The organism is Ancylobacter sp. IITR112 (genome assembly GCF_041415945.1).
Lineage (GTDB): Bacteria > Pseudomonadota > Alphaproteobacteria > Rhizobiales > Xanthobacteraceae > Ancylobacter.
This window is the reverse complement of sequence record NZ_JBGCUS010000001.1, coordinates 2,745,996-2,803,004: the sequence shown is the minus strand read 5'-3', so window position 1 is coordinate 2,803,004 and position 57,009 is coordinate 2,745,996. Positions and strand designations below refer to the sequence as shown.

47 protein-coding genes, 1 tRNA gene and 1 pseudogene (1 of these 49 cut by a window edge) are annotated in these 57,009 nt (G+C 67.4%); 28 read left to right on the top strand and 21 right to left on the bottom strand.

What is annotated here, in order from left to right:
- Window positions 1–21 precede the first annotated feature (21 nt).
- Window positions 22–429 (bottom strand): YkvA family protein, encoded by a 408-nt coding sequence (locus tag AAC979_RS13385; protein ID WP_371347370.1) that lies wholly within the window; start codon window positions 427–429, stop codon window positions 22–24.
- Between the two features lie 81 nt (window positions 430–510).
- Window positions 511–1,044, bottom strand: coding sequence for an RNA 2',3'-cyclic phosphodiesterase (gene thpR, locus AAC979_RS13380; protein WP_371347369.1), 534 nt, complete (start codon window positions 1,042–1,044; stop codon window positions 511–513).
- Between the two features lie 152 nt (window positions 1,045–1,196).
- Between thpR and AAC979_RS13375 the strand changes: the two genes are divergently transcribed.
- Entirely contained in the window at window positions 1,197–2,030 is an 834-nt protein-coding gene (locus tag AAC979_RS13375) for an MOSC domain-containing protein (protein WP_371347368.1), read from the top strand.
- An 82-nt stretch (window positions 2,031–2,112) separates the two neighbouring features.
- On the opposite strand, the gene AAC979_RS13370 is transcribed toward AAC979_RS13375, so the two are convergent.
- From AAC979_RS13370 to AAC979_RS13350, 5 genes are all read right to left on the bottom strand, one after another.
- Window positions 2,113–3,258, bottom strand: coding sequence for a DUF4167 domain-containing protein (locus AAC979_RS13370; protein WP_371347367.1), 1,146 nt, complete (start codon window positions 3,256–3,258; stop codon window positions 2,113–2,115).
- Between the two features lie 532 nt (window positions 3,259–3,790).
- Window positions 3,791–4,642, bottom strand: a complete 852-nt coding sequence (gene prmC, locus AAC979_RS13365) for a peptide chain release factor N(5)-glutamine methyltransferase (RefSeq protein ID WP_371347366.1) — start codon at window positions 4,640–4,642, stop codon at window positions 3,791–3,793.
- Window positions 4,639–5,736 (bottom strand): peptide chain release factor 1, encoded by a 1,098-nt coding sequence (gene prfA / locus AAC979_RS13360; protein WP_371347365.1) that lies wholly within the window; start codon window positions 5,734–5,736, stop codon window positions 4,639–4,641. The genes prmC and prfA overlap by 4 nt, the downstream gene beginning before the upstream one ends.
- Before the next feature lie 10 nt (window positions 5,737–5,746).
- On the bottom strand, window positions 5,747–8,014 hold the full coding sequence (gene ptsP, locus AAC979_RS13355; protein ID WP_371347364.1) for a phosphoenolpyruvate--protein phosphotransferase: 2,268 nt from the start codon (window positions 8,012–8,014) through the stop codon (window positions 5,747–5,749).
- 81 nt (window positions 8,015–8,095) lie between these two features.
- Window positions 8,096–9,346 carry an aspartate kinase gene (locus tag AAC979_RS13350; protein ID WP_371347363.1) on the bottom strand — a complete coding sequence of 417 codons (1,251 nt, stop codon included), beginning with the start codon at window positions 9,344–9,346 and terminating at the stop codon, window positions 8,096–8,098.
- A 159-nt stretch (window positions 9,347–9,505) separates the two neighbouring features.
- Here AAC979_RS13350 and ubiG point away from each other — a divergent pair, with 159 nt between their 5' ends.
- From ubiG to AAC979_RS13330, 4 genes are all read left to right on the top strand, one after another.
- Window positions 9,506–10,255 carry a bifunctional 2-polyprenyl-6-hydroxyphenol methylase/3-demethylubiquinol 3-O-methyltransferase UbiG gene (ubiG, locus tag AAC979_RS13345; RefSeq protein ID WP_371347362.1) on the top strand — a complete coding sequence of 250 codons (750 nt, stop codon included), beginning with the start codon at window positions 9,506–9,508 and terminating at the stop codon, window positions 10,253–10,255.
- A gap of 101 nt (window positions 10,256–10,356) precedes the next feature.
- Window positions 10,357–11,619, top strand: a complete 1,263-nt coding sequence (locus AAC979_RS13340; RefSeq protein WP_371347361.1) for an MFS transporter — start codon at window positions 10,357–10,359, stop codon at window positions 11,617–11,619.
- Window positions 11,620–11,792: 173 nt separating this feature from the next.
- Window positions 11,793–14,411, top strand: coding sequence for an ATP-dependent chaperone ClpB (clpB, locus tag AAC979_RS13335; protein WP_371347360.1), 2,619 nt, complete (start codon window positions 11,793–11,795; stop codon window positions 14,409–14,411).
- Between the two features lie 84 nt (window positions 14,412–14,495).
- Window positions 14,496–14,915 carry a DUF2267 domain-containing protein gene (locus tag AAC979_RS13330; protein WP_371347359.1) on the top strand — a complete coding sequence of 140 codons (420 nt, stop codon included), beginning with the start codon at window positions 14,496–14,498 and terminating at the stop codon, window positions 14,913–14,915.
- Between the two features lie 79 nt (window positions 14,916–14,994).
- On the opposite strand, the gene AAC979_RS13325 is transcribed toward AAC979_RS13330, so the two are convergent.
- Complete coding sequence (locus AAC979_RS13325) at window positions 14,995–15,885, bottom strand: UTP--glucose-1-phosphate uridylyltransferase (RefSeq protein WP_371347358.1); 891 nt, start codon at window positions 15,883–15,885, stop codon at window positions 14,995–14,997.
- A 238-nt stretch (window positions 15,886–16,123) separates the two neighbouring features.
- Here AAC979_RS13325 and AAC979_RS13320 point away from each other — a divergent pair, with 238 nt between their 5' ends.
- Together AAC979_RS13320 and AAC979_RS13315 are read left to right on the top strand one after the other, a co-directional pair.
- The gene (locus AAC979_RS13320) at window positions 16,124–17,509 is read left to right on the top strand and encodes a lytic murein transglycosylase (protein ID WP_371347357.1); all 1,386 of its coding nucleotides are present in this window, start codon (window positions 16,124–16,126) and stop codon (window positions 17,507–17,509) included.
- A gap of 83 nt (window positions 17,510–17,592) precedes the next feature.
- Window positions 17,593–18,927: a GDSL-type esterase/lipase family protein gene (locus AAC979_RS13315; protein ID WP_371347356.1), complete on the top strand. Its 1,335-nt coding sequence runs from the start codon at window positions 17,593–17,595 to the stop codon at window positions 18,925–18,927.
- A gap of 47 nt (window positions 18,928–18,974) precedes the next feature.
- Here AAC979_RS13315 and AAC979_RS13310 read toward each other — a convergent pair whose 3' ends face one another.
- The 3 genes from AAC979_RS13310 to gltB all read right to left on the bottom strand — a co-directional run bounded on the left by AAC979_RS13310 (window position 18,975) and on the right by gltB (window position 25,765).
- Window positions 18,975–19,433 (bottom strand): bleomycin resistance protein, encoded by a 459-nt coding sequence (locus AAC979_RS13310; RefSeq protein WP_371347355.1) that lies wholly within the window; start codon window positions 19,431–19,433, stop codon window positions 18,975–18,977.
- Between the two features lie 7 nt (window positions 19,434–19,440).
- Window positions 19,441–20,865 (bottom strand): glutamate synthase subunit beta, encoded by a 1,425-nt coding sequence (locus AAC979_RS13305; protein ID WP_371347354.1) that lies wholly within the window; start codon window positions 20,863–20,865, stop codon window positions 19,441–19,443.
- Between the two features lie 172 nt (window positions 20,866–21,037).
- Window positions 21,038–25,765 (bottom strand): glutamate synthase large subunit, encoded by a 4,728-nt coding sequence (gene gltB / locus AAC979_RS13300; RefSeq protein WP_371347353.1) that lies wholly within the window; start codon window positions 25,763–25,765, stop codon window positions 21,038–21,040.
- 450 nt (window positions 25,766–26,215) lie between these two features.
- Here gltB and AAC979_RS13295 point away from each other — a divergent pair, with 450 nt between their 5' ends.
- The gene (locus AAC979_RS13295; RefSeq protein WP_371347352.1) at window positions 26,216–27,133 is read left to right on the top strand and encodes a hypothetical protein; all 918 of its coding nucleotides are present in this window, start codon (window positions 26,216–26,218) and stop codon (window positions 27,131–27,133) included.
- A 128-nt stretch (window positions 27,134–27,261) separates the two neighbouring features.
- Here the strand turns inward: AAC979_RS13295 and AAC979_RS13290 are convergent, their stop codons facing one another.
- Window positions 27,262–27,738 (bottom strand): Hsp20 family protein, encoded by a 477-nt coding sequence (locus AAC979_RS13290; protein ID WP_371347351.1) that lies wholly within the window; start codon window positions 27,736–27,738, stop codon window positions 27,262–27,264.
- Between the two features lie 256 nt (window positions 27,739–27,994).
- Between AAC979_RS13290 and AAC979_RS13285 the strand changes: the two genes are divergently transcribed.
- Complete coding sequence (locus AAC979_RS13285) at window positions 27,995–28,381, top strand: hypothetical protein (protein ID WP_371347350.1); 387 nt, start codon at window positions 27,995–27,997, stop codon at window positions 28,379–28,381.
- Window positions 28,382–28,497: 116 nt separating this feature from the next.
- Entirely contained in the window at window positions 28,498–29,457 is a 960-nt protein-coding gene (locus tag AAC979_RS13280) for an alpha/beta fold hydrolase (protein ID WP_371347349.1), read from the top strand.
- A gap of 44 nt (window positions 29,458–29,501) precedes the next feature.
- Here AAC979_RS13280 and hisN read toward each other — a convergent pair whose 3' ends face one another.
- Both hisN and AAC979_RS13270 read right to left on the bottom strand, forming a co-directional pair.
- Window positions 29,502–30,287: a histidinol-phosphatase gene (gene hisN / locus AAC979_RS13275; RefSeq protein ID WP_371347348.1), complete on the bottom strand. Its 786-nt coding sequence runs from the start codon at window positions 30,285–30,287 to the stop codon at window positions 29,502–29,504.
- Window positions 30,288–31,985: 1,698 nt separating this feature from the next.
- Window positions 31,986–32,867 carry an N-formylglutamate amidohydrolase gene (locus AAC979_RS13270; RefSeq protein WP_371347347.1) on the bottom strand — a complete coding sequence of 294 codons (882 nt, stop codon included), beginning with the start codon at window positions 32,865–32,867 and terminating at the stop codon, window positions 31,986–31,988.
- A gap of 253 nt (window positions 32,868–33,120) precedes the next feature.
- On the opposite strand from AAC979_RS13270, the gene cpdR reads away from it, so the two are divergent.
- From cpdR to AAC979_RS13255, 3 genes are all read left to right on the top strand, one after another.
- Window positions 33,121–33,480 (top strand): cell cycle two-component system response regulator CpdR, encoded by a 360-nt coding sequence (gene cpdR / locus AAC979_RS13265; RefSeq protein WP_244450848.1) that lies wholly within the window; start codon window positions 33,121–33,123, stop codon window positions 33,478–33,480.
- A gap of 112 nt (window positions 33,481–33,592) precedes the next feature.
- Window positions 33,593–33,667, top strand: a tRNA-Val gene (locus AAC979_RS13260).
- A 498-nt stretch (window positions 33,668–34,165) separates the two neighbouring features.
- On the top strand, window positions 34,166–35,626 hold the full coding sequence (locus AAC979_RS13255) for a hypothetical protein (RefSeq protein ID WP_371347346.1): 1,461 nt from the start codon (window positions 34,166–34,168) through the stop codon (window positions 35,624–35,626).
- A gap of 98 nt (window positions 35,627–35,724) precedes the next feature.
- Here the strand turns inward: AAC979_RS13255 and AAC979_RS13250 are convergent, their stop codons facing one another.
- Window positions 35,725–35,979: a hypothetical protein gene (locus AAC979_RS13250; protein WP_371347345.1), complete on the bottom strand. Its 255-nt coding sequence runs from the start codon at window positions 35,977–35,979 to the stop codon at window positions 35,725–35,727.
- 188 nt (window positions 35,980–36,167) lie between these two features.
- Between AAC979_RS13250 and AAC979_RS13245 the strand changes: the two genes are divergently transcribed.
- Window positions 36,168–36,443 carry a hypothetical protein gene (locus AAC979_RS13245; protein ID WP_371347344.1) on the top strand — a complete coding sequence of 92 codons (276 nt, stop codon included), beginning with the start codon at window positions 36,168–36,170 and terminating at the stop codon, window positions 36,441–36,443.
- A 62-nt stretch (window positions 36,444–36,505) separates the two neighbouring features.
- On the opposite strand, the gene AAC979_RS13240 is transcribed toward AAC979_RS13245, so the two are convergent.
- Entirely contained in the window at window positions 36,506–37,231 is a 726-nt protein-coding gene (locus tag AAC979_RS13240) for a histidine phosphatase family protein (protein WP_371347343.1), read from the bottom strand.
- Window positions 37,232–37,363: 132 nt separating this feature from the next.
- Between AAC979_RS13240 and AAC979_RS13235 the strand changes: the two genes are divergently transcribed.
- Complete coding sequence (locus AAC979_RS13235; RefSeq protein ID WP_371347342.1) at window positions 37,364–39,208, top strand: M3 family oligoendopeptidase; 1,845 nt, start codon at window positions 37,364–37,366, stop codon at window positions 39,206–39,208.
- Window positions 39,209–39,309: 101 nt separating this feature from the next.
- Here AAC979_RS13235 and AAC979_RS13230 read toward each other — a convergent pair.
- Window positions 39,310–39,717, bottom strand: a pseudogene (locus tag AAC979_RS13230) (4-oxalocrotonate tautomerase family protein); the annotation flags it as partial.
- A 96-nt stretch (window positions 39,718–39,813) separates the two neighbouring features.
- Here AAC979_RS13230 and AAC979_RS13225 point away from each other — a divergent pair.
- Window positions 39,814–40,656, top strand: a complete 843-nt coding sequence (locus tag AAC979_RS13225; RefSeq protein WP_371347341.1) for a LysR family transcriptional regulator — start codon at window positions 39,814–39,816, stop codon at window positions 40,654–40,656.
- Between the two features lie 120 nt (window positions 40,657–40,776).
- Here AAC979_RS13225 and irrA read toward each other — a convergent pair whose 3' ends face one another.
- Window positions 40,777–41,301, bottom strand: coding sequence for an iron response transcriptional regulator IrrA (gene irrA / locus AAC979_RS13220; protein WP_371347340.1), 525 nt, complete (start codon window positions 41,299–41,301; stop codon window positions 40,777–40,779).
- A gap of 448 nt (window positions 41,302–41,749) precedes the next feature.
- On the opposite strand from irrA, the gene fabA reads away from it, so the two are divergent.
- The 3 genes from fabA to fabI all read left to right on the top strand — a co-directional run bounded on the left by fabA (window position 41,750) and on the right by fabI (window position 44,454).
- On the top strand, window positions 41,750–42,256 hold the full coding sequence (gene fabA, locus AAC979_RS13215; protein WP_371349055.1) for a 3-hydroxyacyl-[acyl-carrier-protein] dehydratase FabA: 507 nt from the start codon (window positions 41,750–41,752) through the stop codon (window positions 42,254–42,256).
- A gap of 82 nt (window positions 42,257–42,338) precedes the next feature.
- Window positions 42,339–43,559: a beta-ketoacyl-ACP synthase I gene (fabB, locus tag AAC979_RS13210; protein WP_371347339.1), complete on the top strand. Its 1,221-nt coding sequence runs from the start codon at window positions 42,339–42,341 to the stop codon at window positions 43,557–43,559.
- Between the two features lie 31 nt (window positions 43,560–43,590).
- Window positions 43,591–44,454: an enoyl-ACP reductase FabI gene (gene fabI / locus AAC979_RS13205; protein WP_371347338.1), complete on the top strand. Its 864-nt coding sequence runs from the start codon at window positions 43,591–43,593 to the stop codon at window positions 44,452–44,454.
- Window positions 44,455–44,510: 56 nt separating this feature from the next.
- Here the strand turns inward: fabI and AAC979_RS13200 are convergent, their stop codons facing one another.
- A complete protein-coding gene (locus AAC979_RS13200; protein WP_371347337.1) occupies window positions 44,511–45,362 on the bottom strand; it encodes a prephenate dehydratase in 852 nt (283 codons plus the stop codon).
- An 11-nt stretch (window positions 45,363–45,373) separates the two neighbouring features.
- Window positions 45,374–46,120, bottom strand: coding sequence for a 3-deoxy-manno-octulosonate cytidylyltransferase (locus tag AAC979_RS13195; protein ID WP_371347336.1), 747 nt, complete (start codon window positions 46,118–46,120; stop codon window positions 45,374–45,376).
- Between the two features lie 218 nt (window positions 46,121–46,338).
- Between AAC979_RS13195 and AAC979_RS13190 the strand changes: the two genes are divergently transcribed.
- The 9 genes from AAC979_RS13190 (at window position 46,339) to AAC979_RS13150 (ending at window position 56,736) form a co-directional block, all read left to right on the top strand.
- On the top strand, window positions 46,339–47,190 hold the full coding sequence (locus tag AAC979_RS13190; RefSeq protein WP_371347335.1) for a cytochrome c family protein: 852 nt from the start codon (window positions 46,339–46,341) through the stop codon (window positions 47,188–47,190).
- Between the two features lie 240 nt (window positions 47,191–47,430).
- Window positions 47,431–49,299 carry an extracellular solute-binding protein gene (locus AAC979_RS13185; RefSeq protein WP_371347334.1) on the top strand — a complete coding sequence of 623 codons (1,869 nt, stop codon included), beginning with the start codon at window positions 47,431–47,433 and terminating at the stop codon, window positions 49,297–49,299.
- 155 nt (window positions 49,300–49,454) lie between these two features.
- Window positions 49,455–51,341, top strand: coding sequence for an extracellular solute-binding protein (locus tag AAC979_RS13180; RefSeq protein WP_371347333.1), 1,887 nt, complete (start codon window positions 49,455–49,457; stop codon window positions 51,339–51,341).
- Window positions 51,342–51,470: 129 nt separating this feature from the next.
- Window positions 51,471–52,577 carry a microcin C ABC transporter permease YejB gene (locus AAC979_RS13175; protein ID WP_371347332.1) on the top strand — a complete coding sequence of 369 codons (1,107 nt, stop codon included), beginning with the start codon at window positions 51,471–51,473 and terminating at the stop codon, window positions 52,575–52,577.
- A 2-nt stretch (window positions 52,578–52,579) separates the two neighbouring features.
- Window positions 52,580–53,740, top strand: coding sequence for an ABC transporter permease (locus AAC979_RS13170; protein ID WP_371347331.1), 1,161 nt, complete (start codon window positions 52,580–52,582; stop codon window positions 53,738–53,740).
- A gap of 37 nt (window positions 53,741–53,777) precedes the next feature.
- Window positions 53,778–53,999, top strand: a complete 222-nt coding sequence (locus AAC979_RS13165) for a hypothetical protein (protein ID WP_371347330.1) — start codon at window positions 53,778–53,780, stop codon at window positions 53,997–53,999.
- Entirely contained in the window at window positions 53,986–54,471 is a 486-nt protein-coding gene (locus tag AAC979_RS13160; RefSeq protein ID WP_371347329.1) for a type II toxin-antitoxin system VapC family toxin, read from the top strand. The genes AAC979_RS13165 and AAC979_RS13160 overlap by 14 nt, the downstream gene beginning before the upstream one ends.
- Entirely contained in the window at window positions 54,458–56,077 is a 1,620-nt protein-coding gene (locus AAC979_RS13155; protein WP_371347328.1) for an ABC transporter ATP-binding protein, read from the top strand. The genes AAC979_RS13160 and AAC979_RS13155 overlap by 14 nt, the downstream gene beginning before the upstream one ends.
- A complete protein-coding gene (locus AAC979_RS13150; protein ID WP_371347327.1) occupies window positions 56,074–56,736 on the top strand; it encodes an NUDIX domain-containing protein in 663 nt (220 codons plus the stop codon). Before AAC979_RS13155 ends, AAC979_RS13150 begins: the two co-directional genes overlap by 4 nt.
- 98 nt (window positions 56,737–56,834) lie before the next feature.
- On the opposite strand, the gene AAC979_RS13145 is transcribed toward AAC979_RS13150, so the two are convergent.
- Window positions 56,835–57,009 carry the 3' end of a C40 family peptidase gene (locus tag AAC979_RS13145; RefSeq protein WP_371347326.1) on the bottom strand. The gene runs 674 nt beyond the window's last position, so the window shows 175 of its 849 coding nt (coding positions 675–849); its start codon lies off the right edge, out of view; its stop codon occupies window positions 56,835–56,837.

Here is a 57,009-nt window from a genome sequence, read left to right as displayed (position 1 = left end):
CAAAGATCGCCGCGCCGTCGCTCACCGCGCGCGCAGCCGCGCCAGCGCCGCCCGCGCCGCCATGCGGTGATCCGCGCCGATATGGCTGGCGAGCAGATTCAGCGCGGTGGCCAGTACCGCCGCGTCATCGGTGAAGCCGAGGCCGACGAACACGTCCGGCACAGCATCGGTGGGCAGCAGGAAATAGGCGAGGGCGCCGAACAGAAGCGCGCGCACCCGTGTCGGCGTCTCCCGATCCAGAGCGCAGTAATAGGCCGCCGCCGCGTCCTCGGCGAAGGGAATGCGGGAGAGGGCGCCCGTCAGCTTCGGCCAGAAACCGGCGCGCACACGGGCCTCCTCCTCGGCGCTGGCGCCGGAAAGTCCTTCGGGGGCGATATCCTCGGCGTCAATATGCTCGCGGTCGAGGGCAGGGTCGGCTCGGTGGATCATCGCATTCTCCGGACGGCCCGTGGCGGGGCCGGCATTCCAGCAGATGGTTGCCGCCCCCGGCTTTCGCAACGCCTGCGCCGATCACATCAGCGGATAGGCGGCTTCCACGCGGTAAGGCCCGCCACCGACGGAATCGCGGGACGAATAGAGCACGAAGCGCGACACTTCGAAGGTGGCGCTGCGGAAATAGCCGCGCAGAGCGAGATAATCCGCCACCTGGCGCGGGGCAGCGTCCCGCAGCCGGGCGAGGGTGACATGCGGGCGGAAATTGCGCCCTTCCGGCGGCAGGCCGATGCGCTTCATTGCCCGCTCATGCTCGGCCTGCAGCTCGTTCAGCGCCGGATTGGCCTGCACACCGGCGAAGATGGAGTGCGGCTTGTGATTGCCGAACTGGTCGACGCCGGAAAGGGTGAGATCGAAGCCGAAGCGCTCGATTTCGTCCAGGGCGGCGGCGGCGTCGCGCGCGACCACATGGTCGACATCGCCGATGAAGCGCAGGGTGACGTGGTAGAATTCCGGGCTGATCCAGCGCGCGCCGGGCAGCCCGCCGCGCAGCATCGACAGGTGTTCGGCAACGTCGCTTGGGATTTCGAGGGCGGTGAAGAGCCGCGGCATGACCCCCTCCTGTTGGTGTCGGCAGGGAACCCGCCATCCATTGAGACGGATTCGTAAGACGAGGAAAAGCTAAAATTGCGACAGGCAAAACACGGGCCGTCCGCTGCCTTCGCCACGGCTGACGTGGACGCCTGGAGCCGATATGGTGAGGCATGATGAGCGAATCGACCGACGACGCCGATCTTTTCACTGCGGCTGACGAGGCGCCGACCTCGCTCAGCTTTGCCAGCATCCACGCGCTCTACCGTTACCCCGTCAAGGGGCTGACGCCGGAGCGGCTTGAGCTGGTGGAGCTTGAGACGGGAGGCTATTTCCCCGGCGACCGGCTTTACGCCATCGAGAACGGGCCTTCCGGCTTCATCCCCGAGGCTCCGGCCTTCCAGCCCAAGATCAAGTTCCTGATGCTCATGCGCAATGAGCGTCTGGCGGCGCTGGAGGCGCGCTTCGACGACGCGGCGGCGGAACTGGTGATCCGGCTCGACGGTGAGGAAGTGGCGCGCGGCAGGCTCGACACGGCGGAAGGCCGCGAGGCGATCGAAGCCTTTTTCCAGCGCTACTCCCGCTACGAACTGCGCGGCGCGCCGCGCGTGCTGGCGGCCCCGCCCGCCTTTCGTTTCGTCGACACGACGGAAGGCTATGTCTCGCTGATCAATCTGGCGAGCTGCAGGGCGCTGGGCGAGATCGTCGGCCGTCCCGTGGACCCGTTGCGTTTCCGCGGCAATCTCTATCTCGACGGCATGGAGCCGTGGGAGGAGTTCGACCTTGTCGGCCACACGATCGAGATCGGCAGCCAGGTCCGGCTCAAGGTCACCCAGCGTATCTTCCGCTGCGCCGCCACCAATGTCGATCCGGCCACGGCCAAGCGCGACATGGACCTGCCGGGCACGCTGATGCGGACCTTCGGCCATACCGATTGCGGCATCTTCGCCGAGATCGAGCAGGGCGGGCTGATCGCCGAAGGCGATTCGGTGCGGATCACCGTGTGAACGCCGCTCTTGCGGCGCAGGTCTTGCGGCGCAGGACGAAAAAGGCCCGGCTCGCGCCGGGCCTTTTGTTTGCGGCAGGCAACTATTCCGCCACTTCCGCCGGGCTCGTGTCGGCGCCTTCGCCGTCACCTTCGGCCTCGGCGCGGCGGTAACGGCGGCGGCGCGTGCGCGGGGCGCGGGCCTCGGCATCCTCAGCCGGAGCTTCCTCGGGCGCGGGGGCCGCGGCCGCTTTCGCGGCGCGTCCACGGGGCTTCGGCGCCGGCGCCTCGGGGGCGGCGGCCTCGGCCGGGGCGGGTTCGGGTGTGACGGATTCGGGCGTGATGGATACGGGCGCCGGGGTCGGTTCAGCCGCGGGGGCGGGGGCCGCGCTCTTGGGCTCAGGCGCATCCGCCGGCGCCTCGCTGCGGCGCGGTGCCGGGCTCACCGGGGCGGCGGCGCCGCTCTGGGTGATGAAGGCGGGCAGGCCGATTTCCGCCTCCACATCCGGCCCCAGGCGGGGCTGCGGCTGCTGGCCGGGATCGCGGTATTCGCCCCCCTCGCGCGGAGCGCGGTTGTCGCGATAGGGGCGGTTGTCGCGCGACCAGCGGCCTTCGCGGCCCTCCTGCCGGTCACCCCGCTCCTGCCGTTCGCCACGATCGCGGTCCTGATGGCGGTCCTGATTGCGTTCGCGGTTGTCGCGGCGATTGTCGCGATCGCGGAAGAAGTCGCGCTGGCCCTCGCGGGGGCCGCCCTCGCGATGGCCTCCGTCGCGATTGCCGTTTTCCCGGTTCTCACGGTGGCCATTGTCGCGGTGACCGTTCTCGCGCGGCGCCGGCGGTTCGCGAAACTGCTGGACCGGCGGCTGATCGGCGCCGCCCTCGTCCATCTCGTCGTCGAAATCATCCTCGTCGGAACGCTGATAAGGCTGGCCCTGCACGCCGAACTGCGCCTGGGCCGCGGCGATGATGCGATAGTAATGTTCAGCGTGCTGCAGGTAGTTTTCCGCCGCCACATGATCGCCGGAGGCCTGCGCGTCGCGCGCGAGCTGCTGGTATTTCTCCACGACGTGCTGGGCCGTCCCGCGCACCTTCACATCCGGTCCGTTGGACTCGTAAACGCGCGTAAGCGGATTCTGGCTGCGCCGATTGCCGTTGTTGCGGCCGCGCGTACGCTTCTGCTGATTGTTATTTCGCATCGAGCTGGTCTCTGGTGCCCCATCAAGCCGACGGGTGTCCCCGTTCGGTGCCACACGGGCGGGTCAATCACACGGTGTCCGCTGGTCCGCAGCCTGGGCCGGAGCCCCGGGTGACGGCACGGCGGGAAATCTCGCCTTCGGTCGGAGAAAAGCTGCCGCAGGCCGGGACCCTGCGAGGTCCCAGTCGCGCCGCAGGTCGTCCTCGACCATCGGGCTTCGTCCATGGGAGCGCATCTCGACGATGCCCCGCCGCCGGCCACGCCGACGACGCTCCGTCCGAACCGCATTTCTCCGGCCCGGACCCGACGCGCGCGCACATGCGCCGCAGCCGACCCCATGTTTCATCGCGTAACCGAAGTCACGCCGATAAACTCTTGGAGCGTTCGCCCCTTATGAAACATATCGCCTCCAGACTTTTCGCAAAGCTGCAGGCCACTGCCAGCGACGATCACAGCCACCCATGTCGGAGAGTAGCCGGCGTTCCAGTCACCAAAAGGCAGTTGATGTCTCAGGACGATTCCTACACAGGACACTAATCGGTTCGGTATCGCGTTCCAAGCCCTTTTTTGCGGCGCCTCCCGCGCGGTCAACCCTTGCGGGCAACGATGGCGCGGGCGATGCCGGCGAGATCGGGGCGGGCCGGGCCCTGGATCGCGAGGCCGTCCGCAGCCAGCAGCCCGGCGACCTGCTGCTCCTGCCCGATCCCCAGTTCCAGCACCGCATAGCCGCCGGCTACCAGGAGGCTGGGAAGGGCCTTGGCGAGGGCGCGATAGGCATCGAGCCCCTGCGGGCCGCCGTCAAGCGCCAGAAGCGGGTCATGCGCGCGCACCTCCCGTTCCAGAGCCGGGATATCGGTGCTTGGAATATAAGGCGGATTGGAGACGACGAGATCGAAACCGCCGCGCAGCGCCTCGCCCCAGTGCCCCACCAGCACGGCCGAACGGGCGGAAAGGCCCAGCGTGCCAAGATTTTCACGCGCTTGCCGGGCAGCACCCAGCGACAGGTCGACGCCGACGCCCAGCGCGGCGGGAAATTCGCTCAGCAGCGCCGCCAGCAGCGCGCCGCTGCCCGTGCCGAGGTCGAGCAGCCGCAGCGGTGCCGTGCGGTCGGGAAACAGCGCCAATGCGGCTTCCACCAGCGTTTCCGTCTCCGGGCGGGGCACCAGCGTGTCCGGGGCGAGGGCGAGGTCGAGGCTCCAGAACTCCCGCCGCCCGGTCAGCCGTGCCAGCGGCTCGCCGGCGGCGCGGCGGGCGGCGAGGGCGCGCAGCCGCGCCTCGTCGTCCGGCCCCACCGGCTGGTCGGCGCGGGCGATGAGGTCGAGATCGGCGAGGCCGAGCCCCGTTCGCAGCAGCGCGCGGGCTTCGCGTTCGGGTGCTTCCATCCCGGCGGCGGCGAAGTCTGCGACAAAGGCGCGCAGCAGCGCGGCGCGCGTGGTCACCGCTCGCCCCAGCCGGCGCTTTCGGCTTCCGCCAGCAGTGCGGCCTGATATTCCGTCGTCAGCGCCGACACCAGCTCGCCCAGCGCATCGCCGGCCAGGATTTCCGGCAGCTTGTGAAGGGTGAGGCCGATGCGGTGATCGGTGACGCGCCCCTGCGGGAAATTATAGGTGCGGATGCGCTCGGAGCGGTCGCCGGAGCCGACCTGCACCTTGCGCTCGCTGGCGCGGGCGCTGTCGCGCTTCTCGCGCTCGGCCTCATAGATTCGAGCGCGCAGCATGCCCATGGCGCGCGCCTTGTTCTTGTGCTGCGAGCGCTCATCCTGCACCGCGACGACGGTGCCGGTGGGAATATGGGTGATGCGCACCGCGCTTTCGGTCTTGTTGACGTGCTGGCCGCCGGCGCCGGAGGCGCGGAACACGTCGATGCGCAGATCGGCTTCGTTGATCTCGATATCAACCTCTTCCACCTCCGGCAGCACCGCCACGGTGGCGGCGGAGGTGTGGATGCGGCCGGAGGCTTCGGTGTCCGGTACGCGCTGCACGCGGTGCACGCCCGATTCGAATTTCAGCTTGGCATAGGCACCCGAGCCGTGCAGGCCGGCGACGATTTCCTTGAAGCCGCCGGCGGCGCCCTCGGTCATCGAGAGAACCTCGACCGACCAGCCATTGAGCGCGGCGAAGCGCTCATACATGCGGAACAGGTCGCCGGCGAACAGCGCCGCCTCGTCGCCGCCCGTGCCGGCGCGCACTTCGAGGATGACGCCGCGCTCGTCCATCGCGTCCTTGGGCAGCAGCGCAAGCTGCACCGCGTGGGAGAGGCTTTCCACCTCCTCCTCCAGCGCTTCCGCCTCTTCCTGCGCCATGGCCGCCATCTCGCGGTCGCCCGCCGCGTCGGCGGCGAGGCCGCGCGCCTCGGTAAGCTGACGCTGGGCGCGGCGCAGCGCCTTTACGCTTTCGACCAGCGGTGAGAGGTCGGCGAATTCGCGCGAGAGGCGCACATAGGTCTCCGCCTCCGGGCTGGCGGAGAGGGCGTGCTCGATCTCGGCATGGCGCGCGAGGAGCTGGTCGAGGCGGGCATCGGGCAGGGCGGTCACGCGGCGGCACTCACAGCGGCAGGCCGGCCTTCTCGGCGAAGGCGGCGAGCTGCGGGCGCAGCGACGCCACCTCGCCGCGGGTGCCGAGCAGCGGTTCGACAAAGGCGGAAGCGGCGGGCAGATCGAGTTCGAGCAGCATCGCCTTCACCGGGCCGTAGGAGGCCGGGGAAACGGAGAGCTTGCGGTAGCCGATGGCGGCGAGCGCCAGCGCTTCCAGCGGACGAGAGGCCAGTTCGCCGCACAGCGTCACCGGCTTGCCGTACTCGTTGGCCTTGTCGGCGATCATCTTCAGCGCACGCAGCGCCGCCGGGGCGAGCGGGTCGAAACGGTCGGCCACACGCGCATTGCCGCGATCGGCGGCATAGAGGAACTGCACGAGATCATTGGAACCGACCGAGGCGAAGTCGACCCGGCTGAACAATTGGTCGAGCTGGAACAGCAGCGCCGGCACTTCCAGCATCACCCCCACCAGCACCCGCTCCGGCAGGCCATGGCCGTGCCGGCGCAGATGGGTGAGCTCGCGCTCGACGATGTGGTGGGCGCGGTCATACTCTTCCACCGCCGACACCATGGGGAAAATGAGCCGCAGTTCGCGCCCGGTGGCGGCGCGCAGCAGGGCGCGGATCTGGCTGCGCAAAAGGCCGGGCCGGTCGAGGCCCAGGCGAATGGCGCGCCAGCCCAGCGCCGGGTTCTCTTCCTCGATCGCCCGCATATAGGGCAGCACCTTGTCGCCGCCGATATCCAGCGTGCGGAACACCACCGGCCGCTCTCCCGCCGCGTCCAGCACCGAGCGGTAGAGCTTCAACTGCTCATTGGTGCGCGGGAAGGCCGAGGCGATCATGAACTGCAATTCGGTGCGGAACAGGCCAATGCCGGTCGCGCCGGTCTCGGCGATGTGCGGCAGGTCGACCAGCAGGCCGGCATTGAGGTGCAGCTCGATCGGCGTGCCGTCCTTGGTAAGCGTCGGCACGTCGCGCAGGGCGGCGTAGCGCTCCAGCCGCTTGGCGCGGAAACGCACCTTGTCGACATAGGCGTTCTCGACATCGGCGGGCGGGCGGATATGCACCTCGCCCGAGACGCCGTCGACGATCACCGCATCGCCGGCATCAACCTGGCCGACGACGTTCTCCATATGGCCGACGGCGGCGATGCCGAGGGCGCGGGCGACGATGGTGAGGTGGCTGGTGGCGGCGCCTTCTTCCAGCACCAGACCGCGAATCCGGGTGCGGTCATAGTCGAGCAGCGCCGCCGGGCTCATATTGCGGGCGACGATGACGGCATTGTCCGGCAGCTTGGCGTGTTCCGAGCCGCCGGCGCGGCCGGTGAGCTGGCGCAGCAGGCGGTTGGCCAGGTCGTCGAGATCGTGCATCCGCTCGCGCAGATAGGGGTCGGTCATGCGCAGCATGCGGGCGCGGGTGTCGGACTGAACGCGCTCCACCGCGCCCTCGGCGGTGAGGCCGGTCATGACCGCCTCGCGCATGCGGCCGATCCAGCCGCGGTCATGCGCGAACATGCGGTAGGCTTCGAGGATTTCCCGATGTTCGCCGACACGGGCGACACCTTCGTCCTCCAGCATGATGTCGATCGAGGTGCGCAGCGTTTCCACCGCGCCGTCGAGCCGCTTCAATTCGCCGGGCAGGTCGTCGGCGATGACCTTGGTGACCTCGATGCGCGGCTCGTGCAGCACGACATGGCCGAGGCCGATGCCTTCCGACAGCGCCAAGCCGGTGAGGTGCAGTGGCCGGCGTGCGGCCGGCTCGGCGCCGGGCAGCGCCATGGCGGTGAGCTCGCCCGAGGCGATGATCTCGGCGAGCACCATGGCGGTGGTCTGCAGCGCCTCGATCTCCTCCTCGGTATAGGAGCGGTGGGCGCGGTTCTGCACCACCAGCACGCCGAGCGTGTTGCCCGCGCGCAGGATCGGCACACCGAGGAAGGAGTGGTAGATTTCCTCGCCCGTTTCCGGCCGGTAGGAGAAGGCCGGGTGCGCCTGGGCATTGGAAAGGCTGATCGGTTCGGCCTCGCGCGCCACCGTGCCGACGAGGCCCTCGTCGATCCGCATCACGGTCAGATGCACGGCGGTGCGGTTGAGGCCTTCGGTGGCGTAGAGTTCGAGCGTACCGTCGACGCGCAGCACATAGACCGAGCACACCTCGGCCACCATGTTGGCCGCGATCAGTACCACGATCTTGTCGAGGCGGTCCTGCGCACTCACCGGCTCCGCCATGACCTCGCGGAGACGCCTCAAAAGCACGCGCGGACCGCCGAGCGCGCCACGCATGGGCCGTCCTCGGTTTCCGGGAGCCGCTATCCCGGAGCGTCACTTAAGGCGGCGCGACTCGCGCCGCGCCGTTGCCTGACTTCAGGCGTCTAGCCCGTATACCGAATGCAGCGTTCGCACGGCAAGCTCGGTATAGGCGGCGTCGATTAGCACCGAGATCTTGATCTCGGAGGTGGAGATGGCGCGGATGTTGATTCCGCGCTCGGAAAGCGCCTTGAAGGCCCGTGCCGCGACACCGGCATGGCTGCGCATGCCGATACCGATGATCGAGACCTTCACCACATCGGTGGCGCCCTCGATGCTCTGGAAGCCGATCTGGTCGCGCACCACGGCAAGGGCCGCCTTGGCGCGTTCAAAATCGGTGCTCGGCACGGTGAAGGTGATGTCGGTGAAGCCCTCGGCCGAGATGTTCTGGACGATCATGTCGACATTGATGTTCGCGTCCGCGAGCGGCACGAACACATTGGCCGCGATGCCGGGCTGGTCCGGCACATGGCGGATGCTGACCTGGGCTTCGTCCCGGGCGAAGGCGATGCCGGTGACGACTTCACTCTCCACGATTTCCTCCTCGTCGCAAATCAGGGTGCCGGGCGGGTCGCCGGCGGTCTTGAGTTCCGGGGCGTCCGGATCGGTGAAGCTGGAGCGCACGAAGGTGCGCACCTTGTGTACCATGGCGAGCTCGACCGAGCGCACCTGAAGCACCTTGGCGCCGAGCGACGCCATTTCCAGCATTTCCTCGAAAGCCACCTTCTCCAGCCGCCGCGCCTTCGGCACGATGCGCGGATCGGTGGTGTAGACGCCGTCGACATCCGTGTAGATGTCGCAGCGGTCGGCCTTGATGCCGGCGGCGACGGCGACCGCGCTGGTGTCCGAGCCGCCGCGTCCGAGCGTGGTCAGGCGGCCGGTCGGCAGATGGATACCCTGGAAGCCGGCGATGACCGCGACCTCGCCCTGGGCGAAGCGGTTGATGATCTCCGCGCCGTTCACATCGAGGATGCGGGCAGCGCCATGGGCGTCGTCGGTCGAGATGGGCAATTGCCAGCCGAGCCAGGAGCGGGCGGGGATGCCCATATCCTGCAGCACGATGGCCAGCAGTCCGGAGGTCACCTGTTCGCCCGAGGCGACGATGGAATCATATTCGCGCGCATCGTGCAGCACGGCGGCCTCGCGGCACCAGGCGACCAGCTCATTGGTCTTGCCCGACATGGCCGAGACCACCACGGCGACCTGATGGCCGGCTTCCACCTCCCGTTTGACGTGCCGCGCCACGTTGCGAATGCGCTCAATGTTGGCGACCGAGGTGCCGCCGAACTTCATCACCAGACGTGCCATTGCGGGAAACCGTACCGTGTTCTTCTGTGGGGCCGGGCAGGAGGAGGTGGGCTCCCGGCCCAAAAGGCGCGTATACATATCCACCTCGCGCCGCGCCCGCAACGCCGCTGCGCGAGCTTGGAATCCCTCTCGGCACGGCCGGGCGAAGAGGAGGCGCGGATGAGCGCGACCGCCAGCACCGTCGATCCCCGCGAAGTGGAGCGCTTCGCCGCGCTGGCCGCGGAATGGTGGAATCCGCGCGGCAAGATGCGGGTGCTGCACAAGTTTAATCCGGTGCGGCTCGCCTTCCTGCGCGAGACCCTCACCGCGCATTTCGGCCGCGATCCCCGCGCCATCCGCCCGCTCGAAGGGCTGCGCCTGCTCGATATCGGCTGCGGCGGCGGGCTGCTCAGCGAGCCGCTGGCGCGCATGGGCGCGGATGTCACCGGCATCGACCCTGCCGAGCGCAATGTCCGCATCGCCGCGCTGCACGCGGAGGAAAGCGGCGTTGCCGTCGACTATCGTGCCACCACCGCCGAGGCGCTGGCCGAGGCCGGTGAGCGATTCGACGTGGTGCTGGCGATGGAGGTGGTGGAGCATGTCGCCGATGTCGACCTGTTCCTCGCCCGCGCGGCGCAGATGGTGAAGCCGGGCGGCTTGCTGGTCGCGGCGACGCTGAACCGCACCAAGCGCGCCTTCGCCCTTGCCATTGTCGGCGCCGAATATGTGCTCGGCTGGCTGCCCCGGGGTACGCATGACTGGCAGCGCTTCGTCACGCCGGAGGAGTTGCAGGCGGCGCTGGAGGCGGGTGGCCTTCGCGTCATCAAGCGCGAGGGGGTGGTGTTCAACCCGCTGGCGGATCAATGGCGGCGCTCGGGCGATCTCTCCGTCAACTACATGATGCTGGCGGAGCGGCCCGCCGCGTCCTGACCGGTCTGGCTCCAGCCTGCGTTGCGGCGAAGAAATCCGCCGGTAGCGGGAACCGGTCACGCCGCCGGACGTTTCCGGTGCGATGTCACCGCCGGGGCCCCATGCGCAGTTCCACCTCCGCCGTGCTGCTCTCCCCGCTCGCGGCGCTGGCCGCGCTGAACCTGTTTCTCGCCGATGTGCGCGACGGGCTCGGGCCGTTTCTCGGGGTGTTCCTGCAGGAGAAGGGCTGGGGGCCGGCGGAGATCGGGCTGGTCATGACGCTCGGCGGGCTCGCCGGCATGGCCGCGACCCTGCCGATGGGAGCGCTGGTGGATGCGAGCCGGGCCAAGCGGGCGATCATCGTCATCGGTTCGGCGGCCATTCTCGCGGCGTCGCTGACCATTCTCGCCCTGCCGTCTTTCGCGGCGGTGGCGGTGGCGCAGGCGGTGAATGGCGTGGCCGCCGCCGCTTTGCTGCCGGCCATTGCCGGCCTCACCCTCGGCCTCGTCGGCGCCGCCCGCTTCGATCACCAGCTCGGCCGCAACGAAGCGTTCAACCATGCCGGCAACATCCTCGCCGCCGTGCTGGCGGGCGTGCTCGGCTGGTGGTTCGGCCTGCCGGCTGTGTTCGCGCTGCTGGGGGCTATGGCGCTGCTCGGCGCCCTGTCGGCCCTGGCGATTCCCGCTTCCGCGATCGACCATGAGGCCGCGCGCGGCGGCGCCACGACAGCGGGCGAGGGGCATGAGAGTGTCGGCAAGCTGTTGCGAGAACCTGCGCTCGTGACGGCGGCCATCACCTTTGGACTGTTCCATCTCGGCAATGCGGCGGTGCTGCCGCTGTTCGGGCAGGCCATGGTGGCGACCGCGGGAGCGGACCCGAGCGGCCTCACCGCCGCGACTGTGGTGGTGGCGCAGGCCGCTATGATCCCGATGGCACTGGTCGCCGCGTGGCTCGGCCAGCGCCGGGGCTACCGGTTGGTGCTGCTGCTGGCCCTGGCGGCACTGCCGGTTCGCGGCGTCATAGCGGCCCTTGCCGTCCATTATGGCGCGGCCTGGGCGCTGGTCCCGGTGCAGGTGCTGGACGGGGTGGGGGCAGGGCTGCTCGGCGTGGCGACGCCGGGCCTCGTGGCGCGCCTTCTCGCAGGGTCCGGCCGGTTCAATCTCGGCCTCGGCTTTGCCATGACGGCGCAGGGCATCGGCGCCGCGCTGTCCACCCTGCTCGGCGGGGTGGTGGCGCAGCGGCTCGGCTATCCCGCCGCTTTTCTCGTTCTTGGCGGCGTGGCGCTGCTGGGCGCTGGCGTTTATCTGGCCGGCGGCTGCCCGGGCGATATCGCGCCGGAACGCAGCCCGGAAGAGCCGGACGCGCGCCCCGCCGCCGCCGCGTGAAATTCCGACCTTGATCCGTCGCAACGCCCTTCCGTTGCCGTTTCGCCACACTACATGAGGACGGACGGATTGCCGCAACGGGGTCCGTTACGGCGGCCGGGATACGGGCGCCGTCGTCCCGAGTGACCGTTCGTGCCTTGAAGGGCGGACGGGGGGCCAGGAGGCAACGCGACATGAATTTCGAAATCTACACCGAGCGCGCGCGCGGATTTGTCCAGTCCGCCCAGTCGCTTGCCCTGCGTGAGGGCAATCAGCAATTCACCCCCGAGCATCTGCTGAAAGTGCTGCTCGACGATCCGGAAGGCCTGTGCGCCGGGCTGATCACCCGCACCGGTGGCGATCCCCGCATCGTGCTCGCCGACACCGAGGCGGCGCTGAACAAGCTGCCCAAGGTGCAGGGCTCTGGCGCGGGCCAGGTCTATCTCGCTCCGGCGACGGCGCGCGTATTCGAGGCGGCGGAGCAGGCGGCGAAGAAGGCGGGCGACGGCTACGTCACCGTCGAGCGGTTGCTGCTGGCGCTCGCGCTGGAAAAGGACAGCGAGGCGGGCAAGATTCTCGCCAAGGCCGGCGCCACGCCGCAGAAGATCAACACCGCCATTGAAGCGCTGCGGAAGGGCCGCACGGCCGACAGCGCGACGGCGGAGAACGCCTATGACGCGCTGAAGAAATATGCCCGCGACCTCACCGAGGCGGCGCGCGAGGGCAAACTCGACCCGGTGATCGGCCGCGACGAGGAAATCCGCCGCACCATTCAGGTTCTCTCCCGCCGCACCAAGAACAACCCGGTGCTGATCGGCGAGCCGGGCGTCGGCAAGACGGCGATCGTCGAGGGCCTCGCGCTGCGCATCGTCGATGGCGACGTGCCGGAGAGCCTGAAGGACAAGCAGCTTCTCGCGCTCGACATGGGTTCGCTGATCGCGGGCGCCAAGTATCGCGGTGAGTTTGAGGAGCGGCTCAAGAGCGTGCTCTCCGAGGTCGAGGCGGCCGAGGGCGGCATCATCCTGTTCATCGACGAAATGCACACGCTGGTCGGCGCCGGCAAGACCGACGGCGCGATGGATGCGTCCAACCTGCTCAAGCCGGCTCTGGCGCGCGGCGAACTGCACTGCGTCGGCGCCACCACGCTCGATGAGTACCGCAAGCATGTGGAGAAGGACGCGGCGCTCGCCCGTCGCTTCCAGCCCGTCTTCGTCTCCGAGCCGACAGTGGAGGACACGGTCTCCATCCTGCGCGGCATCAAGGAGAAGTACGAGCTGCACCATGGCGTGCGCATCACCGATTCCGCGCTGGTGGCGGCGGCGACGCTGTCGAACCGCTACATCACCGACCGTTTCCTGCCGGACAAGGCGATCGACCTTGTCGACGAGGCGGCCTCGCGCCTGCGCATGCAGGTCGATTCCAAGCCCGAGGAACTCGACAATATCGACCGCGAGATCGTGCGCCTGCGCATCGAGCAGGAGGCGCTGAAGAAGGAGAGCGACGCGGCGTCCAAGGACCGGCTGAAGAAGCTGGAAAAGGAACTCGCCAATCTGGAGGAGCAGTCCGCCTCCATCACCTCGCGCTGGAAGGCGGAGAAGGAGAAGCTCGGCGACGCGCAGAAGATCAAGAGCGAGCTGGAAAAGGCCCGCGCCGATCTCGCCATCGCCCAGCGCTCCGGCGAATACCAGAAGGCGGGCGAGCTGGCCTATGGCACGATTCCGGCGCTGGAGAAGAAGCTCGCCACGCTGGAGGCGCAGGACACCGCCGCCGAGGTGAAGGCCGGCGCGATGGTGGAGGAGGCGGTGACGCCCGACCACATCGCCGGCGTCGTCTCGCGCTGGACCGGCGTTCCCGTCGACAAGATGCTGGAAGGCGAGAAGGAGAAGCTGCTGCGCATGGAGGACATGCTCTCCAAGCGCGTGGTCGGCCAGAAGGAGGCGGTGGAAGCCGTCTCGACCGCCGTACGTCGCGCGCGGGCGGGGCTGCAGGATCCGCACCGGCCGATCGGCTCCTTCATCTTCCTCGGCCCCACTGGCGTCGGCAAGACCGAGCTGACCAAGGCGCTGGCGTCTTTCCTGTTCGACGACGACACCGCTCTGGTGCGCCTCGACATGTCGGAATACATGGAGAAGCACTCTGTCGCCCGGCTGATCGGCGCGCCTCCCGGCTATGTCGGCTATGAGGAAGGCGGCGCGCTCACCGAAGCGGTGCGGCGCCGGCCCTATCAGGTCGTGCTGTTCGACGAGATCGAGAAGGCGCATCCGGACGTGTTCAACGTCCTCTTGCAGGTGCTCGATGACGGGCGGCTGACGGACGGGCAGGGCCGCACGGTCGATTTCCGCAACACGCTCATCATCATGACCTCGAATCTCGGGGCCGAATATCTGGTGAACCAGCCCGACGGGCAGGACAGCGAAGCGGTGCGCGAGGAAGTGATGGCGGTGGTGCGCGCGCATTTCCGCCCGGAATTCCTCAACCGTGTCGACGAAATCGTGCTGTTCCACCGGCTGCGCCGCGAGCAGATGGGCGCCATCGTCGATATCCAGGCCAAGCGTCTGGAGAAGCTGCTGGAAGAGCGCAAGATCGCGCTGGAGATCACCCCCGAGGCGCGGGACTTCCTTGCCGACAAGGGCTACGATCCGGCCTATGGCGCGCGCCCGCTCAAGCGGGTGATGCAGAAGCTGCTGCAGGATCCGCTGGCCGGCCGCATCCTTGCCGGTACGGTGAAGGATGGCGATGTCGTCCGGGTCGAGCGCGGGGCGAACGAACTTCTGTTCGACACACGCCCGCGCAATGTGGACGAAGCGGCCTGACAGCGTCGCTACGCCTCACCATCCTGTAGAAAGACCGAAGGGCCCTCTCGCGGGGGCCCTTCTTTCATGAGCGGAGGGCTGAGAATGCCGATACCGATGGAATTGCAGCACGCATCCGACGATTTCGAGCGTTTTCTCGCCGCTGCCCGCGACGGATCGGGCCTTGCCACCCGAAACCAGACCTACACCATGGTCGAGGGGGTACTGCGCACCTTCCGCCGCCGGCTGGCTGTGCAGCAGGCGCTCGATTTCGCCGATGTGCTGCCGCCGCTGCTGCGCGCCATCTTCGTTTCCCGCTGGGACATCTCGGAACCGGTGCTGCGCTTCGCCGACCGGGCGACGCTGACGCGTGAGGTGCAGGCACTCCGCCAGCACCATAATTTCGCGCCCGATAATTGTCTGGTCGAGGTGGCGCGGGCGTTGCGCCCTCATGTCGATGCGGAAACGTTCGACAGGGTGTTGGCGACGCTGCCGGACGGCGCGGCGGATTACTGGCGGGTCTGAGGCGAGGCGCGCCGACCAAGCAAAAGGGCGCCGCGCGGCGCCCTTTTTCCATTCGGCAAAGTCCAGCCTTCCCGCCGGCTCAGCCCCGGCCGAGCAGCGCGTCGAGTTCGGGGCGGAAGGCGCCGGAGATTTCCGGGTTGTCGAGCGCGTAGGCGACATTGGCCATGAGGAAGCCGAGCTTCGAGCCGCAATCATAGATCGCGCCGTCGAAGGTGACGCTGTAGAAATCCTGCGTCTGCGCCAGCTTCAGCATGGAATCGGTGAGCTGAATCTCGTTGCCCGCGCCCCGCTCCTGCGTGGCGAGCAGGTCGAAAATCTCCGGTTGCAGGATGTAGCGGCCGGAAATGGCAAGGTTGGAGGGAGCGACCTCTTTCTTCGGCTTCTCCACCATGCGGGCGATCTTGTGCACGCCGTCGGCCATGCGATCACCCAGCGCGACGATGCCGTATTGGTCGGTCTGTTCGGGCGGCACCTCATAGACCGCGATGTGGTTGCCGCCGCCGGTCCGGGCATAGGCCTGCACCATCTGGCCGAGGCAGCCCTTGCCGTTGGTGGGCTTGTGCAGCATGTCCGGCAGCAGCAGCGCGAAGGGCTCATTGCCGATGATGTCTCGTGCGCACCACACGGCATGGCCAAGGCCGAGCGGGAGCTGCTGGCGGGTGAAGCTGGTGGCGCCGGGGCCCATGGTATCGGCGCGCAGCATGGCCAGCATCTGCGTCTTGCCACGCTCGTTCAGCGTATCTTCCAGCTCGTACTGGCGGTCGAAATGATCCTCGATCACGCCCTTGTTGCGGCCGGTGACGAAGACGATGTGCTCGATGCCGGCGGCGCGCGCCTCGTCCACCACATGCTGCACGACGGGCCGGTCCACCACTGTGAGCATCTCCTTAGGCACCGCCTTGGTGGCGGGCAGGAAGCGCGTGCCGAGGCCGGCGACAGGGAGGATCGCTTTGCGAATAGGTTTTACCATGGGGGAAATATGCCGCTCTTGATGACGCAGTTTCAGGCCGACGGGCGAAGACATAGCGGAACGAACTTAACGCTTCGCCCTTCTCAATGCACCGGCGGGATAACGCGGAGGTGGCGGAATAGGTTCCGGCCGCCCCATCCGTCGGTCAGCCTGCCGCAGAGGAAAGTGATATCGCGTTAACATCCCCGAAACCATGGGCTGGCCTAATCATCGCCGGTTTCCGCGTTAGGATTGCGTCATGGTTCATCGCACGGCCTCCGACCGGGGGTATGCCGGCCGCGCGGCCGGTGTCGCCATCGCCTGCCTCGGCCTTGCCGGCTGCGCCGGCTCCGACGATATCACCGGCGCCTTCGCCGCGCCGCCGGCGGCCTATGCCAGCGCGTCGCCGGCACCGGCCCGGCCCGCCCCGATGCGTCAGCCGGCTCAAGCGCGACCCGTGGCGGCCGCCTCGGCCCCGGCGGGCCATCCCGACATGACCCCGGCGGCGCTGGCCCGCGACGAGGCCAATTTCAGCCGCTGCATTGCCGCGCTCGAGCCGAAGGCGCGGGCGGCGGGCGTTTCCGCCGCAGGCTTCCGCCGCTATACGGCGGGGCTGAAGCCCGATATGGGCATCATGGACAAGCTGCAGACCCAGCCGGAATTCAGCCGCACCGCCGGCGACTATGTCGAGATGCTTGTCTCGGAAACCCGCATTCGCAAGGGCCGCGAGGCGATGGCGCAGAACGCGGCGGTGTTCGCCGAGGTTGAGCGCCGTTACGGCGTCGACCGCTATGTCGTCGCCGCCATCTGGGGCATCGAGACCAATTACGGCAGCGCGCGCGGCTCCTATTCCGTGATCGAAGCCACCGGCACGCTCGCCTGCGTCGGCCGCCGGAAGGCCTATTTCCGCGACGAGTTCGTCGCCGCCCTGCGCATCGTCGACCGGGGCGACATTCCCGAAAGCCATCTGCGCGGCTCCTGGGCCGGCGCCTTCGGCCTCACCCAGTTCATGCCGACCGCCTTCCAGCGCGACGCGGTGGACTTCGATGGCGACGGCCACCGCAACGTGGTCGATTCCGTCGCCGACGCCATGGGCTCGACCGCCAACAAGCTCAAGCGCGGCGGCTGGCAGGCCGGCCGTAGCTGGGGTTATGAGGTGGTGCTGCCGGCCCGCTTCGACTATCTGCTGGCCGACAAGAACATCCGCAAGCCGATGCGTGAATGGGCGGCGCTGGGTATTCGCCGGCCCGAAGGACGGCCGATGCCGCCCGGAGGCGAGACCGCCTATCTTCTGCTGCCTGCCGGCGCCAAGGGCCCGGCCTTCCTGATGACCGACAATTTCAAGGCCATCCTCAGCTACAACCCGGCTGACGCCTATGCGCTGGCGATCGGCCATCTCGCCGACCGGCTGCGCGGGGGCGGTCCGTTCGTGCAGCCCTGGCCGGAGCAGCGGGCGCTGTCGCGCAATGAGCGCTCCGAACTGCAGAAGCGCCTCGCCTCGCGAGGCTATGATGTCGGCCCGCATGACGGCGCCATCGGGGCGCAGACGCGGGCGGCGGTGCGCGATTATCAGGTCGCCGCCGGCCTGCCGCCGGACGGAATGGCCAGCGGCGAGGTGCTGGATAGCCTGCGCGGCGGCTCCTGATACCGCAACCCGCCGCGAGGGGTCTTGAAACAGCCGCGATAATGGGCCACCCGTTCTGGGTGTCACCATTGGGAAATCGGCTTATGCGCCGCAGGCTCGGCGAGCGGACGGGAATGAAGGCGCTGGCGGTGGCCGGCCTGCTGCTGGCCGGCTGTTCGCTGGCGCAGGCGCAGAGCGACTGGTTCCGCCCGCCGGCCGATGTTGGCCAGCCCTCCGCCCGTCCGTCCCAGCCGCAGCAGCGCGCCCGCCCGCAGCAACAGCAGGCGCGGCCGCAGCAACGCGCCGCCCCGAGCCGGACCTGGTCGCCCTTCCAGCCGCTGATCGACCTGTTCGGCGGCAACAACAACCAGCCTCGCCGCGTGCGTCCCATGGAGCCGCAACTGGCGCCGCCACCGCCCGTGGTAGCGCAGCCGCCGGCCGAGCCGCGCGGCAAGGTCTACGCCTCCGCCAGCGAGGCGCGCACCGCTTCGTCCGACGTGAAGGAAGTGGTGCTGGTATTCGGTGACGAGCAGGCCGGCACGCTGGCCCAGGGGCTGGCGGACGCCTTCGCTGCCGATCGCGAAAGTGCCGCCGTCGTCGGCCGTTCGGAAGCTGAGGCGGGCTTCGCTCCGGGGCGTGGGGTGGACCTTCTGGCTGCGGCGCGGCAATTGCCCACCGGCAACGACCAGGCCGACGTCATCGTGGTTCTGGCTGGCAGCAACGATCTGGCGCCTCTTACGGATGCCGCCGGCATGCGTGCCGAACTGTTCGACGAGCGCTGGCGCGACCTCTACTCGCGGCGTTTCGAGGATTTCCTCCTGACGCTCAAGCTGCAGCGCCGCAACGTCGTGGTGGTCGGCGTGCCGCCGGTGGAAGACCCCGTACGCAGCGAGCAGATCGCGCGGCTGAACATGCTGCTGAAGGAGATGGTGGAGCGCAACGGCTTCATCTTCGTCGACGCCACCGATGGCTTTGTCGACGAGAACGGCAAGTTCATGACCTCCGGTCCGGCGGTGGACGGGCAGCGCCGCCGCCTGCGCACGGCCGACGGCGTCGGCTTCACCCGCGCCGGCGCGCGCAAGCTCGCCTTCTTCGTCGACCAGAAGCTGGACGATCTCCTCACGGGCAAGGACCTGCCGGCCACGGCGGCCGACCCGGCGGACGCGCGCCCGTCCATCATCATGCTCACCGGCGGTCCGCCGCCCGGCAATGCGCGCACGCTCGCCGGAGCGCCGGGCATGGAGGCGGCGCAGGAGCTTCGCCGGTCCGTGATGGCCGAGGAGGCAAAACCGGAGCCGGCCAGCGCCCTCATTGAGGGTACCGTGCCGCCGACCGTGGCCGGGCGCACGGATGATTTCCGCTGGCCGCCGGGCCAGCCGGAAGAACCGCTCGTGCCCGCCATGCCGTCATCGCCGCTGCCAGGCGGGGCGACGCCCTGAGCGCGCGCCGGCATGAAAAAGCCGGGCGCGCGATCCTTTAGCGCGGATCAGCCGAGCGGCCGTCGGCCGAGGTCGGCCGAGAAGCGGACGAGATAGCCGTCCGGGTCCTGAACGAGAAACTGGCGCAGGCCGACCTCTCCCTCGCCGGCGCGGTACCATTTTTCTTCCGGCGCCATGTATAGCGGCCAGTCGGCAGCGGCGAGCGCGTCGAGAATTGGCCGAAGGTCGCTTACGGCAATCAGGAAGTTCATGCCCCGCCCCAGAGGGCGTTCGAGAGGGCCGGTAACCCACTGACGACCCTCGCCTCGCTCTTCGAGCATGATCTGGGCGCCCTCGCGCGCGAGATACGCAAAGGCGTCTTCGTCGCGGCGATAGGCGATGGTGAAGCCGCAGAGATCGCGCCAGAAGACAAGGCTGGCGGCGAGGTTCGCCACCAGAAGCTCGGGCACCAGCGGCGCCCAGACGAAATCGGGCGCGGGCGAGGGACCGCCGGGGCTTTCCGTCATGGCACCCTCAGCGCGGCAGGACCGAGCTGCCCATCAGGAAGGTGTCGATCGACTGCGCCGCCTGACGGCCTTCGCGGATCGCCCACACCACCAGCGACTGGCCGCGCCGCATGTCGCCGGCGGCGAACAGCTTCGGCACGCTGGTGGCGTAGTCGAGATCGCTGGCGCCGACATTGCCGCGCTTGTCGAGGGCGAGGCCCTCCTGCTCCAGCATGCCCTCGCGCACAGGATGAACGAAGCCGAGGGCGATGAAGACGAGATCGGCCTTGATCAGGAACTCGGTGCCGGGGATAGGCTGGCGCTTGGCGTCGACGCGGGCGCACTTCACCGCCGTGACCCGGCCCTTCTTGCCCTCGATGCCCAGCGTCGCGGCGGCGAATTCGCGCTCGGCGCCTTCCGCCTGCGAGGAGGAGGTGCGGAACTTGGTCGGCCAATAGGGCCACACCGCCAGCTTGTCTTCCTTCAGCGGCGGCACCGGGCGGATGTCGAGCTGGTGGACGGAGAGCGCGCCCTGGCGGAAGGCGGTGCCGACGCAGTCGGAGGCGGTGTCGCCGCCGCCGATCACCACCACATGCTTGCCGGCGGCGAGAATGGGCTGCTCGCGCGACACGTCCTCATGGCCGACACGACGGTTCTGCTGCACCAGATAGGGCATGGCGTAGTGGACGCCTTCCAGCTCCTGGCCGGGGAGGGCGGGGTCGCGCGGGGCTTCCGAGCCGCCGCACATCAGCACCGCGTCATGGCCGGCCAGCAGCTCGTCGAGCGGCGTGGTGACGCCGACATTGACGCCGTAATGGAAGGTGACGCCTTCGCCCTGCATCTGGGCGACGCGGCGGTCGATATAGTGCTTTTCCATCTTGAAGTCGGGGATGCCGTAGCGCAGCAGGCCGCCGGCCTTGGGCTCACGCTCATAGACATGCACGTCATGGCCGGCGCGGGCCAGTTGCTGCGCGGCGGCGAGGCCGGCCGGGCCGGAGCCGACCACGGCGACCTTCTTGCCGGTCTTGTGCGCGGCCGGCTCGGGCTTGATCCAGCCGGCCTTCCACGCCTTGTCGGCGATCGCCTGCTCGACGGTCTTGATGGTGACCGGGACATCCTCGAGGTTCAGCGTGCAGGCTTCCTCGCAGGGCGCAGGGCAGATGCGGCCGGTGAATTCGGGGAAGTTGTTGGTGGAGTGGAGGTTGCGCGCCGCCTCTTCCCAATTGCCGTGATAGACGAGGTCGTTCCAGTCCGGGATCTGGTTGTGGATCGGACAGCCATTCGGCCCATGGCAGAACGGTACGCCGCAATCCATGCAGCGCGAGGCCTGGTTGGCGACCTCGGCATCCGGCAGGGGCAGGGTGAACTCGCGGAAATGGCGAATGCGGTCGGAGGCGGGCTGATACTTCGCCTCGCGCCGATCAATCTCGAGAAAGCCCGTAACCTTGCCCATTGCGCCCTCTTTCGCGGAGCACCGCCACCTTGGAGGCATTCCACCCCCCGGTGCAGATACATCAAACATGCCAGTTGGAAAATGGCGGCGCGGCACAGTACCGCGCCGCGACCGAGCCGCGGCCCCTTCCGGTGGGCCGTGCCCGCCGGAAGCCCGGCGGGTGCGGGCGAGCCTATTCGGCCGCCTGCAGGCCGCGCATTTTCTCCATTTCGCGCAGTGCCCTCTGGTACTCGACGGGCATCACCTTGACGAACTTGCCGCGATAATCGGCCCAGTTGTCGAGGATCGCCTGCGCCCGCGCCGAACCCGTATAGTGCAGGTGCTTGGCGATGAGCTGGTGCAGCCGCTCCTCGTCGTGGTGACCCATATCCGCCATGATGTCGATGCGACCCTTGAACTCAAGGTCGCCGCCATGGTGGTGCAGGCGCTCCAGCAGGTCTTCTTCCTCTTCCACCGGTTCGAGATCGACCATTGAGAGGTTGCAGCGCTTCTTGAAGGTGCCGTCCTCGTCGAGCACATAGGCGACGCCGCCGGACATGCCGGCCGCGAAGTTGCGCCCGGTCTGGCCGATGACGACGACCACGCCGCCGGTCATGTATTCGCAGCCATGGTCGCCCGTGCCCTCGACCACGGCGATGGCGCCCGAATTGCGCACGGCGAAGCGCTCGCCGGCGACGCCGCGGAAATACACCTCGCCCGAGGTGGCGCCGTACAGGACCGTGTTACCGACGATGATCGACTCTTCCGGCACGATGGCGCTGTCGGCCGCCGGCATCACCACGATCCGCCCGCCCGAGAGCCCCTTGCCGACATAGTCATTGGCTTCGCCGACCAGCGTCATCGCGACGCCGGTGGCGAGAAAGGCGCCAAAGGCCTGGCCGGCGGTGCCGGTCAGATGGATGTCGATCGTGTCGTCCGGCAGGCCGGCATCGCCATAGCGCTTGGCCACCTCGCCCGAGAGCATGGCGCCGACGGAGCGGTTGATGCTCTTGATCTCGCTGTGAATCACCACCTTCTCGCCGCTCTCCAGCGCCGGCATGGCCTGACGGATCAGCGTCCGGTCGAGCACGTGCTCGATCGGGTGGTTCTGCCGCTCGGTGTGGTAGATCGCGACCTCGGGGCCGACCTCCGGCTTGGCGAAGATACGGCTGAAATCGAGACCCTTGGCCTTCCAGTGCTCGATCGCCTCGCGCTGGTCGAGCCAGTCGGAGCGGCCGATCAACTCATTGAAGGTGCGCACGCCCAGCGCCGCCATGAACTCGCGCACTTCCTCGGCGACGAAGAAGAAGTAGTTGATGACGTGCTCCGGCGTGCCCTTGAAGCGCTTGCGCAGCACCGGATCCTGGGTGGCGACGCCGACCGGGCAGGTGTTGAGGTGGCACTTGCGCATCATGATGCAGCCGGCGGCGATCAGCGGCGCGGTGGAGAAGGCGAAATCGTCCGCCCCCAGCATGGCGCCGATCACCACGTCGCGTCCGGTGCGCAGGCCGCCATCGACCTGCAGGGCGATGCGCCCGCGCAGATTGTTCAGCACCAGCGTCTGGTGTGCTTCCGCGAGGCCCATCTCCCAGGGCGAGCCGGCATGCTTGATGGCGGTGAGCGGGGAAGCGCCCGTGCCGCCCTCGAAACCTGAGACGGTGATGTGGTCGGCGCGCGCCTTGGCGACGCCGGCCGCGACGGTGCCGACGCCGACCTCCGACACCAGCTTCACCGAGATGTCGGCTTCCGGGTTGACGTTCTTCAGGTCGTAGATGAGCTGCGCCAGATCCTCGATCGAGTAGATGTCGTGGTGCGGCGGCGGCGAGATCAGGCCGACGCCCGGGGTGGAGTGGCGCACCTTGGCGATGACCGCATCCACCTTGTGGCCGGGCAACTGGCCACCTTCGCCGGGCTTGGCCCCCTGCGCCATCTTGATCTGGATCATGTCGGCATTGACGAGATAATCCGCCGTCACGCCGAAGCGGCCCGAGGCCACCTGCTTGATCGCCGAGCGCATGGAATCGCCGTTCGGCAGCGGCTTGAAGCGCGTGGCTTCCTCGCCGCCCTCGCCGGTGTTCGACTTGCCGCCGATGCGGTTCATGGCGATGGCGAGCGTGGTGTGCGCCTCGCGCGAGATCGAGCCGAACGACATGGCGCCGGTGACGAAGCGCTTGACGATCTCGGCCACCGGCTCGACCTCGTCGAGCGGCACCGGCGCGTGGCCGATCTCCTCCGCGTTGCGGATGCGGAACAGCGAGCGGACATTGAGCGTCTTGGCGCCGGCCTCGTTCACCAACTGGGCGAAGTGGCGGTACTTGTCCTGCGCATTGCCGCGCACCGCGTGCTGCAGCACCGCGACCGTCTCCGGGTCCCAGGCATGCTCTTCGCCGCGCAGGCGGAAGGCGTAGTCGCCGCCGACATCGAGTGCGTTGCGGTAGATCGGCGCGTCGCCGAAGGCGTCGCGATGGCGCATCGCGGTTTCCTCGGCGATCTCGGCAAGGCCGATGCCACCGACGGAGGAGGCGGTGCCGAAGAAGTAGCGGTCGACGACCTCCTGGTTGAGGCCGACCGCGTCGAAGATCTGCGCGCCGCAATAGGACTGGTAGGTCGAGATGCCCATCTTGGACATGACCTTCAGCAGGCCCTTGTCGATCGACTTGATGTAGCGCTTGACGATCTCGTACTCATCCACCTCCTCGGGGATGTCGACGCGCATGTCGATCATCGTCTCGAAGGCGAGATAGGGGTTGATCGCCTCGGCGCCATAGCCGGCGAGACAGGCGAAATGATGCACCTCGCGCGCCTCGCCCGTCTCGACGACGAGACCGACCGAGGTGCGCAGGCCCTTGCGGATCAGGTGATGATGCACCGCCGCCGTCGCCAGCAGCGAGGGAATCGGGATGCGGTCCGGTCCGACGAGGCGGTCGGACAGGATGATGATGTTGTAGCCGCCATGCACCGCCGCCTCGGCGCGCTCGCACAGCCGCTCCACCGCGTCGCCCATCCCCGCCGCGCCCTTGTCGGAGGGATAGGTGATGTCGAGCGTGCGGGTGTCGAAGCGCTCCTCCATGAAGCCGATGGAGCGGATCTTCTCCAGATCCTCATTGGTCAGGATCGGCTGGCGCACTTCGAGCCGCTTGCGGCGGGAATTGCCTTCGAGGTCGAAGATGTTCGGCCGCGGCCCGATGAAGGAGACGAGGCTCATCACCAGTTCCTCGCGGATCGGGTCGATCGGCGGGTTGGTGACCTGGGCGAAGTTCTGCTTGAAATAGGTGAACAGCGACTTCGACTTCTTCGATAGCGGCGAGATCGGCGTGTCGGAGCCCATCGAGCCGACCGCCTCCTGTCCGGTGGTCGCCATCGGCGCCATCAGCAGCTTGAGGTCTTCCTGGGTGTAGCCGAAGGCCTGCTGGCGATCGAGCAGCGACACGTCGGTGCGGACCTCGCGCGCCTCCACCGAGCGCAGTTCCTCCAGCACCAACTGGGTGCGCTGGAGCCATTCCTTGTAGGGATGCGCCTTGGCGAGCGTGGTCTTCACCTCCTCGTCGGGGACGAGGCGGCCTTCTTCCAAGTCGACCAGCAGCATCTTGCCCGGCTGCAGGCGCCACTTGGTGACGATCTCGCTTTCGGGGAAGGTCAGCACGCCCATTTCCGAGGCGAGCACGATCTTGTCGTCCTTGGTGACGAGATAGCGTGCCGGGCGCAGGCCGTTGCGGTCGAGCGTGGCGACGATCTGGCGCCCATCGGTGGCGACGATGGCGGCCGGCCCGTCCCACGGCTCCATCATGGCCGCGTGATATTCATAGAAGGCGCGGCGTTCCTCGTTCATCAGCGGGTTGCCGGCCCAGGCTTCGGGCACCAGCATCATCGCCGCATGCGGCAGCTCGTAGCCGCCCTGAATGAGGAATTCGAGCGCGTTGTCGAAGCAGGCCGTGTCCGACTGGCCCTCATAGGAGATCGGCCAGAGCTTGGAGATGTCGTTGCCAAACAGCTCGCTATCGACGGAGGCCTGGCGGGCCGCCATCCAGTTCACATTGCCGCGCAGCGTGTTGATCTCGCCATTATGGGCGACCATCCGGTAGGGGTGGGCGAGCGACCATGCCGGGAAGGTGTTGGTGGAGAAGCGCTGATGCACCAGCGCGACCGCGCTCTCGAAATCGGGGTCGTGCAGGTCGGCATAATAGGCGCCGAGCTGGTCGGCGTTGAACATGCCCTTATAGACGATGGTGCGGCAGGACAGCGACACGACGTAATAGCCGGCCGTGCGCGGGTCCTTGGCGTCGTAGACCGCGTTGGAGATCACCTTGCGCAGGATGAACAGCCGGCGCTCGAAATCGTCCTCGCTGGCGATCGCCTCGGCGCGGCCGATGAAAACCTGCACATGACGCGGTTCGGTCGGGAGGACAGTGTGGCCGAGCGAGGAGTTGTCGGTCGGAACGTCGCGCCAGCCGAGCAGTACCTGGCCCTCTTCCGCCACCACGCGCTCCATGGTGGCGCGGATGATCTCCCGCCCCTCGGCGTCCTGCGGCATGAAGATGTGGCCGACCGCGTAATGGCCGGGTTCGGGCAGCGTGAAGCCGAGCTTCTCCGCCTCCTTGGCAAAGAACTTGTGCGGTAGCTGCACCAGCATGCCGGCGCCATCGCCCGCGCGCGGGTCCGCGCCCACCGCGCCGCGATGTTCGAGGTTGAGCAGGATGTTCAGCCCGTCCTGGACGATCTGGTGCGACTTGCGGCCCTTGATGTCGGCGATGAAGCCGACGCCGCAGGAATCCTTCTCGTGGCGCGGGTCATAAAGACCCTGTGCCGCCGGCAGGCCCGGGTCGATGTGGGAAATGGATTTGGTGGCACGATCCGCCGCGGCCGGACGAACCGGAGCCTGGTGGACAACGTGCGCGGCCGAGCCGCCCCATTCCTCATTCATTCCCGTCACTCCCTCAAGGGTCGCCTTAATGCCGGCGCCGAAACGGACTGTTCCCGCGGGGCGCTCTCCCGCAAGGCGTTCCCGCTCGCCGAACTACGCTAGCATCCGTCGTGCCACGCCCTCTTCAGGGCTGGGCCGCGAATTATAGGACAGCATACCTGCCCTATCAACCGCGAAGATGCCAGAATTGATGCTCGCGCACAAGCGTCGCGCGTGCGATGGCCGGCGCGTTTTTTCACGCTTCTTGCGAAGCGTGCGCGCCGGGCGAAACGAACGGTAAGGCGCCCGGCCTTCGCGCGCAACGCCATTGCGCCTGTCGGTCGCAACCCCGGCCTGAAGGCAGAGGGGCTGACAGGCCGCACAGGTGCCTCACAGGTGCCGCACAGGTCTTGCCGGTGCCGCATTTTGCGGCTTCGCTGCACGCTCGCCCTTTCCGCTTCGGAGATGTCCATGCCGATGCCTTGCGCGCCGACCGCCCGCTTGCCCCGGCGCCTCGCGGTGGCCGTGCCGGTGCTGGCGGGCCTTTGCACCTTCTTCAGCCTGCCGGCGCAGGCGCAGGTCTATGTCCGGCCCTTTGGCGGGGTGTATGTGGAGCGCTATTACGGCCCGCCCCCGGCCTATTACCCGCCCCCGCCAGCCTATTATCCCCCGCCCGCCGCCTATCCGCCGCCGCCGGTCTACCGCGCACCGGGGCACTTTCCCGTGGCTGATATCGCTCCGATGCTGCGCTCCATGGGCATGAGCGCTATCGGCCGGCCACGGGTCGACGGCAACACCTATCTCGTCGACGCCACCGCCCGCTCGGGCGCGCGCCTGCGTGTGCGGATCGACGCCTATAGCGGCGAGGTGATCGCCATGCACCCGGTGGGGCAGGGGCCGGTGGCCACCCCGGCTGCTCCGGCAGCGCCCGCCCGTCAGGCGCTGCCGGCGGTGCCGCCGCTGCCGCTCGCCCGCCCGCCCGAACTCGCCGCTATTCCGGCGCCGGAACCTTCGGCCGAGGCGCTGCCCGCCGCCAGCTCGGCGCCGAGCGAGCCGCAGTCCGCCAATGAGCCGCCCCTTCCGGCCGCAGCGGCGGCCGAATCGCCGGCGCCCGCTCCCGCCGCATCGAGCCCGGTGCGGATCATCCCCGGCACTGCCGTGCCACCCAGCGCCATGCCGCAGGCGGCGTCGCCGCCATCCGCCGCGTCGCCGCCCGGCAACGAGGCGAAGGCCCCCGCCCCGCCGGCGCCCGCGACCACGCCTGCCGCCGTGCCGCCCGCCGGCAGCGGAACGGGTACCGGCGTCGGCACCGGGAGCACGGTGCCCGCCGGCACTGCGTCGGTCTATGCGCGCGGAGCGTCCGCGAAGCCCGAGCCGGCTGAGGAATAGAAAGCCAAAAGCGAAGGCGCCCCGGTGGTCCGCCGGGGCGCCCTGTCATCTTGAACCATAGCCTCGCGCTGCGGCGGATCCGCCGTGCGGACGGTCATTCCGCGCGGCCGATGTCGCAGAGGCGATCCTCACGCCGCTTTCGCGTCGGCGGTCTTGGCCTCGATCACGCGCGGCGCGGTGGCACCGGTGGCAATCGGAATGGTGCGGGGCTTCATCGCCTCGGGAATTTCGCGCACCAGGTCCACATGCAGCAGGCCATTGGCGAGGCTGGCGCCGCGCACTTCCACATGATCGGCGAGCTGGAAGCGGCGCTCGAAGGCGCGGGCGGCGATGCCCTGATACAGCACATCGGCCGGCTTGCCCGGCTCGACCTTGCGGTCGCCGCGAATGGACAGGCCGTTCTCCTTCACCTCGATGGACAGGTCGTCCTCGGTGAAGCCGGCGACGGCGACGGTGATGCGATAAGCATTCTCGCCGGTGCGCTCGATATTGTAGGGCGGATAGGTCGGCGCGCTGTCGACGCTGCCGACCTGGTCGAGCAGAGAGAACAGCCGGTCAAAGCCGACGGTCGAACGGTGCAGGGGGGTAAGATCAAACGTACGCATGGCATATCCTCACATTAAGCGACATGCAGAGGGCCCGCTCTCTTGAGCCGGACCCGGTTCACGTACCGCCTTCTGGCCGGTACAACAGCGAGATAGGAAAGGCTTGCCGGCACGCAAGAGCCAATCGGGCGAAATTGGCGGACGCCTCCCCGGCCTGTGATGAACCGGGGATGAACGGCCCGCTCGGACCCTATTCAGTGCCGGGCGGTTAGGCGGTGTAACGTTCGAGACTCGCCAGTGCGAAGGATGGTGTGGAGTGAGGGCGCGGACATCGGCGGTGCGGGTTGTCGCCGTGGGACTGCTGTTAGGGATGCTTCCCCCGCTGCTGCCGGGGAGCGCGCCGGCGCTCGCCCAGAATTACCGCCCACCGCCGGGCCCCTATGCTCCGGGCCCCGGGCCCTATGCCCCCTATGACGCGCCGCCTGCCGGCGGAAGGGCGGGCGGGCCGGTGGATGCCGACGCGGCGGTGCGTATGCTGAGCGCGCGTGGCTTTTCCAACATTTCGGTGATCCGCCGGCGCGGCGCCACCATTCTTCTTGAAGCCAACGGTCCCCGTGGCGAGCGCGTGCAGGTGGTGGTGGACGGGGCGTCCGGCGCCATCAGCGGCATGAAGGTGATCGGCTTCGGCAATCAGCGCTACTGACCCGCGGCGGAAGGGTTGCCCGAGCCTGACCTCACGCCCCTTTGCGCCGTTTTGCGCCTTTGCCCGGTGCCAGGGCTTCGCTATAAGCCGCGGGGGCAGAATTGGCGCACGGCGATATGAACTTCAAACCCGATCTCTATTCCACCCGGGACAATCCGGTGCCGGACGGTGCGCTGTGCGGCGCCGCGACCGCCACGGACGGCATCCGCCTGCGCTTCGCGCGCTGGATGCCGCAGGGCGAGCCCTGCCTCGGCACGGTTTGCGTGTTTCCCGGCCGCACCGAGAAGATCGAGAAATATTTCGAGACGGTGCGCGATCTGCAGCGGCGCGGCTTTGCCGTTGCGGCAATCGACTGGCGCGGGCAGGGCGGGTCGCAGCGTTTGCTGACCAATCCGATGAAGGGCCACATCAAGGATTTCGCCGAATACCAGCGCGATATTGAGGCGCTGCTGCGCGAGGTGGTGCTACCCGACATGCCGGGGCCCTATTACGCCCTCGCCCATTCCATGGGAGCCGCCATTCTGCTCGATCACGCGCGGCGCGGGGAGACCTCCTTCGACCGCATGTTCCTGGTCGCGCCGATGCTCGATCTGTCGCTGCTCAAGCATGATGTCGCCGCCCGTCGCATCGCCCGCACATTGACCCGCCTCGGCCTGTCGCGCGCCTATGTTCCGACGCGGCGTGTGCGGCCTCTGCACGAGCTGCATTTCGAGGGCAACCGGCTTACCTCCGATGCCACGCGCTTCGCGCGCAACCTCACCATTTCCATGGAGCATCCCCAGCTTGAGGTCGGCCCGCCGACCATTGGCTGGATGAAGGCGGCCTTCGATCTCATGGAAACGCTGGCCGATCCCGCCACGGCGCGGGCGATCCGCCAGCCGCTGCTGATGGTGGGGGCAGGGGCGGACAAGATCGTCTCCACGCCCAGCATCGAATATCTCGGCACAAGGCTCATCGCGGGGGCGCACATCATCATTCCCGGCGCGCGGCACGAATTGTTGCAGGAGCGCGATCTCTATCGGGAGCCGCTGCTGGCCGCCTTCGACGCCTTCATTCCCGGCAGCGCGGCGGCGTGAGCCGCCCGTGAAGCACCCATAGGCGACGGCGAGCCGTCGCCGGCTTAGCCCCGGTTGAGCACGCTCAGCGCTTCCTCATGCAGCCGCCGGTCGCCGGAGGCGACGACCCGCCCGCCCGAAAGATCGGAGCCGCCCTCCCAATTGGTGACGATGCCGCCCGCGCCCTGCACGATGGGGCTGAGGGGAAGAATGTCGAAATCGTTCAGATTGGTCTCGATGACCAGATCGACATGGCCGGCGGCGAGCATGCAATAGGCATAGCAGTCGCCGCCATAGCGCGGCAGACGCACCCGCTTTTCCACCTCGGTATAGAGCGCGCGGTTGTCGTCATCCATCAGCAGCGGGCTGGTGGTCATCATGACGGCCTCGCCGAGGCCGGCACAGGGGCGGACGGTGAGCCGGCGGTCCCCGGCGGGGCCGCGATAGCGCGCCTGCGCGCCATCGCCGGTGAAGCGCTCGCGAATGAAGGGCTGGTGCATCATGCCGAAGACCGGCTCGCCCTGCCGGCAAAGGCCGATCAGCGTGCCCCAGGCGGGCATGCCGCTGATGAAGGATTTGGTGCCGTCGATCGGGTCCAGCACCCAGACATAATCCGCGTCGAGCCCCTCGTCGGGAAATTCCTCGCCGCGCACGCCGTGACTGGGGAAGCTGCGCCGAATCAGGGTGCGCATCGCCTGTTCGGCGGCGCGGTCGGCGGCGGTGACGGGATCGAATGCCGCGCCGCGGCTCTTGTCCTCGACGCCGAGCGCGGTGCGAAAGAAGGGCAGGATGGCCTGGCCGGAGACGGTGGCGAGTTCGTCGACGAAGCTCTCGAAATCCACCGCGCCCATTCATCCGCCCCCTTCGCGTGCCCGCAGGCGCTGATGCCCGCGGTTCCCCTCACTCCTACCGGGCGGCGCGGGGAACGGCAATTGTCCTCTGCGCCGGGGCAGGGCGCGGGGCGGCGCGGGCCACGCGTGGCATGAGGGGCGTGCGTCAGAATTGCCCCGCGCCTTGCGCATGGCTGCCATTCCGGCACGGTCAAGAAATGGGCATTTCCGCCGTTGCGCCGGGAAAGCGAACCTGCCATATTATTGCAGCGCGGTAGAGCGATTGGCGTCGTCCTACCGCCGCCCTCCTTGGGCGTTTCCTCCCTAGACTTGGGCCGCTCCGGCAACGTGAGCGGCCCCTTTCTTTTTCTGAACCTCCTTTAGAATCAACGTATTATCTGTGGAGCCGCGCGGGCTTGCGTGCGGATCGCCGCGGCCGTCGCCGGGCAGGAGGCGTTTTGCGGTGGCGCCGTCCACTGCGCAAAGGCGCGGCATGCCGGTTTCCAGGTCAGGCGCGTGAAATGCGCGATTGTCACCATTTGAGCGCCTGCGACCAATTGCCAGTTTCGTTTCTTTCGTTTGGCGATTGTCACCGGCCCGTCGCGCGGCTATGTATATTGCGTTGCGGCGGCGTGATTGGCGTCACGCTGCCGCCGCCCTCCTTGGGCGTTTCCTCCCTAGACTTGGGCCGCTTGCGCGCTGCGTAAGCGGCCTCTTTCTTTTCGGGATGGCGTGTCGCCGCGCGCCTTCGTTCGCCGCGCCGGGCCTTGCCGCCTTGTCCCCTTCTCGACGCTGTGCACGCTCCACCCCTGTTCGCCCGGACGAGCCGACAGGACGCCGAGGGCGCGAGCTTATCGGCCTTGCACACCCACCCGTGTCGGCGACCATCGCTCGTTTTCTCCTCCGCCTCGGGATGGCCAGGTCGCGCCCGGGTGAGGGCGCCCCTGCGCGGCCAAGCGTGCGGGCGCGGTGCGGGGGGCGGTGGGGGAGGTCGGAGAAAGGCGAAGCTGCGGCAGCGCGGGCGGCGGGACACGCTGACACGGCTCGCGCGGGCGGTGGAAGCGGCGAGGCCGGACGCCCGAAGGAGGCCGGACTTTCCAGGTGAAGCGACCCTTAAATGGCTAGGCGAAGCGACCCATAAATGGAAACGGGCGCTGACGCGCCGCGACCCCCCGGTCGGCTGCGTCAACGCCCGGCAGGGCGACAAGCGCGCCTGAAAGGTATTTTCATACCAAAGGATGCGGTAATAATATCACACCGCGAACGTCACCGTATTTGGTATGCCAGAAAGTGTCGGTGCCCGCCTTGATTATTCCGCAATGCACCTACATCTTGCACTCGTACGCAGCGATTGGCGTCGCTCCGTACAGCCCTCCTTGGGCGTTTCCTCCCTAGACTTGGGCCGCTTGCGCGCTGCGTAAGCGGCCTCTTTCTTTTGCGCCGGACGGGGAGCCTGCCGTGGCTTGTGCCATCTTGCCGGTCATCCCGTTGCGGTTCCGTGGTCTCCGTCCGAAGACCGTCGATCCTCTGGCGGATCAAGCATTCCCCCCGCTTTTTCAGCGGCTTTGACCGTCGCTGCGGTGGTGGAATTCAGCCCGGAACCGAGCGTGCAGAATTGGTATAGCTCGCATGTTTAAAATGCAAGGCTCTCGGCTGAGGTTTTTTGCGTTAGCCCATCAAAAAATTGAACCATCACGATAAGTCACTGAATTAAAACGATTATTCAGCGGCTGTGCGCAGCGGCGCGAGATCAAGATGACGGATTTCTGTCAGGGCGACGGCCACTTCGAGCAGATCGTTCTGCACCAGCGCGAAATTTTCCGAGGGCTGGTAGCTCGCCTCGTGCATGTAGAGCGCGCGGTTGATCTCGATCTGCACGGCGTGCATGCCGGATGCCGGGTTGCCGTAATGCTCGGTGATGAAGCCGCCGGCATAGGGCTTGTTGCGCACCACGCTATAGCCGCGCCGGCGCAGCTCCGCCTCGATCGTATCGGGAATGATGCCGGCGCAACTGGTGCCGTAGCGGTCGCCGATGACGATGTCGATGCGGCCGTCGCGCTGGCAGCCGGAGGGCATGGAGTGGCAGTCCACCAGCACCGCGACGCCGAAGCTGCGCTGCATCTGCGCCATGAGCTGGCGGAGCGAGCGGTGATAGGGCTTGTAGAGCGATTCGATGCGGGCGATCGCCTCGTCCACCGGAATGCGGCGGCCATAGATCTCCTGCGCCTCGCCGACGATGCGGGCGATGGTGCCGAGCCCGCCGGCCACGCGCATGGAGCGCGTATTGGCGTAGGAGGGCAGGCGCCCCTCGAACATGCGGGGATCGAGCTCATAGGGCTCGCGGTTCACGTCGAGATAGCAGCGCGGGAAATGCGCGCGCATGAAGCCCATGCCGAATCGCGTCACCTCGCCGAACAGCCGGTCGACGAAACTGTCCTCCGAACGTCGCAGCACCGGCAGGTCGAGCCGCGACTGCTCGACGAAGGCGCGGGGATAGACCACGCCGCTATGGGGCGAATTGAACAGGAAAGGGGCGCGAAGCGAGGCCGGCTGGACGATCTCGAAGGCGGGGTCGATCATCTCGGCAATGACGGCCATCATTCCTCAATCCGCTGCTGGCCCTGCGCGCGCAAGCCTAGCCGTCGTGTCTAACATGGTGCTTGGCGAGGCGAAATGCGGCGGTGGGCAGGCGCGGCTGTTTTTGCGCACACGTCCGCGAGAGGCGAGGCGGTCGCCCGTTCACGATGTGCTAAGGGGCGCTGAGGTACCCAAGGAGAACGTGTACGCAGCGCGGCGTGTGCATCGGCCCGGCCGACGCCCCTCCCGCCGCCTCAGGACAATCAGGATGCCCGGGATGCTCAAGATCCTGCTCGCCGAAGACGACAATGACATGCGCCGCTTTCTGGTGAAGGCGCTGCAGAATGCCGGCTACGAGGTGGCCGATTTCGACAATGGCCGCTCCGCCTATGACCGGCTGCGCGAAGAGCCGTTCGAACTTCTGCTCACGGACATCGTGATGCCGGAAATGGACGGGATCGAACTCGCCCGCCGCGCCACCGATCTCGACCCCGACATCAAGGTGATGTTCATCACCGGCTTCGCCGCCGTGGCGCTGAATGCCGACAGCCAGGCGCCGAAGGATGCGAAGGTGCTCTCCAAGCCTTTCCATCTGCGCGATCTCGTCAACGAGGTCGGCAAGATGCTGGCGGCCTGAGCGCCGCCGGAGGGCGGAGAGGCGGCGGCGTCATCCACAGCCGCCATTCCCCGCTTGCACCAAGCCGGGCTTCTCGTTATAGGGGAGCCCCGCTCGCAAGAGACCACGGAATGGGCGCGTAGCTCAGCGGGAGAGCACCTCGTTGACATCGAGGGGGTCACAGGTTCAATCCCTGTCGCGCCCACCATTCCTTCCCCTCCGCCCTGTCTGCGAACGGCCAGCCTCGTCTCGGCCGGCTGCCTGCCATGTTCTGCGGATTCGCGGAGCGCCTTCCTCCCCATCACCCCGCTCACCTCTCAGCGCCCTGCGTGCCCGCTGTGCCGCGCGCCGGCCAGGAGGCGCAAGCGAGGCCCTCGCATGGCGTGAGGAAAAACTGTATCTATTCTGGATCATATTACCTCCATTCTGGAACAGCTTTCCGCCCGCCGCCGCCGATGCCGCCTTGCCGCCCCGTTCCGGCGGGGAGTACCAAATCACCGTGAGGCGTAAGGGGTAGGCGCATCAGCGGTTGTCGCGCCGCAGGGACGAGGTGTCATCCACCTGTCTGCGAGGCTTTGCATCATCAGGGTGAGCGGCCGGCGAACCTGTCGGCCGTGCGTGCGACCACAGCCCCCAGAGCGGGGCGAGCCCGGCGCATGACTGGTATCATAGTATATTATCTCGCCATGGGGGCAGAGAAGACATCATGACTTATCTGAATGGGCTGAAGGCGCGCAGCGGCTGCGCGGCGCTCGCCATCGCGGTGGTGCTGGCCTGCGGGCCGGTGAATCTGGGCGGCGCCTTCGCGGCGGACGCGACCGGGCCGGGCTCGCTCGACAAGAGCTTCGGCGCCGGCACGGCGGACGGGACGCCGGATGGCGTCGTCGCCACCTCGCTCGGCGAGGGCGACGACATCGCCAATGGCATCGCCACCGGGCCGGACGGCAAGGTGGTCATTGTCGGCAACCGCAACAATGGCAAGAGCAACGACATTGTCATCCTGCGCTATGCCAAGGACGGCACGCTGGACGGCAGCTTCGGCAAGGCGAATGACGGCACGCCGGATGGCGTCGTCAACATCTCGCTCGGCGAGGGCGACGATTTCGCCACCGACGTGGCCGTGCAGGGCGACGGCAAGATCGTCGTCTCCGGCTATCATCAGGAAGGCGCCAGCACCAACATCGCGGTGCTGCGGCTCAACACTGACGGCACGCTCGATTCCAGCTTCGGCAAGGCGAATGACGGCACGCCGGACGGCGTGGTCAACATCTCGCTCGGCGACGGCAACGACATCGCCAATGCGGTGGGCCTGACGGCGGACGGCAAGATCGTCATCGCCGGCAGCACGGTGGGCAAGGATGGAACGTCCAACATCGTCGTCGGCCGCCTCAATGCCGATGGCACCCCGGACGTGAAGTTCGGCGTCGATGGCAGCGACGGCACGCCGGACGGCTTCACCGCCGTCTCGCTCGGCGATGGCAATGATGTCGGCGAAGACCTCGCCGTGGCGGCGGACGGCAAGATCGTCGTCGTCGGCACCCATGGGCCGAAGGGCAACAGCAACATGGCCGTGCTGCGCTTCACCGCCGATGGCACGCTCGACCCCAGCTTCGGCAAGGCCAATGACGGCACGCCGGACGGCGTCGCCAGCTTCTCGCTGGGCGACGGTTCCGATGAGGCGAATGCGGTGGCGCTCGCCGCCGATGGCAAGATCGTCGTCGCTGGCGATTCCGTCTCCAAGGACGGCAGCACCAATGTCATCGTCGCCCGGCTGAACGCCGACGGCTCGCTCGACGAGGCGTTCGGTGTCGCCGAGGACGGCACGCCGAACGGCTTCGTCGCCACCTCGCTCGGCGCCGGCAACGACTACGCGACCGATGTGACGATGGACAAGAACGGCAACATCATCGTCGCCGGCTATCACCAGGACGGCAACAGCACCAACATCGCCGTGCTGCGCTACACGCCCAAGGGTGAACTGGACGAAGCCTTCGGCACCGCCGATGACGGCACCCCGAACGGCATCGTCAACCTCTCGCTCGGCGATGGCGACGACATGGCGAGCGGCGTGGTGATGCAGGGCGATGGGCTCATCGTCGTCGGTGGCGTCACCACTGCCAAGGATGGCAGCAAGAACATCGCCGTGGTGCGCCTGCTCGGCCAGTAAGGTCCGCGCCTTCAGCCGCGCGTCCCGGCAATATCGCGCCCCGGCCTCCGTCATGGAGCACCGGGGCGCTGTCGTTTTCGCCTTCGTGAGTGTTCGGGTCAGCCGACGCTCTCGTCCAGCAAACCATTGGCCTCGCACCACCAGCGGAAGGCGTTGGCCGCCTCGATCACGTCTTCCGCGCGATGGGCGCCCTGCAGGCGGCGGATCATGCCTTCATAGTCGCCTTGCGGGTGCGGGTTGCGCTCGGCAAAGGCCAGCGCCTCGTCAAGGGTGCCGATTACGAATGTCTCGCCCTCGCCTTTGAGCCGCAGGGGCGGGGCAAAAACGGCGGTGGTGGAAATGGTGGCAGCCATGGCATCCCCCTGTTGTCGGTAAACAACCGATAGAGGCGGCGCAGGTTCCCCTGCCCCTGTACCTCCGCGCACGGGCGCGTCGTGCCAGACAAGCGTGCTGCATCTGTCAATCACGTCCGCCTCTATTGGAAACTATTTTCAGGTCCGTGTGTTGTTCGGCCAGAAGATCGTTTCTTGAGGAGGTCAACATGACGAAGACTCAGGTGAGTTCGGTCGGCGTTGCCGCTCTGGTGGCCGCTGGCCTTGTTTTCGCGGCGGCTCCGGCTGGCGCCACGTCCGTCGGTCCCCGCGACACGCCGCGTTTCGGCGACAGCGTCGACCGCAATCAGGTGCGCGAGCATGAACGCGTCCGCAAGCAGCAGGTTCGCCAGACGCAGGGCCAGTCCAAGGAGCGCGCCTTCTTCGGTCCGCTCTATGAAGGCAAGAACTCGCCCTGGCAGAAGCTGAAGCGCACCTTCGACTGACGGTCGAGACGTGCCGATCCCCTTAATGACCCGCCTCAAGCGCCCTTTCCGGGCGCTTTTTTTTAGCTGCAGCCGCTGTCGGCCGGGCGCGGCTCAGGCTTGCCCCAGCCATTGGACGGCAGGTTGGCATAGGGTTCGGCGAAATACTGCCGCACCACCTCGAACCGGCTCGGCACGCTGTCCTGCGGCCGGTCATAGGTGAGAATCCAGAAGAAATTATAGTTGCTGTCCGGCCAGGTGGTCGGCACACCGCCCTTGACGCCCTTGATCTCGTCGAGATGCAGCAACTGGCGCAGCGTGACCTGTTCTCCGGGAAATTCCGCTTCCAGTGCCGCGCTGGCGATGTGGAAATGCTCCCATACCATCACCACCGTCTTGCCGTGCCAGCGTGGATTCTCCAGCAGGTCGCGCGCCACGTCGCGGTTGACCACGTTCAGCTTCGAATTGAAGTAGCGGTTGTTGCGGATCGGGATGTAGCCGATCGGCGGCGCTGTGAGGGGCATGTCCCAGGCGCGGGCGATGGGCCGGGCGGTCTCCACCGTGTGCAGCGTCATGGCAAGGATCGCCGCCGGTGGGTCGTTCCGGATCAGGCTCATCGGGCTGGTGGGGCTGAGATACTGCGCCGCCAGCGCCTGCGCCCGCTCCTTGCCGAGGCTGCACAGGGTCAGCGCCGTGTGCTTCTCGCCATGTCGGACGATCACGATGCGGCGGGGGGCGGCTTCCGCCAGCGAACTGCCGAGCACGGCCAGCAGCGTCAGGGAAGCGAGAAACCGGAGTGGCGCCTGCATTTTTTCCTCGTCTTGCGCATTGCCCGGCGGAGAATGCCGGGTGTTCCCTCTGCTGCCAATGCCGATGGCCGGTTGATAGCCGGCCCGCGCGCACGATATCACTGCCACCTCACATGACCCGCCGGAGTGACCATGCCGCGCCGTCTCGATGCCTACGCTTCCGCCCCCCGCTCGCCGGAGGCGTCCGCCGCCGCTCTCGGCTCCCTGCCGCACTGGGACCTGTCGGACCTCTATCCCGCGATGGATTCACCCGAAGTCGCGGCTGACCTCGCCACCGTCGCCGCCGAGGCCGCGAGCTTCGAGGAGGCCCATAAGGGCAAGCTGGCGCAGGTGCTCGACGGGGCGGATGCGGGCGGGCAGATGGCGCTGATCGTCGCACGCTACGAGAAGATCGAGGATCTGCTCGGCCGGCTCTATTCGTTCGCCGGCCTCGTCTATTCCGGCGACACCACCGACCCGGTGCGCGCCAAATTCTATGGCGACGTGCAGGAAAAACTCACCGACGCTTCCACCCATCTCCTGTTCTTCACGCTGGAGCTGAACCGGCTCGATGACGCCAGGATGGAATCGGCACTGGCCGATCCCGCCTTCGCCAAGTACCGGCCGTGGATCGAGGATGTGCGGGCGGAAAAGCCCTATCAGCTCGAAGACCGCATCGAGCACCTGTTCCATGAGAAGGGAGTCACCGGGCGGGGCGCGTGGAACCGGCTGTTCGACGAGACCATTGCCGGCCTGCGATTCGATGTCGGCGGTGAGAGCCTGCCGCTGGAGCAGACGCTGAACTTCCTCGCCGAGCCGGACGAGGCCAAGCGCAAGCTCGGCGCCGACGCGCTGGCCAAGGTGTTCGGCGAGAATCTGCGCCTGTTCACCCTCATCACCAACACGCTGGCCAAGGACAAGGAAATCTCCGACCGCTGGCGCGGCTTCCAGGACATCGCGGATTCGCGCCATCTCGCCAACCGCGTCGAGCGCGAGGTGGTCGACGCGCTGGTGTCCTCCGTCCACGCCGCCTATCCGCGGCTGGCCCATCGCTATTACCGGCTCAAGGCCAAGTGGTTCGGCAAGGAGAAGCTGGAATATTGGGACCGCAACGCGCCGTTGCCGAAGGTGGAAACCCGGCCCATCGGTTGGGACGAGGCGCGCGACACCGTGCTCGGCGCCTATTCCACCTTCTCCCCGCGCATGGCCGACATCGCCCGTGACTTCTTCGACAAGAGCTGGATCGACGCCGGCGTGCGCCCGGGCAAGGCGACCGGCGCCTTTGCCCACCCCACCGTACCGTCCGCCCACCCCTATGTGCTGCTCAACTATATGGGCAAGCCGCGCGACGTGATGACGCTCGCCCATGAGCTGGGCCATGGCGTGCATCAGGTGCTGGCGGCGCCGAACGGCGCGCTGATGGCGCCGACCCCGCTGACCCTGGCGGAGACCGCCTCGGTGTTCGGCGAGATGCTGACCTTCCGCCGGCTGCTCGACGCAGCACCCGATGCCCGCGCGCGCAAGGCGATGCTGGCCTCGAAGGTCGAGGACATGATCAACACGGTGGTGCGCCAGATCGCCTTCTACACCTTTGAGCGCCGCATCCACACCGAGCGCAAGAATGGCGAACTCACCGCCGAGCGCATCTGCGCCATCTGGATGGAAGTGCAGTCGGAGAGCCTGGGCGAGGCCATCCATCTCGGGCCGGGCTATGAGAATTACTGGGTCTATATCGGCCACTTCATCCATTCGCCCTTCTATGTCTATGCCTATGCCTTCGGCGATTGCCTGGTGAACTCGCTCTACGCGGTCTATGAGAACGCCTCGGAAGGCTTCGCCGAGCGCTATCTCGCCATGCTGGCGGCGGGTGGCACCAAGCATCACTCGGAACTGCTGAAGCCCTTCGGCCTCGACGCGCGCGACCCCGCCTTCTGGCAGACCGGCCTCGGCCTCATCGAACGGATGATCGGTGAGCTGGAGGCGATGGAAGAGGCGTGAGCCTACGCCGGCGCGGCAGTCCTTCGCCGCGCCGGATCGCCCGACATCCGCACGCCGCTCAGGCTCCAGGAGGGCGGCGTTTGAGCCGACTCGGCGGCGGGTGCCTCGGGCCGGGCGGCGATGTAGCGCCGCTCCTGGGTGAGCCCGCCATAGCCATAGGCGTCGGCGCGCGCCTCCACCACATGCACATAGCTTTCCGCGTGCAGCGGGCCGATAATATCGCCGAACGCCCGGAAGGTCGCGGCGATGAAGGCGGCCTTCTCATCCTTGGTGTTGGTGCCCTCGGTGACGCGGATGTCGAGCCAGAAGGCGGCAAGGCCGGCTTCGGCGAGGCTGCGGCCGGCGCAGAACCAGTGCGCCGGATCGGCGCGCTCCACCCGCACGGCGGTGACGGAAGGATCCTTGCCCAGCCATTGCTGCGCGAGCTGGGCGGCGCGGCGCGCGAGGGCGGCCTCCTCACCGCGTAAGGCGGGGTCGGGTGTGGCGAAAGCGATCTGGATCATCGGCATGGCGTGTCTCCTTGCACTGGTTGCGAGACACGTCGTAGCGTGACCGGAAACATGATAGAACGCTATTACTGAACATATCAGTGATAGCGTTTTGAAATGACCGAACGCCCCCTCGATCTCGAACTCGTCCGCACTTTCGTGCAGATCGCCGAACTCTCCAGCTTCACCCGCGCGGCCGAGGCGCTGGGAGGCACGCAGGCCGGTGTGAGTGTGAAGCTGCGCAAGCTGGAGCAGCGGCTCGGGCGCACGCTGATGGAGCGCACGCCGCGCCTCGTCCGTCTCACCGCCGACGGCGTGCTGTTCCTGGAGCGGGCGCGCCGCCTGCTGGCGGCCGATCGCGAGGCGCGTCTATGGGACGCGGCGCCGCCGCGCCGTCTGCGGCTCGGCATCAGCGATCACGTCACCGGCGACACGCTGCCCGGCCTGCTACGGCGGCTCTCGGCGGCGAGCCCCGGCCTTGTCTTCGACATCCGCATGGGGTTTTCGCGCCTCTTGCTCGATTCCTTCGATGCCGGCGATCTCGATGCGGTGGTGGTGCGGCGCGAGGGAGACCGGCGCGACGGCCAGGCGCTGCGGCAGGACCGCTATGGCTGGTTTGCCGCCCCGGGCTGGCGCGAGGAGGGCGGCGGATTGCCGCTCGCGCTGCTGGCGGCCCCGTGCGGCGTGCGGGCGGGAGCGATCGCCGCGCTCGACTCGGCGGGGCGCGACTGGCGCGAAGCCTTCACCGGCGGCAGCGTCTCCTCGGTCGGCGCCGCGGTGGCGGCGGGGCTGGCGGTGGCGCCGCTCGCCGCCCATCTCGCGCCGCCCGGCAGCGTCGATGTCGGCGCGGCACTCAACCTGCCGCCGCTTCCCGCGTCCACGGTGATGCTGATCGCCCGCGCCGGCGAGGCATCCGCGCGGGCCGCGCTGCGGGAACTGGCGGCGTTCCTGCGGGCGTGAGGCGGGGGGGCAAAATGAAAAGGCCGGTCAGATGACCGGCCTTCGATACTGTCGCGGTTGAAATGGCGCTTCAGGAGCGGCGTTCTTCAGGAGCGGCACGTCTTCAGGAGCGGCACGTCTTCAAGAGCGGCGCTTGGGGCGCAGCCGCACCACCACATCGACACGGGCGACCTCATAGCCTTCCGGCGGCTCGGGAATCCGCTCCACCTCGACCGAGGCGCTGGGAATGTCGACGAGATTGTTCTCGCCTTCGAGGAAGAAGTGATGGTGGTCCGACGGGTTGGTGTCGAAATAGGTCTTCGACCCGTCCACCGCCAACTCGCGCAGCAGGCCGACCTCGGTGAACTGGTGCAGCGTGTTGTAGACGGTCGCCAGCGACACCGGGAAGCGCGCCTTGATCGCCTCCTCGTGCAGGATTTCCGCCGACACGTGACGGTCGCCCTTGGCGAAGAGCAGCCAGCCAAGCGCAAGGCGCTGGCGGGTGGGGCGCAGGCCGACATCGCGCAGCATGTGGCGCACGTCATGGAACGGGCAGCCGGTGCGGCCCGCGCCGTCCCGCAACTTGGCGACCGGCAGCACGGGGCCGTCCTCTTCCACCACCATGCGGGAGAAGGCTACGTTATGGGGGCGAAAAGCTTCGCTCATCTCGTCTTCCGAACCATCGTTACCGCCTTTCCCCCGGAGGGAGAGACAAGGTCGATCCGCAACTCCGGCCCCGCCGCCGGCTTCCCGGCAAGGCAGGAGGCCGGCGCAGGGCACCTTTTTCAGTGTGTATTATATCGGTACGGTGACCATCGGGGCAATATCGCGAGGGACAATCGTAATCGTTCCAATGTGCGCTGGTCGGCTGCGGGGATCGCCGTCCGTCCGCGCCGGGCCTCTTTCCCACGCGGTGGTGCGCCGGTATTGTCATATGCGTGACATTTTCGTCGCCTCGCCACGTGTCCGGCCGGCTTTGAGCGGGCGGAGCGCTGTGATAGGAAGCGCGCTGCGTCAGGTGGCCGGGCCGCAAAGGGCCCGCGCGTGCCGCACAAAATCGGCGGCCGGGGCCGCTCAAGGCATGGAAACAGCAAGCGTGGGTAATACCGAGACGATGGTCGAGCGGCAGACGAGCTTCACTTATGAGGAACTGCTCGCGTGCGGGCGCGGAGAGCTTTTCGGGCCGGGCAACGCGCAGCTTCCCGCGCCGCCCATGCTGATGTTCGACCGCATTACCGAGATTTCCGAGGATGGCGGGCCGAACGGCAAGGGTCATGTGCGCGCCGAGCTCGACATCAAGCCGGACCTCTGGTTCTTCGGCTGCCACTTCATCGGCGATCCCGTCATGCCCGGCTGCCTCGGCCTCGATGCGCTGTGGCAGCTTGTCGGCTTCCATCTCGGCTGGCTCGGCTCGCCCGGCCGTGGTCGGGCGCTCGGCGCGGGCGAGATCAAGTTTTCCGGCCAGGTTCTGCCCAGCGTCAAGAAGGTGGTGTACGGCATCGACTTCAAGCGGGTGATGCGTTCCAAGCTGGTGCTCGGCATCGCCGATGGCTGGCTGGAGGCCGATGGCGAGGTCATTTATCGCGCGAGCGATCTGAAGGTCGGGCTGTTCCAGTCCTGACCGCGCGCCCTTGCGGCGCCCTCCGGGCGGGGCCATCTCGCCTGTCTCGACCCTCTCGCGTGCTTTGAAGGAAAGGAAGCCTATGCGCCGTGTTGTCGTAACCGGAATGGGCATCGTCTCGTCCATAGGCAACTCCACCCAGGAGGTGCTGGCCTCCCTGCGCGAGGGCAAGAGCGGCATCCGCCGGGCCGATGCCTATGCCGAGCTCGGCTTCCGCAGCCAGGTGCACGGCGCGCCGCAGCTCGATGCCAGCGAGGTGGTCGACCGCCGCGCCATGCGCTTCCATGGCGGCGGCACGGCGTGGAACCACGTTGCCATGGATCAGGCGATCCGCGACGCGGGGCTCGAAGAGCACGAGATTTCCAACGAGCGCACCGGGCTCATCATGGGCTCGGGAGGTTCTTCCACCCGCACCATCGTTGAGGCGGCGGACATCACGCGCAAGAACACCAGCCCGAAGCGCGTCGGCCCCTTCGCCGTGCCGAAGGCGATGGGTTCGACCGCCTCGGCCACGCTGTCGACCTGGTTCAAGATCAAGGGGTTGAGCTATTCCATCTCGGCCGCGTGCGCGACGACCAATATCTGCATCGGCAATGCCGCCGAGATGATCCAGTACGGCAAGCAGGACATCATGTTCGCTGGCGGCTGCGAGGATCTCGACTGGACGCTGTCCTGCCTGTTCGACGCCATGGGCGCCATGTCGTCGGACTATAATGACCGCCCGGCAGTCGCCTCGCGCCCCTATGACAAGAACCGCGACGGTTTCGTCATTTCCGGCGGTGCGGGCGTGCTGGTGCTGGAAGAGCTGGAGCATGCCAAGGCGCGCGGCGCGCGCATCTATGCCGAGATCGTCGGCTATGGCGCCACCTCGGACGGCGCCGACATGGTCGCCCCGTCCGGCGAGGGCGCGGCCCGCGCGATGAAGCTGGCGCTGTCCGGCGTGAAGGGTGGCATCGACTATATCAACCCGCACGCCACCTCGACGCCGATCGGCGATCTCAAGGAGATCGAGGCGATCCGCGCCGTGTTCGGCGCTCACGCGCCGCCGATTTCGGCCACCAAGTCGCTCACCGGCCATTCCCAGGGCGCGACCGGCGTGCATGAGGCGATCTACTCGATCCTGATGATGCAGAACGGCTTCATCGCGGCGAGCGCGCATATTGACGAAATCGACCCGGCTTTCGCCGATATGCCGATCGTGCGCGAGCGCGTCGACAATGCGCGGCTGGAGCGGGTGCTTTCCAACGGCTTCGGCTTCGGCGGGGCCAATGCGGTGCTGGTGTTCCAGCACCCGGAGTCGTGATCGAGGCGGCGGGGCGGAAGGAACCACACGTATGAGCCTTACGCAGGGCACTCTCCCCCAGGGCAACCTGATGCAGGGGAAGCGCGGCCTCATCATGGGCGTCGCAAACGACCATTCCATCGCCTGGGGCATCGCCCGCACGCTGGCGGCGCACGGGGCGGAACTCGCCTTCACCTATCAGGGCGAGGCACTGGGGCGCCGCGTGAAGCCGCTGGCCGAGAGCCTCGGCAGCGACACGCTGCTCGCCTGTGATGTCGAGGATCTCGCCTCAGTCGACGCGCTTTTCGCGGCGCTGAAGGAGAAGTGGGGCAAGCTCGACTTCCTCGTCCACGCCATCGGCTTTTCCGACAAGAACGAGCTGAAGGGCCTCTACGCCGACACCACCCGGGCGAATTTCACCCGCACCATGGTGATTTCCTGCTTCTCCTTCACCGAAATCGCCAAGCGCGCCGCGCCGCTGATGACGGAGGGCGGCTCGCTGATCACGCTCACCTATGGCGGCTCCACCCGGGTGATGCCGAACTATAATGTGATGGGCGTCGCCAAGGCGGCGCTGGAGGCGAGCGTGCGCTACCTCGCCGCCGATTACGGCCCGCAGGGTGTGCGCGTGAACGCGATTTCCGCCGGGCCGATCCGCACGCTGGCGGGCGCCGGCATCGCCGATGCGCGGCTGATGTTCAACTACCAGAAGCGTCACGCCCCGCTGCGCCGCACCGTGTCGATCGACGAGGTCGGCGGCGCCGCCCTGTATCTGCTCTCGGACCTCTCCACCGGCGTGACCGGCGAGGTCCACTTCGTCGATTCCGGCTACAACATCATCTCGATGCCGCACCCGGACGCGCTGAAGACCATCGAGGATGCGGTCGAACGCGCGACCGGCGAGGCCGCCGAGTAGGCGCACGCGCCTCTCTTGATGATAAGAGGCCCGGCCATGCGCCGGGCCTTTGCGTTTCACGCCCGCAGCGCCACACGGTAGGGGTGGGCGGGATAGACGCCGAGAATCCGCACTTCCTTGGAGAAGAACGACAATTCCTCCAGCGCCAGCTTCAGGCCGGGGTCTTCCGGGTGGCCGTCGACATCCGCATAGAACTGGGTGGCGAAGAACTCGCCGTCGAGCTGGTAGGACTCCAGCTTGGTCATGTTCACGCCATTGGTGGCGAAGCCGCCCATCGCCTTGTACAGCGCCGCCGGCACGTTGCGCACCCGGAACACGAAGGTGGTGACGGTGGGCCCGTTATTGGCCGGCGCCCAGTCGCCATCCTTGGCGAGGATGACGAAGCGCGTGGTGTTGTGCGCCTCGTCCTCGATATTCTCCGCGATGATGTCGAGCCCGTAGATTTCCGCCGCGAGGCGCGAGGCGATGGCCGCGCGGCTCGGATCCTGCGCTTCCGCCACCAGCCGTGCCGAGCCGGCGGTGTCGGCGCCGACAATGGCCTTCAGCCCCAGCTTGCGGATGATGTTGCGGCACTGGCCGAGCGCCATCACATGGCTTTCCGCCGATTTCACCGTCGCCAGCGTGGCGCCGGGAATGGCCATCAACTGGTGCGAGAGCGGCAGGAAGAACTCGCCGATGATGGTGAGGCCCGAGGTCGGCATCAAATGGTGGATGTCCGCCACCCGCCCGGCGACGGAATTCTCGATCGGGATCATGCCGAGATCGGCCTCGCCATTCTGCAGCGCGGCGAAAGCGTCCTCGAAGGTGGCGCAGGGCACCGCCTCATGCCCGGGATAGACCTCGCGGCAGGCAATGTGCGAATTCGCGCCCGGCTCGCCCTGGAAGACGATGGTGCGGCGGGTCGTCATGGAGATGTCCTTCACAGTGATTCGGCCGCCAGCATGCGGCGTGCCTTTTCCAGATCGTCCGGCGTGTCGACGCCGAGCGGCACCGTGTCGACGATGGCGATGTCGATCCGCATGCCGGCTTCCAGCGCGCGTAGCTGTTCGAGCTTCTCGCGGCTCTCCAGCGGGGAGGGCGGCAGCGCGACGAAGCGTTCGAGCGCGCGGCGGCGATAGGCGTAAAGGCCGATATGGTGGAACAGCGGCCCCTCGCCATGGGGCGCGGTGGCGCGGGTGAAATAGAGCGCGCGCAGCCGCGCGGGGCTGAGCGGGCTGCCCACCGCCTTCACCACATTCGGGTTGGTGCGCTCCGCCGGCTCGGTGATCTCGGCCGCCAGCGTGCCGATATCCACAGCCGGATCATCAAGCAGGTCGAGCGCGGCGCGGATCAGGGCGGGGTCGATCGTGGGCAGATCGCCCTGCACATTGACGATGCGCGCCACGCGCCCTTCCGGGTCGATAAGCTCCAGCGCCTCGAAGATTCGGTCCGAGCCGCTGGCATGGTCGGCGCGGGTCATGGCGACGTCGAATCCGGCCCTGTCCACCGCGACGCGCACGCCGTCATCGTCAGTCGCCACCACCACACGGCCGATGCCCGCCGCGGCGGAACGCCGCGCCACCTCGACGATCATCGGGCGGCCTCCGAGATCGGCGAGCGGCTTTCCCGGCAGCCGGGTCGAAGCCATGCGGGCTGGAATAAGAATAACTGTGTCCTGCGCGGACATTTCTGTGACCTGTCATCATGCTGGGCGGTGCCGGGCGCCCCTCTCAGAGTGGCGAAACGTAGCACCGAAGCGCGCTTATACGGGTTGCACGTCAACCGTCAAAATGATTAGTTCCCGCGCGCCATTGGCGGTCGCAAGCGAGCGCTGATACATTGCGCGCGGGGTATCGGCAGGCCAGCCGGATGGTCGCGGTGCCGGGTGAGGGAGCGAATATTTCGATGGACAGCTACGAGCTGAACAAGGTTGCTGGTGCGGTCCTGGGCGTGCTGACGTTCACGCTCGGTCTGAATGTGTTCGCGGACATTCTTTTCTCCAGCCATGGGCCGGAGAAGGCCGGCTATGAGATCGCCGTGCAGGAAGAACTGACGGGCGAGGCGCAGGCGGCGCCGGCCGAGGTTCCTCTCGCTCAGCTTCTCGCCGCGGCCAGCCCGGAGAAGGGCGCCGCCCAGGCCAAGAAGTGCGCCGCCTGCCACAATTTCGTGGAAGGCGCCGGCGCCAAGGTCGGCCCGGATCTTTATGCCGTCGTCGGCCGCCCGATCGGTAGCGTGGACGGCTTCGCCTATTCCGCCGCGATGAAGGCGCATGGCGGCGACTGGACCTTCGAAAATCTCAACGACTTCATCAAGAGCCCGAAGACCGACATTCCCGGCACGGCGATGGGCTTCGCCGGCATCGCCAAGGATACGGACCGCGCCGATCTGATCGCCTATCTCAACACGCTTTCGCACAACCCGCTGCCGCTGCCCTCGCCGGACGCGACGCCGGCGGCTGCCGAGCCGGCGGCGACCCAGCCGGCCTCGGGCGAGACGGGTGGCAATGTCCCGCCTCCGGCTGGCCCGGCCGCGCCCGCGACCACGGTTCCGGCGCCGGAGCCGGCGGCTCCCGCCGCTCCCGCGCCGGCGGAAACGCCAGCCCCCGCCGCGACCGAGACTCCGGCCGCGCCCGCGACCCCGGCTCCCGCGACCGAAACCCCCGCGGCGCCGGCTCCCGCGACCGAAACCCCGGCCGCGCCGGCTCCTGCGGAAAGCACCCCGGCCCAGCCCGCGCCGGCGACGCCCGCCACGCCCTGAGGCGGGCGCCCGCACGGGCGAGGATTTCACGATCACGTCAGGCCGGCGGCGCTTTGCGTCGCCGGCCTTATTCTTTTCCGGACAGCCTCTTCTTATTCGCCGCGACTGTTCATAATCGAGGCGAGGGCCCCCGCGGTCCCCGCGTCCAACGTGCCAGAGGGATGTATGCGCATGACCTGTCTCCGCCGCTCCGACCATCCCGCCGTCTCGGGCCGGCGCCCCCCGGCCCGGAGCGGCCCGATGGTCCGGTCGCTCGCCCTTGTCCTGCTCGGCCTCGGCTTGGCCGGTCCGGCGCTGGCGCAGGAGACGGCGCCCGCCACGCCGGCGGCGCAGGGCACGGGTGAGTGGAAGCACGGTCTTTCGCTGATGGGTGAGCCGAAATACCCGGCCGGCTTCACGCATTTCGACTATGTGAACCCCGACGCGCCGAAGACCGGCCTGGTGCGTCAGTCGGTCGACGGCACCTTCGATTCGCTGAACGACATCATCCCGCGCGGCACGCCGGCGGCGGGGCTGCACCTCATCTACGACACGCTGATGAGCGCCGCCTTTGACGAGGTGGCGACCGATTACGGCCTCATCGCCGAGAGCGTGCGCTATCCCGCCGACTTCTCCTCCGTCACCTACCGGCTGCGGCCGGAGGCGAAATGGCATGACGGCCAGCCGATCACGCCCGAGGACGTGGTGTGGTCGTTCGAGCAGATGACCAAGAACAATCCCCGGCAGGCCTATTACTACAGCCATGTGAAGGGGGCCGCCGTCACCGGCGAGCGCGAGGTGACTTTCACCTTCGACCAGGCCGGCAACCGCGAACTGCCGCAGATCGTCGGCCAGCTCCGCATCATGCCCAAGCACTGGTGGACGGCGAACGGCCCGGACGGCAAGCCGCGCGACATCAGCCAGGGCACGCTGGAAATCCCGCTCGGCTCCGGCGCTTATAAAGTGAAGCAGGTGCAGCCCGGCCGCTCCATCTCCTTCGAGCGCGTGCCGGATTATTGGGGCAAGGACCTGCCGGTGAATATCGGCATCAACAATTTCGCCGAGCAACGCTTCGAATATTTCCGCGACTCGACGGTGGAGTTGGAAGCCTTCAAGGGCGACCAGTACGATTTCCGCATCGAGTCCTCGGCCAAGGATTGGGCCACCGCCTATAATTTCCCGGCGGTGAAGGAGGGCAAGGTCATCCTCGAGGAGTTCGCCAACCGCTCCTTCGGCTCGATGCAGGCCTTCATCCCCAATCTGCGGCGCGACAAGTTCCAGGACCAGCGGGTGCGCCGCGCGCTGAACTATGCGCTGGATTTCGAAGGCATGAACCGCACCCTGTTCTTCGGCCAGTACAAACGCACGTCGAGCTATTTCCAGAACACCGAACTCGCCTCCTCCGGCCTGCCGACCGGCAAGGAGCTGGAAATACTGGAAAGCGTGCGCGACAAGATTCCCGAGAGTGTCTTCACCAAGCCCTATGAGAACCCGCCCTCCGGCAGCGAGGGCATCCGCCGTTCCAACCTGCGTGAGGCGGCGCAATTGCTGCGCGCGGCGGGCTATGAGGTGAAGGACGGCAAGCTGGTGAACGCCAAGGGCGAGCCTTTCACCCTGGAAATCCTGATCTCGAATCCGGCCTTTGAGCGCGTCGCGCTGTTCTACAAGCCGTCGCTGGAGCGGCTCGGCATCGCCGTCACCGTGCGGCAGGTCGATACCTCGCAATATATCAACCGGCTGCGCGCCCGCGATTACGACATGATCGTCTCGGGCTGGGGCCAGTCGCTCTCGCCCGGCAATGAGCAGCGCGATTTCTGGGGATCTGCCGCCGCCGACCGCGAAGGATCGGGCAATTATGCCGGCATCAAGGACCCCGGCGTCGACGCGCTGATCGAGAAGGTGATCTACGCCAAGGACCGCGAGGAACTCGTCGCCGCCACCCATGCGCTCGACCGGGTGCTGCTGGCGCATGATTATGTGATCCCGAGTTGGACCTACCCCAACACCCGCACCGCGCGCTGGAACCGGTTCAGCCATCCCGAGAAGATGCCGGAATATGGCAGCGACGCCTTCCCGACCATCTGGTGGTGGGATGCGCAGAAGGCAGCCAAGACCGGTGCGGCGCGATGAGCGGGCGGGAGACCCGCCGGGAGCGGGCGCCGTCATCGCGGCCGGAGGCGAAGCCGGAGAGCCGGGATCGTCTTCCCGGTCGACCGTCTTCGGCGCGCGATCCCGGATCGGCCGTTCCGGCCGTCCGGGAGGACGGCGGTACCCTCTCCCGCCGCATGCTTCTGACCCTTGCCGCCGGCGCCTCTGTTGTGCCGTGGCTGGGCCGCCAGAGTGCGGCGCAAGAAACCGCACTCCCGGCCGGCGCACCTGCGGCTGCCAGCGTGCCCACCCTCGGGCCGGAACGCCACGGCCTCTCCATCTTCGGCGATCTCAAATATCCCGCCGATTTCACCCATTTCGACTATGTCGATCCGGCCGCACCCCAGGGAGGCACCTTCTCGCAGGTCGGCCCCACGGCGGTGTTCAACCAGTCCTTCCTGACCTTCAATTCGCTCAATGGCTACATCCTGAAGGGCGATGGCGCGCAGGGCATCGCGCTGATCTTCGACGCGCTCATGGCCCGCGCCTATGACGAGCCGGATGCGCTCTACGGGCTGGTGGCGCAGAGCGTCGCCGTGTCCGACGACGGCATGACCTACCGCTTTCGCCTGCGCCCGCAGGCCCGCTTTCATGACGGCTCGAAACTCACCGCCGCGGATGTCGCCTTCTCGCTCACCTTGCTGAAAGAGAAGGGGCACCCCGTCATCGCGCAGAATCTGCGCGACATGGCGAGCGCGCAGGCGGAAGGCGAGGAGATCGCCGTGCTGCGCTTCGCGCCGGGGCGGGCGCGCGATGTGCCGCTATTCGCCGCTTCGCTGCCGATCTTCTCCAAGGCCTATTACAGCGCCCATGCCTTCGACGCGAGCACGCTGGAGCCGCCGCTCGGCTCCGGCCCCTACAAGGTCGGGCGCTTCGAGCCCGGGCGCTACATCGAATATGAGCGCGTCGCCAATTATTGGGGCAACGAACTGCCGGTGAATGTCGGCGTGAACAATTTTGACGTGCTGCGCTACGAATATTTCCGCGACCGTGAGGTCGGGTTCGAGGCATTCAAGGCCCGCACCTACCTGTTCCGCCAGGAATTCACCGCCCGCACCTGGGCGACGGGATATGATTTCCCGGCGCTGAACGAGGGCAAGGTGAAGCGCGAAATCCTGCCCGACCGCACGCCGTCGGGCGCGCAGGGCTGGTTTCTCAATCTGCGCCGGCCGAAATTCGCCGATCCGCGCGTGCGCGAGGCGCTGTCCTATGCCTTCGATTTCGAATGGACCAACAAGAACCTGATGTTCGACGCCTATAAGCGCACGACGTCGTTCTTCGAGAATTCCGACCTGGAAGCGGAGGGCCCGGCCGGCCCGGATGAGGTGGCGCTGATCGAGCGTATCAGCAACCGGCTCACGCCGGAGGACATCGCCGTGCTCAAGGCGCCGCCCTGGAGCCCGCCGGTTTCCGACGGGTCCGGGCAGGACCGGGCGCTGCTGCGCCGGGGCACGCAATTGTTGCGGGAGGCGGGCTGGACCATCAAGGGCGGCCGGCTGGTGGACCCGCAGGGCGACGGGCTGACCATCGAATTTCTCGACGACGAGAACGGGCTGGAACGCCACACCGCGCCCTTCATCAAGAACCTCAAACTGCTGGGCATCGAGGCGCATTTCCGCCTCGTCGATTCCCCGCAATATCAGCGCCGGCTCAACGATTTCGATTTCGACACCACGGTGCGTCGCTTCTCCATGTCGACCGTGCCGGGCGAATCGCTGCGCAATTATTTCGGCTCGGCAGCGGCCTCCATTCCCGGGTCCAACAACCTGTCCGGCATCGCCGACCCGATCGTCGACCTGCTGATCGAGGAAGTGATCGCGGCCCCGACGCGCGACCAGTTGCGCACCGCCTGCCGCGTGCTGGACCGGCGCCTGCGGGCCGGGCGCTACTGGGTGCCGCAATGGTATTCGGCCGAGTTCCGCATCGCCTTCTGGGACGAGTTCGGCTGGCCAAGCGCGCCGCGCCCGACCTATGCCCGCGCCATACCGGATCTGTGGTGGGGGCGCACGAGGTCGGCGGGGTGATCAAGCCGACCTGCCGGGGGGCGCCGCGGGGGGACTCGGGTGCCCGGCCGCCTGCATGAACGGACGTTAAGTTGACGCGGCCCCGGCCGCCCGCCACCTTGAACCTGCCTCGCGGAGAAACCCGACCGAATGCTCGCCTATATCGTCCGACGCCTCGCGCTGATGGTACCGACCGTGATCGGCATCATGCTGATCTCCTTCGTGGTGGTGCAGTTCGCCCCCGGCGGGCCGGTGGAACGGGTCATCGCCGAACTGACCGGGCAGGGCAGTTCCGCCACCGCCCGCATTTCCGGCGGCGGCGGCGATTTCGGCGGCATGCAGCAGAGCGCGCCGGGGGGCGACCCGGTCTCCTCGAAATATCGCGGCGCGCAGGGGCTGGACCCCGCCTTCATCAAGGATCTGGAACGGCAATTCGGCTTCGACAAGCCGGCGCATGAGCGCTTCTTCAAGATGATGTGGGACTATGCCCGCTTCGATTTCGGGCGGTCCTATTTCCGCGACGTTTCGGTGATCGACCTCATCATCGAGAAAATGCCGGTGTCGATCTCGCTCGGCCTGTGGATGACGCTGATCACCTATACGATCTCCATCCCGCTCGGCATCGCCAAGGCGGTGCGCGATGGCTCGCGCTTCGATGTGTGGACCTCGGCGGTCATCATCATCGGCTATGCCATTCCGAGCTTCCTGTTCGCCATCCTGCTCATCATCCTGTTTGCGGGCGGCTCGTTCTTCTCCTGGTTTCCATTGCGCGGGCTCACCTCCGACAATTGGGACCAGCTCTCGCTCGGCGCCAAGATTCTCGATTATTTCTGGCACCTCGCCTTGCCCATCACCGCCATGGTGCTCGGCGCCTTCGCCACCATGGCGCTGCTGACCAAGAACTCGTTCCTGGACGAGATCCGCAAACAATATGTCGTCACCGCGCGGATGAAGGGGCTGTCGGAGCGGGCGGTGCTGTACCGCCATGTGTTCCGCAACGCCATGCTCATCATCATCGCCGGCTTCCCCAGCGCCTTCGTGGCGGCGTTCTTCTCCGGCTCGCTGCTCATCGAGACCATCTTTTCGCTCGACGGCCTCGGCCTGCTCGGCTTTGAAAGCGTATTGAACCGCGACTACCCCGTCGTCTTCGCCAATCTCTACATCTTCTCGCTGGTCGGGCTGGTGGTGAACCTCATTTCCGACCTCACCTATACCTGGGTCGATCCGCGTATCGACTTCGAGACGCGGGACGTGTGAGCATGGACGCGACCCCCGCCACCCGGCCGGACACTCTCGCCGCTCCGCCGTCGCCCCGTCGCCCCTTTCTGTCGCCGCTCAACCAGCGCCGCTGGAGCAATTTCAAGCGCAACCGGCGTGGCTGGTGGAGCTTCTGGATCTTCTCCGTGCTGTTCATCCTCAGCCTCGGGGCGGAGTTCATCGCCAACGACAAGCCTTTCCTGATCGAATATGACGGCGGTTACTACTTCCCCGGGCTGGTCGCCTATCCCGAAACGACCTTCGGCGGCGATTTCGAGACCGAGGCCGATTACCGCGATCCCTATCTGCAGGATCTGATCCGGGAAAAGGGCGGCTGGATGATCTGGCCGCCGATCCGCTATTCCTATTCCACCCACAATCTCGATCTGCCGACCCCCGCGCCCTCGCCGCCGACCTGGATGCTCACCGAGGCGCAATGCGCGCCGGTGGTGGAGCGGCTCGGCCTCACCGGCGGCTGCGCGGCGCTGGAATGGAACTGGCTCGGCACCGACGATCAGGGCCGCGACGTGCTCGCCCGGCTGATCTACGGCTTCCGGCTGTCGGTGCTGTTCGGGCTGATCCTCACCATCATCTCGTCGGTCATCGGCGTCGCCGCCGGGGCGGTGCAGGGCTATTTCGGCGGCTGGACCGACCTCATCTTCCAGCGCTTCATCGAGATATGGACCTCGATACCCGCGCTCTATCTGCTGCTGATCATCTCCTCCATCCTCGCCCCCGGCTTCTGGGTGCTCCTCGGTATTCTCCTGTTGTTCTCCTGGGTGTCGCTGGTCGGGCTGGTGCGGGCGGAATTCCTGCGCGCGCGCAATTTCGAGTATGTGCAGGCGGCGCGGGCGCTTGGCGTTTCCAACGCGGTGCTGATGTGGCGGCACATGCTGCCGAACGCGATGGTGGCGACGCTGACCATGCTGCCCTTCATCGTCTCCTCCTCGGTGATGACGCTGACCGCGCTGGACTTTCTCGGCTTCGGCCTGCCGCCCGGCTCGCCCTCGCTCGGCGAATTGCTGGCGCAGGGCAAGGCGAATGTTCAGGCGCCCTGGCTCGGCCTCACCGGCTTCTTCACCGTCGCGGTGATGCTGAGCCTCTTGATCTTCATCGGCGAAGCCGTGCGCGACGCCTTCGACCCGCGCAAGACCTTCCAGTGAGGGGCGTGGTAGGATGGAAGGCGAAGGAGCAGGAACGATGAACAAGATCGTCGACAACTATCCCGTCGAAAGACTTCCTGCCGACCTACGAGAAGGGCTGGAGCGGACTGGGCGAGTCCGGTTGATTATCGAAGCGGTCTCGCCGCCGGACGCATCGGATGAGCGCCTGAAGGAACTTCTCGAACTCGCGGGTCGGGTTTCCCCGATCGGTGACGACCCGGTGGCCCGCATCAGAAAGTTGAGAGATGAGTGGGACTGAGCGCCGTTCGTCTCCACGAATCTATTGGGATACCAATGTTTTCATCGAGACGTTCGAAGGGCCTTCCCACCGTCGCGCCGGGCTGACAGCGTTGCTCCTCTCCGGATGGCGTGCTCCGCAGCCCATTTTCGCGACGAGCGAGCTGACATTGGCGGAGTTGCTTGTTGCACCGATCGAGGCGCGCAACGATGAACTCATTCAGCTTTACGAAAGCTGGACCCTGCCGAACCGGCACATGGATGTCGTTCCGGTGAGTCGGTCGATACTGCGCAATGCAGCTCTGTTGAGAGCTCTGAATAAGTCGCTCAAGCTTCCTGATGCCATACATTTGGCGTCTGCCAAGGCGGCGCGGTGTGCGCAATTCCTGACGTGCGAGCGGCGCTTGAATGGTGATTACGGTGTCGAGGTGCTCGTCCTCACCGACGACGTTCTAGATGAACTAGGGAGGAGATATCCCTTTGCCCCCATCTGATCCCCTTCTCTCCGTCCGTGACCTCTCCGTCGCCTTCGCCCAGGGCGGGCGGTCGACGCTGGCGGTCGACCGCGTGTCCTTCGATGTGCGCCGGGGCGAGACGGTGGCGCTGGTTGGGGAAAGCGGCTCCGGCAAGTCGGTCACCGCGCTCTCCATCCTCAAGCTGCTGCACTACCCCGCCGCCAGCCATCCCTCCGGCGAGGTCGTCTTCCAGGGCGAGAATCTGCTCGCCCTCGACGAGAACGCCATCCGCCGGGTGCGTGGCAACGACATCACCATGGTGTTCCAGGAGCCGATGAGCTCGCTCAACCCGCTGCACACGGTGGAGCAGCAGATCGCCGAGATCCTGTTCCTGCATCGCGGCATGCGCGGGCCGGCAGCGCGGGCGCGGGTGATCGAACTGCTCACCGAAGTCGGCATTCCCGAGCCGGAAACGCGGCTCGGCTCCTATCCGCACCAGCTCTCCGGCGGTCAGCGCCAGCGGGTGATGATCGCCATGGCGCTCGCCAATGAGCCGCAACTGCTTATCGCCGACGAGCCGACCACCGCGCTGGATGTCACCGTACAGGCGCAGATCCTCAAGCTGCTGAAAGAATTGCAGCGCCGGCTCGGCATGGCGATGCTGTTCATCACCCATGATCTCGGCATCGTGCGCAAGATCGCCGACCGGGTCTGCGTGATGAATCACGGCCGCATCGTCGAGGAGGGCGGGGTGGCCGAACTGTTCGCCCAGCCCCGCCATCCCTATACGCAGGCGCTCATCGCCGCCCAGCCACGCGGCAACCCGGCCGCACCGCACCCGGAAGCCCCCATCGTGCTGGAGACAAGTAGGCTCAAGGTCTGGTTCCCGATCAAGGCCGGGGTGATGCGCCGCACCGTCGGCCATATCAAGGCGGTCGACGGCATCTCGGTGGAGATCCGCCGCGGCGAGACGCTGGGCGTGGTGGGCGAGAGCGGCTCGGGCAAGACGACGCTCGGCCTCGCTTTGCTGCGGCTGATTTCCAGCGACGGCCCGATCGTGTTCATGGGCGATCCCATCGACAAGCTCGGCTTCCGGCAGATGCGGGCGCGCCGGCAGGCCATGCAGGTGGTGTTTCAGGATCCGTTCGGCTCGCTCAGCCCGCGCATGTCGGTCGCCGACATCATTGGCGAGGGGCTGCGGGTGCATCAGCCCGGGCTCTCGGCCGAAGAGCGGGACGCCCGCGTCGTCGCCGCGCTCGGCGATGTCGGGCTCGATCCCGAGGCCCGGCACCGCTACCCCCACGAGTTCTCCGGCGGCCAGCGCCAGCGCATCGCCATTGCCCGCGCCATCGTGCTGGAGCCCTCCTTCATCGTGCTGGACGAGCCGACCAGCGCGCTGGACATGATCGTCCAGGCGCAGATCGTCGACCTGCTGCGCGATCTGCAGGAGAAGCGCGGCCTCACCTATCTGTTCATCAGCCATGATCTGCGCGTGGTCGCGGCGCTCGCCTCGCGGGTGATGGTGATGAAAGGCGGGGTGGTGGTGGAAGAAGGCCCCGCCACCGAGCTGTTCGCCCGGCCGAAGACGGAGTACACCCGCGCCCTGTTCGCCGCGGCTTTCGACATGGAGGCGGCGCCTCTATGAGTGTCGACGCCAAGGCCGGGCGCGCGAGCCTCGGCGAGCTCGCGGACCGCGCCATCGCCCTCGATCTGACGGTGCCGGAAAGCGTCGGCGCGGGTTTCCGGCCCTATCACCGCTTCATCGCCACCTTCGAGGGAGCGGGCGGTGCGCCGCTGCGCCAGCGGCGGGACATTCTGCGCGTCGGGCCGGTGGTCGGCGTGCTGGCCTATGATCCGGCGGCGGCCTGCTTCGTGCTGATCCGCCAGTTCCGCCTCGGCGCGCATCTCGCGACCGGCGCCGGGGAGCTTGTGGAGATCACCGCCGGCATCATGGATGCGGGAGAGGAGCCGGAAGCCGCCGCCCGCCGCGAATGCAGGGAGGAAATCGGCGTCGCCCCGCGCGCCTTGCTGCCCATCACCCGCTTTCTCCCCACGCCCGGCGTGACGGACGAGTTCGCCACCGTCTATCTCGGCCTGGTCGATTCCACCGCCGTGCCCGATGTGGCGGGAGAACCTGGCGAGACCGAGCTGACGCGGCCCTTCCTGCTGCCGGTGGACGCGGCGCTGGCCGGTCTTTCCGCGCCGTTTCCGGCGCCCTTCGCCAATGGCTTCGTGCTGATCGCGCTGCAATGGTTCGCGCTCAACCGGGCGCGGGTGGACGCCTTCGTCGCGGCGAACGGTTAGAGCATTTCACTGTTTCATGGAAACAGTGAAATGCTCTAACTCTTTCTTTTGTCGCGTTTTCTTCACGCGAACCGGTATCCACTTCGCTCGAAAACGCTCTAAAGACGGCGGACGCTGCGCAGCTTTGTGCCACTGGCCGCGATGCGCGTGAGCGCGGTGTCCAGCGGTTCGCGCACCACGGACATGAAATGCGCGGTGGCGTGGAGCAGGGTCGCGCCCCCCGCGACAAGGCCGACATGGCCCGGCCAATACAGCAGGTCGCCGCGCCGGAGT

Bases quoted from the DNA above. Each gene is read 5' to 3' on its own strand.
- AAC979_RS13385 (WP_371347370.1), bottom strand. From the start codon at position 429: ATGATCCACCGAGCCGACCCTGCCCTCGACCGCGAGCATATTGACGCC.
- thpR (WP_371347369.1), bottom strand. From the start codon at position 1,044: ATGCCGCGGCTCTTCACCGCCCTCGAAATCCCAAGCGACGTTGCCGAA.
- AAC979_RS13375 (WP_371347368.1), top strand. From the start codon at position 1,197: ATGATGAGCGAATCGACCGACGACGCCGATCTTTTCACTGCGGCTGAC.
- ptsP (WP_371347364.1), bottom strand. From the start codon at position 8,014: ATGCGTGGCGCGCTCGGCGGTCCGCGCGTGCTTTTGAGGCGTCTCCGC.
- AAC979_RS13350 (WP_371347363.1), bottom strand. From the start codon at position 9,346: ATGGCACGTCTGGTGATGAAGTTCGGCGGCACCTCGGTCGCCAACATT.
- ubiG (WP_371347362.1), top strand. From the start codon at position 9,506: ATGAGCGCGACCGCCAGCACCGTCGATCCCCGCGAAGTGGAGCGCTTC.
- AAC979_RS13340 (WP_371347361.1), top strand. From the start codon at position 10,357: ATGCGCAGTTCCACCTCCGCCGTGCTGCTCTCCCCGCTCGCGGCGCTG.
- clpB (WP_371347360.1), top strand. From the start codon at position 11,793: ATGAATTTCGAAATCTACACCGAGCGCGCGCGCGGATTTGTCCAGTCC.
- AAC979_RS13330 (WP_371347359.1), top strand. From the start codon at position 14,496: ATGCCGATACCGATGGAATTGCAGCACGCATCCGACGATTTCGAGCGT.
- AAC979_RS13325 (WP_371347358.1), bottom strand. From the start codon at position 15,885: ATGGTAAAACCTATTCGCAAAGCGATCCTCCCTGTCGCCGGCCTCGGC.
- AAC979_RS13320 (WP_371347357.1), top strand. From the start codon at position 16,124: ATGGTTCATCGCACGGCCTCCGACCGGGGGTATGCCGGCCGCGCGGCC.
- AAC979_RS13315 (WP_371347356.1), top strand. From the start codon at position 17,593: ATGCGCCGCAGGCTCGGCGAGCGGACGGGAATGAAGGCGCTGGCGGTG.
- AAC979_RS13310 (WP_371347355.1), bottom strand. From the start codon at position 19,433: ATGACGGAAAGCCCCGGCGGTCCCTCGCCCGCGCCCGATTTCGTCTGG.
- AAC979_RS13305 (WP_371347354.1), bottom strand. From the start codon at position 20,865: ATGGGCAAGGTTACGGGCTTTCTCGAGATTGATCGGCGCGAGGCGAAG.
- gltB (WP_371347353.1), bottom strand. From the start codon at position 25,765: ATGAATGAGGAATGGGGCGGCTCGGCCGCGCACGTTGTCCACCAGGCT.
- AAC979_RS13295 (WP_371347352.1), top strand. From the start codon at position 26,216: ATGCCGATGCCTTGCGCGCCGACCGCCCGCTTGCCCCGGCGCCTCGCG.
- AAC979_RS13290 (WP_371347351.1), bottom strand. From the start codon at position 27,738: ATGCGTACGTTTGATCTTACCCCCCTGCACCGTTCGACCGTCGGCTTT.
- AAC979_RS13280 (WP_371347349.1), top strand. From the start codon at position 28,498: ATGAACTTCAAACCCGATCTCTATTCCACCCGGGACAATCCGGTGCCG.
- hisN (WP_371347348.1), bottom strand. From the start codon at position 30,287: ATGGGCGCGGTGGATTTCGAGAGCTTCGTCGACGAACTCGCCACCGTC.
- AAC979_RS13270 (WP_371347347.1), bottom strand. From the start codon at position 32,867: ATGATGGCCGTCATTGCCGAGATGATCGACCCCGCCTTCGAGATCGTC.
- cpdR (WP_244450848.1), top strand. From the start codon at position 33,121: ATGCTCAAGATCCTGCTCGCCGAAGACGACAATGACATGCGCCGCTTT.
- AAC979_RS13255 (WP_371347346.1), top strand. From the start codon at position 34,166: ATGACTTATCTGAATGGGCTGAAGGCGCGCAGCGGCTGCGCGGCGCTC.
- AAC979_RS13250 (WP_371347345.1), bottom strand. From the start codon at position 35,979: ATGGCTGCCACCATTTCCACCACCGCCGTTTTTGCCCCGCCCCTGCGG.
- AAC979_RS13245 (WP_371347344.1), top strand. From the start codon at position 36,168: ATGACGAAGACTCAGGTGAGTTCGGTCGGCGTTGCCGCTCTGGTGGCC.
- AAC979_RS13240 (WP_371347343.1), bottom strand. From the start codon at position 37,231: ATGCAGGCGCCACTCCGGTTTCTCGCTTCCCTGACGCTGCTGGCCGTG.
- AAC979_RS13235 (WP_371347342.1), top strand. From the start codon at position 37,364: ATGCCGCGCCGTCTCGATGCCTACGCTTCCGCCCCCCGCTCGCCGGAG.
- AAC979_RS13225 (WP_371347341.1), top strand. From the start codon at position 39,814: ATGACCGAACGCCCCCTCGATCTCGAACTCGTCCGCACTTTCGTGCAG.
- irrA (WP_371347340.1), bottom strand. From the start codon at position 41,301: ATGAGCGAAGCTTTTCGCCCCCATAACGTAGCCTTCTCCCGCATGGTG.
- fabA (WP_371349055.1), top strand. From the start codon at position 41,750: ATGGTCGAGCGGCAGACGAGCTTCACTTATGAGGAACTGCTCGCGTGC.
- fabB (WP_371347339.1), top strand. From the start codon at position 42,339: ATGCGCCGTGTTGTCGTAACCGGAATGGGCATCGTCTCGTCCATAGGC.
- fabI (WP_371347338.1), top strand. From the start codon at position 43,591: ATGAGCCTTACGCAGGGCACTCTCCCCCAGGGCAACCTGATGCAGGGG.
- AAC979_RS13200 (WP_371347337.1), bottom strand. From the start codon at position 45,362: ATGACGACCCGCCGCACCATCGTCTTCCAGGGCGAGCCGGGCGCGAAT.
- AAC979_RS13195 (WP_371347336.1), bottom strand. From the start codon at position 46,120: ATGTCCGCGCAGGACACAGTTATTCTTATTCCAGCCCGCATGGCTTCG.
- AAC979_RS13190 (WP_371347335.1), top strand. From the start codon at position 46,339: ATGGACAGCTACGAGCTGAACAAGGTTGCTGGTGCGGTCCTGGGCGTG.
- AAC979_RS13185 (WP_371347334.1), top strand. From the start codon at position 47,431: ATGGTCCGGTCGCTCGCCCTTGTCCTGCTCGGCCTCGGCTTGGCCGGT.
- AAC979_RS13180 (WP_371347333.1), top strand. From the start codon at position 49,455: ATGCTTCTGACCCTTGCCGCCGGCGCCTCTGTTGTGCCGTGGCTGGGC.
- AAC979_RS13175 (WP_371347332.1), top strand. From the start codon at position 51,471: ATGCTCGCCTATATCGTCCGACGCCTCGCGCTGATGGTACCGACCGTG.
- AAC979_RS13170 (WP_371347331.1), top strand. From the start codon at position 52,580: ATGGACGCGACCCCCGCCACCCGGCCGGACACTCTCGCCGCTCCGCCG.
- AAC979_RS13165 (WP_371347330.1), top strand. From the start codon at position 53,778: ATGAACAAGATCGTCGACAACTATCCCGTCGAAAGACTTCCTGCCGAC.
- AAC979_RS13160 (WP_371347329.1), top strand. From the start codon at position 53,986: ATGAGTGGGACTGAGCGCCGTTCGTCTCCACGAATCTATTGGGATACC.
- AAC979_RS13150 (WP_371347327.1), top strand. From the start codon at position 56,074: ATGAGTGTCGACGCCAAGGCCGGGCGCGCGAGCCTCGGCGAGCTCGCG.